Annotated in this window: 54 protein-coding genes and 4 pseudogenes (1 of these 58 running past the window's edge); 32 read left to right on the forward strand and 26 right to left on the reverse strand. The window is 71.7% G+C overall.

What is annotated here, in order from left to right; all coding sequences use genetic code 11:
• Positions 1–467: 467 nt before the first annotated feature.
• Together ACFVQZ_RS27480 and ACFVQZ_RS27485 are read left to right on the forward strand one after the other, a co-directional pair.
• Positions 468–1,379, forward strand: a pseudogene (locus tag ACFVQZ_RS27480) (IS5 family transposase).
• A 261-nt stretch (positions 1,380–1,640) separates the two neighbouring features.
• On the forward strand, positions 1,641–1,952 hold the full coding sequence (locus ACFVQZ_RS27485) for a thermonuclease family protein (protein WP_383626999.1): 312 nt from the start codon (positions 1,641–1,643) through the stop codon (positions 1,950–1,952).
• Between the two features lie 403 nt (positions 1,953–2,355).
• On the opposite strand, the gene ACFVQZ_RS27490 is transcribed toward ACFVQZ_RS27485, so the two are convergent.
• The 6 genes from ACFVQZ_RS27490 to ACFVQZ_RS27515 all read right to left on the reverse strand — a co-directional run bounded on the left by ACFVQZ_RS27490 (position 2,356) and on the right by ACFVQZ_RS27515 (position 9,608).
• Positions 2,356–3,375: a hemolysin family protein gene (locus ACFVQZ_RS27490; protein WP_383627002.1), complete on the reverse strand. Its 1,020-nt coding sequence runs from the start codon at positions 3,373–3,375 to the stop codon at positions 2,356–2,358.
• Complete coding sequence (locus tag ACFVQZ_RS27495) at positions 3,372–4,694, reverse strand: hemolysin family protein (protein WP_383627005.1); 1,323 nt, start codon at positions 4,692–4,694, stop codon at positions 3,372–3,374. Before ACFVQZ_RS27495 ends, ACFVQZ_RS27490 begins: the two co-directional genes overlap by 4 nt.
• Positions 4,695–4,822: 128 nt before the next feature.
• Complete coding sequence (locus tag ACFVQZ_RS27500) at positions 4,823–5,836, reverse strand: hemolysin family protein (RefSeq protein ID WP_383627008.1); 1,014 nt, start codon at positions 5,834–5,836, stop codon at positions 4,823–4,825.
• A complete protein-coding gene (locus ACFVQZ_RS27505; RefSeq protein ID WP_383627011.1) occupies positions 5,833–7,170 on the reverse strand; it encodes a hemolysin family protein in 1,338 nt (445 codons plus the stop codon). Before ACFVQZ_RS27505 ends, ACFVQZ_RS27500 begins: the two co-directional genes overlap by 4 nt.
• Positions 7,171–7,360: 190 nt before the next feature.
• On the reverse strand, positions 7,361–8,659 hold the full coding sequence (locus ACFVQZ_RS27510) for a hemolysin family protein (protein ID WP_383627014.1): 1,299 nt from the start codon (positions 8,657–8,659) through the stop codon (positions 7,361–7,363).
• 58 nt (positions 8,660–8,717) lie between these two features.
• Positions 8,718–9,608: a universal stress protein gene (locus ACFVQZ_RS27515; RefSeq protein ID WP_383627017.1), complete on the reverse strand. Its 891-nt coding sequence runs from the start codon at positions 9,606–9,608 to the stop codon at positions 8,718–8,720.
• A 335-nt stretch (positions 9,609–9,943) separates the two neighbouring features.
• Here ACFVQZ_RS27515 and ACFVQZ_RS27520 point away from each other — a divergent pair, with 335 nt between their 5' ends.
• A complete protein-coding gene (locus ACFVQZ_RS27520) occupies positions 9,944–10,165 on the forward strand; it encodes a hypothetical protein (protein ID WP_318209564.1) in 222 nt (73 codons plus the stop codon).
• Positions 10,166–10,545: 380 nt separating this feature from the next.
• Here the strand turns inward: ACFVQZ_RS27520 and ACFVQZ_RS27525 are convergent, their stop codons facing one another.
• The gene (locus tag ACFVQZ_RS27525) at positions 10,546–10,911 is read right to left on the reverse strand and encodes an ArsR/SmtB family transcription factor (protein WP_383627020.1); all 366 of its coding nucleotides are present in this window, start codon (positions 10,909–10,911) and stop codon (positions 10,546–10,548) included.
• 175 nt (positions 10,912–11,086) lie between these two features.
• On the opposite strand from ACFVQZ_RS27525, the gene ACFVQZ_RS27530 reads away from it, so the two are divergent.
• The 4 genes from ACFVQZ_RS27530 (at position 11,087) to ACFVQZ_RS27545 (ending at position 13,723) form a co-directional block, all read left to right on the forward strand.
• Positions 11,087–12,136, forward strand: a complete 1,050-nt coding sequence (locus ACFVQZ_RS27530; RefSeq protein ID WP_383627023.1) for a sporulation protein — start codon at positions 11,087–11,089, stop codon at positions 12,134–12,136.
• 181 nt (positions 12,137–12,317) lie between these two features.
• On the forward strand, positions 12,318–12,830 hold the full coding sequence (locus ACFVQZ_RS27535) for a redoxin family protein (protein ID WP_383627026.1): 513 nt from the start codon (positions 12,318–12,320) through the stop codon (positions 12,828–12,830).
• 128 nt (positions 12,831–12,958) lie between these two features.
• Positions 12,959–13,414 carry a tellurite resistance TerB family protein gene (locus ACFVQZ_RS27540; protein ID WP_383627029.1) on the forward strand — a complete coding sequence of 152 codons (456 nt, stop codon included), beginning with the start codon at positions 12,959–12,961 and terminating at the stop codon, positions 13,412–13,414.
• A 45-nt stretch (positions 13,415–13,459) separates the two neighbouring features.
• The gene (locus tag ACFVQZ_RS27545; protein ID WP_383627032.1) at positions 13,460–13,723 is read left to right on the forward strand and encodes a GlsB/YeaQ/YmgE family stress response membrane protein; all 264 of its coding nucleotides are present in this window, start codon (positions 13,460–13,462) and stop codon (positions 13,721–13,723) included.
• Positions 13,724–13,794: 71 nt separating this feature from the next.
• On the opposite strand, the gene ACFVQZ_RS27550 is transcribed toward ACFVQZ_RS27545, so the two are convergent.
• From ACFVQZ_RS27550 to ACFVQZ_RS27560, 3 genes are read right to left on the reverse strand one after another with little or no spacing between them, the layout of a single operon-like run.
• Entirely contained in the window at positions 13,795–14,727 is a 933-nt protein-coding gene (locus tag ACFVQZ_RS27550) for a M56 family metallopeptidase (protein ID WP_383627035.1), read from the reverse strand.
• A 4-nt stretch (positions 14,728–14,731) separates the two neighbouring features.
• Positions 14,732–15,130, reverse strand: a complete 399-nt coding sequence (locus ACFVQZ_RS27555; RefSeq protein WP_383627038.1) for a BlaI/MecI/CopY family transcriptional regulator — start codon at positions 15,128–15,130, stop codon at positions 14,732–14,734.
• Complete coding sequence (locus tag ACFVQZ_RS27560) at positions 15,127–15,525, reverse strand: BlaI/MecI/CopY family transcriptional regulator (protein ID WP_383627041.1); 399 nt, start codon at positions 15,523–15,525, stop codon at positions 15,127–15,129. The genes ACFVQZ_RS27555 and ACFVQZ_RS27560 overlap by 4 nt, the downstream gene beginning before the upstream one ends.
• A 328-nt stretch (positions 15,526–15,853) precedes the next feature.
• On the opposite strand from ACFVQZ_RS27560, the gene ACFVQZ_RS27565 reads away from it, so the two are divergent.
• The 7 genes from ACFVQZ_RS27565 (at position 15,854) to ACFVQZ_RS27595 (ending at position 22,359) form a co-directional block, all read left to right on the forward strand.
• Positions 15,854–17,242 (forward strand): LCP family protein, encoded by a 1,389-nt coding sequence (locus tag ACFVQZ_RS27565; RefSeq protein ID WP_383627043.1) that lies wholly within the window; start codon positions 15,854–15,856, stop codon positions 17,240–17,242.
• A gap of 147 nt (positions 17,243–17,389) precedes the next feature.
• Positions 17,390–17,965, forward strand: a complete 576-nt coding sequence (locus tag ACFVQZ_RS27570) for a TerD family protein (RefSeq protein WP_383627046.1) — start codon at positions 17,390–17,392, stop codon at positions 17,963–17,965.
• Between the two features lie 126 nt (positions 17,966–18,091).
• Entirely contained in the window at positions 18,092–18,961 is an 870-nt protein-coding gene (locus ACFVQZ_RS27575) for a hypothetical protein (protein WP_383627049.1), read from the forward strand.
• The gene (locus ACFVQZ_RS27580; RefSeq protein ID WP_383627053.1) at positions 18,946–19,527 is read left to right on the forward strand and encodes a TerD family protein; all 582 of its coding nucleotides are present in this window, start codon (positions 18,946–18,948) and stop codon (positions 19,525–19,527) included. Before ACFVQZ_RS27575 ends, ACFVQZ_RS27580 begins: the two co-directional genes overlap by 16 nt.
• Before the next feature lie 34 nt (positions 19,528–19,561).
• Entirely contained in the window at positions 19,562–19,837 is a 276-nt protein-coding gene (tatA, locus tag ACFVQZ_RS27585; protein ID WP_383627056.1) for a Sec-independent protein translocase subunit TatA, read from the forward strand.
• Between the two features lie 249 nt (positions 19,838–20,086).
• Positions 20,087–20,638 carry a LysM peptidoglycan-binding domain-containing protein gene (locus ACFVQZ_RS27590; protein ID WP_383627059.1) on the forward strand — a complete coding sequence of 184 codons (552 nt, stop codon included), beginning with the start codon at positions 20,087–20,089 and terminating at the stop codon, positions 20,636–20,638.
• Between the two features lie 824 nt (positions 20,639–21,462).
• On the forward strand, positions 21,463–22,359 hold the full coding sequence (locus tag ACFVQZ_RS27595; protein WP_383627062.1) for a DUF5655 domain-containing protein: 897 nt from the start codon (positions 21,463–21,465) through the stop codon (positions 22,357–22,359).
• Between the two features lie 356 nt (positions 22,360–22,715).
• Here the strand turns inward: ACFVQZ_RS27595 and ACFVQZ_RS27600 are convergent, their stop codons facing one another.
• From ACFVQZ_RS27600 to ACFVQZ_RS27610, 3 genes and pseudogenes are all read right to left on the reverse strand, one after another.
• Positions 22,716–23,120 (reverse strand): hypothetical protein, encoded by a 405-nt coding sequence (locus tag ACFVQZ_RS27600; RefSeq protein ID WP_383627269.1) that lies wholly within the window; start codon positions 23,118–23,120, stop codon positions 22,716–22,718.
• Between the two features lie 169 nt (positions 23,121–23,289).
• Positions 23,290–23,421 (reverse strand): annotated as a pseudogene (locus ACFVQZ_RS27605) (ATP-dependent DNA ligase); the annotation flags it as partial.
• 526 nt (positions 23,422–23,947) lie between these two features.
• Complete coding sequence (locus ACFVQZ_RS27610; RefSeq protein ID WP_383627065.1) at positions 23,948–24,562, reverse strand: hypothetical protein; 615 nt, start codon at positions 24,560–24,562, stop codon at positions 23,948–23,950.
• Positions 24,563–24,713: 151 nt separating this feature from the next.
• On the opposite strand from ACFVQZ_RS27610, the gene ACFVQZ_RS27615 reads away from it, so the two are divergent.
• Complete coding sequence (locus tag ACFVQZ_RS27615) at positions 24,714–25,235, forward strand: hypothetical protein (RefSeq protein WP_383627068.1); 522 nt, start codon at positions 24,714–24,716, stop codon at positions 25,233–25,235.
• 40 nt (positions 25,236–25,275) lie between these two features.
• Here ACFVQZ_RS27615 and ACFVQZ_RS27620 read toward each other — a convergent pair whose 3' ends face one another.
• Together ACFVQZ_RS27620 and ACFVQZ_RS27625 are read right to left on the reverse strand one after the other, a co-directional pair.
• Positions 25,276–26,157, reverse strand: coding sequence for an IS5 family transposase (locus ACFVQZ_RS27620; protein ID WP_383627071.1), 882 nt, complete (start codon positions 26,155–26,157; stop codon positions 25,276–25,278).
• Positions 26,158–26,250: 93 nt separating this feature from the next.
• On the reverse strand, positions 26,251–28,851 hold the full coding sequence (locus tag ACFVQZ_RS27625) for a hypothetical protein (RefSeq protein WP_383627074.1): 2,601 nt from the start codon (positions 28,849–28,851) through the stop codon (positions 26,251–26,253).
• Positions 28,852–28,976: 125 nt separating this feature from the next.
• Between ACFVQZ_RS27625 and ACFVQZ_RS27630 the strand changes: the two genes are divergently transcribed.
• Positions 28,977–29,174, forward strand: a complete 198-nt coding sequence (locus ACFVQZ_RS27630) for a hypothetical protein (protein ID WP_351178454.1) — start codon at positions 28,977–28,979, stop codon at positions 29,172–29,174.
• A 69-nt stretch (positions 29,175–29,243) separates the two neighbouring features.
• On the opposite strand, the pseudogene ACFVQZ_RS27635 reads toward ACFVQZ_RS27630, so the two are convergent.
• Positions 29,244–29,423: pseudogene (locus ACFVQZ_RS27635) on the reverse strand (transposase family protein); the annotation flags it as partial.
• 871 nt (positions 29,424–30,294) lie between these two features.
• Here ACFVQZ_RS27635 and ACFVQZ_RS27640 point away from each other — a divergent pair.
• Positions 30,295–31,004: pseudogene (locus tag ACFVQZ_RS27640) on the forward strand (methyltransferase domain-containing protein).
• A 276-nt stretch (positions 31,005–31,280) separates the two neighbouring features.
• Here ACFVQZ_RS27640 and ACFVQZ_RS27645 read toward each other — a convergent pair.
• Positions 31,281–31,532 (reverse strand): helix-turn-helix domain-containing protein, encoded by a 252-nt coding sequence (locus ACFVQZ_RS27645; RefSeq protein WP_383627077.1) that lies wholly within the window; start codon positions 31,530–31,532, stop codon positions 31,281–31,283.
• A gap of 517 nt (positions 31,533–32,049) precedes the next feature.
• Between ACFVQZ_RS27645 and panD the strand changes: the two genes are divergently transcribed.
• The 3 genes from panD (at position 32,050) to ACFVQZ_RS27660 (ending at position 34,771) form a co-directional block, all read left to right on the forward strand.
• On the forward strand, positions 32,050–32,475 hold the full coding sequence (panD, locus tag ACFVQZ_RS27650) for an aspartate 1-decarboxylase (RefSeq protein ID WP_383627080.1): 426 nt from the start codon (positions 32,050–32,052) through the stop codon (positions 32,473–32,475).
• A 17-nt stretch (positions 32,476–32,492) separates the two neighbouring features.
• Complete coding sequence (locus tag ACFVQZ_RS27655; RefSeq protein WP_383627083.1) at positions 32,493–32,852, forward strand: GNAT family N-acetyltransferase; 360 nt, start codon at positions 32,493–32,495, stop codon at positions 32,850–32,852.
• Between the two features lie 464 nt (positions 32,853–33,316).
• Complete coding sequence (locus tag ACFVQZ_RS27660) at positions 33,317–34,771, forward strand: transglycosylase family protein (protein WP_383627086.1); 1,455 nt, start codon at positions 33,317–33,319, stop codon at positions 34,769–34,771.
• Here ACFVQZ_RS27660 and ACFVQZ_RS27665 read toward each other — a convergent pair.
• Positions 34,652–35,620 carry a DMT family transporter gene (locus tag ACFVQZ_RS27665; protein ID WP_383627089.1) on the reverse strand — a complete coding sequence of 323 codons (969 nt, stop codon included), beginning with the start codon at positions 35,618–35,620 and terminating at the stop codon, positions 34,652–34,654. The genes ACFVQZ_RS27660 and ACFVQZ_RS27665 overlap by 120 nt on opposite strands.
• 368 nt (positions 35,621–35,988) lie before the next feature.
• Between ACFVQZ_RS27665 and ACFVQZ_RS27670 the strand changes: the two genes are divergently transcribed.
• The 3 genes from ACFVQZ_RS27670 to ACFVQZ_RS27680 all read left to right on the forward strand — a co-directional run bounded on the left by ACFVQZ_RS27670 (position 35,989) and on the right by ACFVQZ_RS27680 (position 38,711).
• Positions 35,989–36,720: an IucA/IucC family C-terminal-domain containing protein gene (locus ACFVQZ_RS27670; protein ID WP_383627092.1), complete on the forward strand. Its 732-nt coding sequence runs from the start codon at positions 35,989–35,991 to the stop codon at positions 36,718–36,720.
• 63 nt (positions 36,721–36,783) lie between these two features.
• Complete coding sequence (locus tag ACFVQZ_RS27675) at positions 36,784–38,259, forward strand: SDR family NAD(P)-dependent oxidoreductase (protein WP_030497605.1); 1,476 nt, start codon at positions 36,784–36,786, stop codon at positions 38,257–38,259.
• Positions 38,260–38,540: 281 nt separating this feature from the next.
• On the forward strand, positions 38,541–38,711 hold the full coding sequence (locus tag ACFVQZ_RS27680; RefSeq protein ID WP_321193388.1) for a hypothetical protein: 171 nt from the start codon (positions 38,541–38,543) through the stop codon (positions 38,709–38,711).
• Between the two features lie 101 nt (positions 38,712–38,812).
• On the opposite strand, the gene ACFVQZ_RS27685 is transcribed toward ACFVQZ_RS27680, so the two are convergent.
• The 3 genes from ACFVQZ_RS27685 to ACFVQZ_RS27695 are packed head-to-tail and all read right to left on the reverse strand — an operon-like array spanning position 38,813 to position 41,735.
• A complete protein-coding gene (locus ACFVQZ_RS27685) occupies positions 38,813–40,240 on the reverse strand; it encodes a lipase maturation factor family protein (protein ID WP_383627095.1) in 1,428 nt (475 codons plus the stop codon).
• Positions 40,241–40,251: 11 nt separating this feature from the next.
• Positions 40,252–40,794 (reverse strand): DUF1990 domain-containing protein, encoded by a 543-nt coding sequence (locus tag ACFVQZ_RS27690; RefSeq protein ID WP_051788331.1) that lies wholly within the window; start codon positions 40,792–40,794, stop codon positions 40,252–40,254.
• On the reverse strand, positions 40,791–41,735 hold the full coding sequence (locus ACFVQZ_RS27695; protein ID WP_383627263.1) for a YndJ family protein: 945 nt from the start codon (positions 41,733–41,735) through the stop codon (positions 40,791–40,793). The genes ACFVQZ_RS27690 and ACFVQZ_RS27695 overlap by 4 nt, the downstream gene beginning before the upstream one ends.
• Before the next feature lie 194 nt (positions 41,736–41,929).
• Here ACFVQZ_RS27695 and ACFVQZ_RS27700 point away from each other — a divergent pair, with 194 nt between their 5' ends.
• The 7 genes from ACFVQZ_RS27700 (at position 41,930) to ACFVQZ_RS27730 (ending at position 50,541) form a co-directional block, all read left to right on the forward strand.
• Positions 41,930–43,243 carry a DUF6777 domain-containing protein gene (locus tag ACFVQZ_RS27700; protein WP_321193390.1) on the forward strand — a complete coding sequence of 438 codons (1,314 nt, stop codon included), beginning with the start codon at positions 41,930–41,932 and terminating at the stop codon, positions 43,241–43,243.
• 48 nt (positions 43,244–43,291) lie between these two features.
• Positions 43,292–45,385, forward strand: a complete 2,094-nt coding sequence (locus tag ACFVQZ_RS27705; protein ID WP_030497610.1) for a SpoIIE family protein phosphatase — start codon at positions 43,292–43,294, stop codon at positions 45,383–45,385.
• A 64-nt stretch (positions 45,386–45,449) separates the two neighbouring features.
• Positions 45,450–46,322 (forward strand): Fpg/Nei family DNA glycosylase, encoded by an 873-nt coding sequence (locus tag ACFVQZ_RS27710; RefSeq protein ID WP_030497611.1) that lies wholly within the window; start codon positions 45,450–45,452, stop codon positions 46,320–46,322.
• Positions 46,323–46,366: 44 nt separating this feature from the next.
• Entirely contained in the window at positions 46,367–47,122 is a 756-nt protein-coding gene (locus tag ACFVQZ_RS27715; protein ID WP_383627100.1) for a LytR/AlgR family response regulator transcription factor, read from the forward strand.
• A 76-nt stretch (positions 47,123–47,198) separates the two neighbouring features.
• A complete protein-coding gene (locus ACFVQZ_RS27720; RefSeq protein WP_030497613.1) occupies positions 47,199–47,582 on the forward strand; it encodes a membrane protein in 384 nt (127 codons plus the stop codon).
• A gap of 20 nt (positions 47,583–47,602) precedes the next feature.
• Positions 47,603–49,336: a cation acetate symporter gene (locus ACFVQZ_RS27725; RefSeq protein WP_030497614.1), complete on the forward strand. Its 1,734-nt coding sequence runs from the start codon at positions 47,603–47,605 to the stop codon at positions 49,334–49,336.
• Entirely contained in the window at positions 49,333–50,541 is a 1,209-nt protein-coding gene (locus ACFVQZ_RS27730; RefSeq protein ID WP_030497615.1) for a histidine kinase, read from the forward strand. The genes ACFVQZ_RS27725 and ACFVQZ_RS27730 overlap by 4 nt, the downstream gene beginning before the upstream one ends.
• A 4-nt stretch (positions 50,542–50,545) precedes the next feature.
• On the opposite strand, the gene ACFVQZ_RS27735 is transcribed toward ACFVQZ_RS27730, so the two are convergent.
• From ACFVQZ_RS27735 to ACFVQZ_RS27750, 4 genes are all read right to left on the reverse strand, one after another.
• Positions 50,546–51,019 (reverse strand): hypothetical protein, encoded by a 474-nt coding sequence (locus ACFVQZ_RS27735; protein ID WP_030497616.1) that lies wholly within the window; start codon positions 51,017–51,019, stop codon positions 50,546–50,548.
• Between the two features lie 93 nt (positions 51,020–51,112).
• Positions 51,113–51,625, reverse strand: a complete 513-nt coding sequence (locus ACFVQZ_RS27740) for a hypothetical protein (RefSeq protein WP_383627105.1) — start codon at positions 51,623–51,625, stop codon at positions 51,113–51,115.
• A gap of 81 nt (positions 51,626–51,706) precedes the next feature.
• Positions 51,707–52,138: a PaaI family thioesterase gene (locus ACFVQZ_RS27745; RefSeq protein WP_383627108.1), complete on the reverse strand. Its 432-nt coding sequence runs from the start codon at positions 52,136–52,138 to the stop codon at positions 51,707–51,709.
• A gap of 4 nt (positions 52,139–52,142) precedes the next feature.
• A complete protein-coding gene (locus tag ACFVQZ_RS27750) occupies positions 52,143–52,748 on the reverse strand; it encodes a sigma-70 family RNA polymerase sigma factor (RefSeq protein WP_383627111.1) in 606 nt (201 codons plus the stop codon).
• 280 nt (positions 52,749–53,028) lie between these two features.
• On the opposite strand from ACFVQZ_RS27750, the gene ACFVQZ_RS27755 reads away from it, so the two are divergent.
• Positions 53,029–54,252: a CapA family protein gene (locus ACFVQZ_RS27755; RefSeq protein ID WP_030497620.1), complete on the forward strand. Its 1,224-nt coding sequence runs from the start codon at positions 53,029–53,031 to the stop codon at positions 54,250–54,252.
• Between the two features lie 12 nt (positions 54,253–54,264).
• Here ACFVQZ_RS27755 and ACFVQZ_RS27760 read toward each other — a convergent pair whose 3' ends face one another.
• Positions 54,265–54,726 carry a universal stress protein gene (locus tag ACFVQZ_RS27760; RefSeq protein ID WP_383627114.1) on the reverse strand — a complete coding sequence of 154 codons (462 nt, stop codon included), beginning with the start codon at positions 54,724–54,726 and terminating at the stop codon, positions 54,265–54,267.
• A gap of 90 nt (positions 54,727–54,816) precedes the next feature.
• On the opposite strand from ACFVQZ_RS27760, the gene ACFVQZ_RS27765 reads away from it, so the two are divergent.
• Positions 54,817–55,640, forward strand: the 5' portion of a protein-coding gene (locus ACFVQZ_RS27765; RefSeq protein ID WP_030497622.1) for a polysaccharide deacetylase family protein. Its footprint extends 31 nt past the window's final position; the window shows 824 of its 855 coding nt (coding positions 1–824); it begins with the start codon at positions 54,817–54,819; its stop codon lies off the right edge, out of view.

The raw sequence follows: 55,640 nt of genomic DNA on the forward strand, positions 1-55,640 counted from the left end.
CCGCCCTCTGGGCATCAGTGACAGACAACGGCGGAATCTTCGGACCCGGACGACTCATGCCCAACTAACGACGAATCTCCGACTCAGGTCACTAGGGCTTGTCTGACAAATGATCACCGAGCGTGTGTGTGTTCGGTCCAATTGCCTTGCCGTCCTGACGCCGGCCAGTGATTCTGGGCAGGTGCCAGGGCAGGGGAAAAGAAGGCGGCGGCAAGAGGACGCGAGGCAGGGGCTTGCTGCTCGCACTGCGCCGGATGCGGGACAGTGGGAAGTGGTCGTTGAGACTCCGGACCGGGCGAAGATGCGTACGAGGTTGCGCCGTCTTCGGGAGGCCGGAGTCAGCGGGGAGATGATCCGGATCGACACGCTGTGCGGGCGCCTGGGGCTGCCGACCACCTACCGGCTGAGCCGTTTCGTGACGGACCCCGTGCGAGAGCCCGAGCACGAGCACTCTGATCATTGATCTTGTGGCTGGTCGAGGTGAGTTGACGGATGCGGCGTGGGAACGGATGGAACCCCTGCTGCCGCGGGTGGATGGGCGTGGTCGTCCGTGGCGTGATCACCGGCAGGTGGTCAACGGGGTGCTGTGGCGGCTGCGGACCGGGGCTCCGTGGCGCGATCTGCCCGAGCGGTATGGACCCTGGCAGACCGTCTACGAGCGGTTCGCCCGCTGGGAAGCGGATGGGACCTGGGCGAAGCTGCTGGAACATGTCCAGGCTCGCGACGACGCGGTGGGCCGGGTGGAGTGGACCGTCGCCGTCGACTCCACGGTCAACCGTGCCCATCAGCACGCCTCCGGCGCTCGCAAAAAGGGGCCGCAGACGGGGATGAACTGGAAGATCCGGGCCGCTCGCAGACGCGCCAGGCCCTCGGCCGGTCCCGAGGCGGGCTGACCACCAAGGTCCACCTCGCCGTCGACGGCCGTGGCCTGCCCCTGTCCATCGTGCTCACGCCCGGCAACGTCAACGACGCCACCGCCTTCGGTCAGGTCCTCGACGGGATCCGCGTTCCGAGAGTGGGCATCGGCCGCCCGCGCAGAACACCGGCCCGAGTCCTGGGCGACAAGGCCTACTCCAGCCGGGCGATCCGGCGCCTGCTGCGGCGCCGCGGCATCGCCGTCACGATCCCCGAGCGTCGCGATCAAGCGGCCAACCGCCAGCGCCGAGGGCGCCTCGGCGGCCGACCGCCCGCCTTCGACGAGGAGGTCTACCGCGAGCGCAACGTGGTCGAACGATGCTTCGCACGCCTCAAGCAGTTCCGCGCGATCGCGACCAGATTCGACAAGCTCGCCGACCGCTACCGTGCCGGAGTCGTTCTTGCCTCGCTGATCCTCTGGCTCCGCGAAACCAGCTCGTGATCATTTGTCAGACACGGCCTAGGGCTCGGAGCACTTCTTGCGGGGAACGACCGGCTGGCTTCCGAGCCTCCTCCGCCCGCCGTGAGGACGGGGGCAGACCTGGGTGGAATCGAAGCCCTCGGCGTCCGCGCCGGCCGAGGCACCTCCCGCTAAGCCGCCCCCACCGAGTGCACCGCAGACACCACCGCCGGCGAACGGGCTCCCCGCAGCGCCGCCCACGGAGCAGCCGCCCGAACCCGCTCCGTGGCCCGCACCCGGGCCCAGCACCGTAGTGGTCACAGGCGTGATCGACGGTGACACGATCGAGGTACGAGGGGAGGGCGAGATCATCACCGCTGGAGCGACGGCCAAGGTCCGCCTGCTGGAGATCGATGCCCAGGAGAAGGGCACCTGCTTCAGTCGCGAAGCCACCGCGCGAACGCAGGCGCTCCTGCCGCCCGGGAGCACGGTCCGGGTGGAGCGTGGCGACGAGCTCGAGGACCGGTACGGCCGCTATCTGCTCTACGTGTGGAACGAGGACGGAGTCTTCGTCAATGAGGCACTGGTGCGCGGTGATCATGCCAAGAGCGTGCTGTACCAGCCCAACGACAAGTAATGGCCCGGGATCTCCCAGGCCCAGGCGGCGAATGCCCGCAACGCCGACGCGGGCCTGTGGTCAGCATGCGGCTCCACCCCCGCACCATGACGGACATCGGCACCGTACAGCCCGCAGACCGGCCCCCGGGACTCCCGCCCGGCCCCCCGGCAGGCGTCCCCAATGTGGACTGCTCGGACCTTCCCGGCCCGGTCTGGGGCGGCTCCAGTGATCCGCGCCGGCTCGACCGCGACGGCATCGGCTGCGAGGCATCTCCTGACGCCTGGGACGAACCAGTGCCCGAGTGGGCCGCTCTTCCTTCGTCGTGCACGTGAGGACGGTCCCGAGCGAACACGTCGGTTCTCCGGCCGGTGCGCGTGGGCGTACCGTCGCTGGCCGGTCGGTGACGGCACGCCTGGATGCGTTATGCGGTCTGCGGTCCCATGATCCGTACGAGGAGGTCGTCGAGGCTGACCAGGCCGGTGAGCGTCCCTTCCTCGTCGCGTACGAGGGCGAGGGAAGCGCGGCGCCGGCGTAGTTGTTCGACGGCTTCGGACACCGTGGTGGTGGCGGCCAGTTCGGGCACCGGGCGGGCGAGGGCCCGGGCCGTGACGCTTCGACCCCTGGCCGCGGCGACGAGGGCGTCGCGGATGTGGACGGAGCCGATGATCCGGTCCCCGTCGCGGACGAGGAGACGGGTGAGGTCCGCGTCCGCGGCGCGGTCCAGGACGGTCTCCAGGTCGGCGCCCGCGGGAACGGCGACGATGTCGGCAGCCTGGGTTTGGAGTGCGGCGACCGGGGTCTGGGGCTCGGTGAGGGAGCGGGTGATCAGCTGCGAGTCGGTCTTGTTGATGAGGCCGAGGCGTTCGGACTCCTCCACCAGGTGGGTGAGCTGTTCGCGGTTGTGGACGGCGGTCAGTTCGTCGCGGGGCTGTACGCGGCACATCCGTACGAGCGCGTTGCTGACCTTGTTGAGGAGCCAGAGCAGCGGGCGTACGGCCTTGACCAGGGCCCGGAAGGCCGGGGTGAGAAGCATGGCGGAGCGTTCGGGGTGGGCGATGGCCCAGGACTTGGGCGCCATCTCGCCGACGACCATGTGAAGAAACACCACGATCACCATTGCGACGGCGAACGCGATTCCGTAGCTGAGTGCTTCCGGCAGCCCGAGCTTGACGAGCAGTGGGTCGAGCTCGTGGGAGATGGCGGGCTTGGAGATGGCGCCGAGGCCCAGGGTGCACAGGGTGATGCCGAGCTGGGCGCCGGCGAGCATCAGCGACAGCTCACGCATACCGGCGAGCGCCGCCTTGGCGCCGCGCTGCCCGTCGGCGACGGCCTTCTCGATGCGGTGGCGCTTGGCGGCGACGAGCGCGAACTCGGCGGCGACGAAGAAGCCGCTGCCGATGAGCAGCAGGACGGTGACGAAGAGGGCCATGGGGAAGCTCATGCCTGCGCCTCCTCGGCGGTTTCGGCGGCTGCGACGCGTTCGAGGCGGACGCGTTCGGGAACGTGGCGGTCGAGTGTCAGCACGTCGATCCGGACGTCGTCGACGGTGAGGTGGTCGCCGATGGTGGGGAAGCGGCCGAGGCGGTCGATGATGAGGCCGGCCACGGTGTCGTAGTCGTCGTCCTCCGGCAGGCTGATGCCGGTGGCGTCCTCGATCTCGTCGAGGCGGCGGCCGGCGTCGATCCGCCAGCCCGCGCCGTCCGGGACGGCGGTGGCGACGACCTTGTCGGTCTCGTCGGCGATGTCGCCGACCAGCTCTTCCGCGATGTCCTCGTAGGTGACGATGCCGGCGACGCCGCCGTGCTCGTCCAGAACGACGGCGAACTCGTCGTCGTGCTCCCGCATCTGGGCGACGGCCTGCGGCAGCGGCAGCGTGTCCGGCAGTAGCAGCGGGTGCCGGGCGGACTCCCCCGCCGTCAGGTCTGGGAATTGGTCGGAGGGCAGCCGGACGAGGTCCCGCACGCCCAGGACTCCGGCGACGTCGTCGGGGTGGTCACCGAGCACGGGATAGTTGGAATGGCCGTGCTTCGCGATGAGCTCGACGGCCTCGGTGAGGGTGGCGTCCTTGCGGACGAAGACGGCGTCGGCGCGCGGCACCATGACCTCGTCGAGGGTGCGCTCGGAGAACTCCAGGGCGTGGTCAAGAAGCTCGGCGGTGTCGGCGGGGAGCTGGCCTTGCTCATGGGACTCGCCGATGAGGTGGCTGAGCTCTTCCAGCGTGGCGCCGTGGTGCAGTTCCTCGACCGGCTCGATGCCGACCTTCCGCAGCAGCTTGTTGGCGGCGCCGTCGAAGACGTGCACGACCGGGCCGACGACCTTGAGGTAGACGAGCGTGGAGGAGGCCAGAGACTTGGCGAGCCGCTCGGGCACGGCCAGGGCCAGATTCTTGGGCGCCAGTTCGCCGAGGACCATCTGGAGCACGGTCGCCAGGACGAAGGCGAGGACGATGGAGATCGTCGAGACGGCACCGTCGGACAGACCGGTTCCCTCCAGTGCGGGCTTGAGGAGGGCGGAGACGGACGGCTCGGCTAGGAAGCCGACGACGAGGCCGGTGACGGTGATGCCGAGCTGGGCGCCAGAGAGCATGAAGGAGAGGCGTTCGAGGACCTTCAGTGCGCGGGCGGCCCGTTTGTCGCCCGCCGCGGCCTCACCGGCGAGTGCGATGCGGTCGGCGGCGACGTAGGCGAACTCCTGGGCGACGAAGTAGCCGGTGCCGGCGGTCAGGACGAGGACGGCCAGCAGGCCGAGTACGGCGTTCATCGGCTACCGCACCCCTTCGGGCTGTCGGGGTGCGTCGGTCTGGCGGACAAGCGGGTGCTCCTTGTGGTGCGGTGATCAAAGGTGATCGGGATGGGCATCGGCGGGCTGACGGGCGCGCTTGGGCAAGATCACACGGCGGGGCCGACCAGCTCTCCGAGGACGTCCTCCATGGTCACGTAGCCGAGGACGGTGCCGGCCTCGCCGATGACGGCGGCCAGATGGCTGCTGTCGGCGCGCAGGGCGGTGAGGGTGTCGTCAAGCGGGGTGTCGATGCGTACCCGGGTGACGGGGTGGAACGCGCTCCTCGGGAAGGGCTTGTCGCGGTCGGCGACGCCGAGGGTGTCCTTGATGTGGAGGTAGCCGAGGACGGCGCCGGCGGGGCCGGCGACCGGGAAGCGGGAGTAGCCGGCGCGGGCCGCGGCGCGCTCCAGCTCGGCGGGGGTGATCCGGTGGTTGACGGTGACCATGCGTGCTGCCGGTACGAGGATCTCGCCGACCGGCCGAGTGCCCAGTTCCAGGGCGTCACGCAGCCGTTCGCCGTCGTCGGGCGAGAGCAGGCCGGCTGCGCTGGTGTCCTGGACCATGCGGGCGAGCTGGTCATCCGTGTAGACGGCGGCGACCTCGTCCTTCGGCTCGACCCGCAGCAGCCGCAGCAGGGCGTTGGCGAAGGCGTTGATGCCGAAGACAACCGGCTTGAGCGCGCGGGTGAGGGTGACCAGCGGCGGGCCGAGGAGCAGCGCGGTCCTGGCCGGGGCGGCCAGCGCGATGTTCTTCGGCACCATCTCGCCGATGAGCATGTGCGCGTACGTGGCCAGGGTGAGGGCGATGACGAACGCGATCGGGTGCACCAGGGCAGCCGGTACGTGGGTGGCCTCGAAGGCCGGCTCCAGCAGGTGCGCGATGGCGGGCTCGGCGACCGCGCCCAGAACGAGTGAGGAAGCGGTGATCCCGAGCTGGGCCGTGGCCATCAGCTGCGAGATGTGCTCCAGTCCCCACAGCACCGTGCGGGCCCGCCGATCGCCCTCGCGGGCGGACGGCTCGATCTGGCTGCGTCGGACGGAGATCAGGGCGAACTCGGCGCCGACGAAGAACGCGTTCGTCAGGAGCGTGAGGAAACCGATGGTCAGCTGCACGGCGGTCATCGGACCACCCCGGCGTGCTCATGCTCGGCGAGGCGGGCGGGCTCAGTCAGGTGGACCCGGTCGGCCCGGTGGTGCTCGACGTCGAGGACGTCGAGCCGCCAGCCGTCGAGCAGGACGGCGTCGCCCTGGGCGGGGATGCGGCCGAGGCGGGTGGCGATGAGGCCGGCGACCGTCTCGTAGGGCCCGTCCGGGGCGCGCAGCCCTATGCGGGCCAGCTCGTCGATCCGTACGCTGCCGTCGGCCTCCCAGGTGGCCCGGCCGTCCTCGGTGGGCGGGGCGGACAGCAGGTCGGGGACCTCGACGGGGTCGTGCTCGTCGCGGACCTCGCCGACGACCTCCTCCACGATGTCCTCGACGGTCGCGACGCCGGCCATGCCGCCGTACTCGTCGATGACGACGGCCATGGTGCGACCGGCCCGCATCCGCTCCAGCAGACGGTCCGCGGGCAGCGTCTCGGGCACCAGGAGCGGCTCGGTGACCAGCTCGGTGACCGGGGTGGACGTGCGGGCGGCCGGTTCGAGGGCGAGGACGTCACGGATGTGGACCGTGCCGATCACGTTGTCCAGGACGTCCTGGTAGACCGGGAAGCGAGAAAGGCCGGTGGCATACGTGAGGTTGGCGGCGTCGGCGGCGGTGGCCTGGGCCTCCAGTGCGCGGACGTCGACGCGCGGCGTCATGACGTTCTCCGCCGTGAGCTCGCCGAGGTGGAGGGTACGGACGAACAGCTCGGCCGAGTCGGCTTCGATGACGCCCTCCGCTGCCGAGTGCCGCGCGAGGGAGGCCAGCTCGTCGGGGGTGCGGACCGCGGTCAGCTCCTCGGCCGGCTCCAGACCGAAGCGGCGCACGAACCGGTTCGCGGTGTTGTTCAGATGCCGGATGAACGGGCCGAAGGCCGCCGTGAAACCCCGCTGGGGGCCGGCCACGACCTTGGCGACGGCCAGAGGACGGGAGATCGCCCAGTTCTTCGGGACCAGCTCGCCGACCACCATCAGGACCACGGTCGAGATCGCCACGCCGAGGACGGTAGCGACGGAGGACGCGGCACCTCCCAGGCCGATGGCCTCCAGGGGGCCGCGCAGCAGCGCCGCTAGGGAGGGCTCGGCGAGCATTCCGATCACCAGCGAGGTGACAGTGATGCCGAGCTGGGCGCCGGACAGCTGCACGGTCAGGCGGCGGACGGCACGCAGCGCGCCTTCGGCGCCGCGCTCCTTCGCCTCGACGGCACGTTCCAGCTCGCCGCGCTCGACGGTCGTCAGGGAGAACTCGGCCGCCACGAACACCGCGCAGGCCAGCGTGAGGGCCAGGGCCAGAAGCAGCAGAAGCACTTCGGTCACCGTGCCACCCCCGCTCCCCGAATCGATACGCCGACTGGGCAGGTGGTGGCACGGCTCGTACTGGGAGGCTCACCCATTGCGGGTCGCTCACTCCTTCTCGTTCTCGACGGAATCCGTGGTCAGAGGGACCACGCAGGCTTCTACACCACTGTAAAGGAAAGGCAAACCGGCATCGAGAGCCGAGGGTGGATCAACCGTCGGGTCGGGCGCCGTGCCGGGCGGGCCTCAGACGCACCTCGGCGACGGCGTTGCGGTCGATCACGGTGACCTCGATGACCCACCCGTCCGCCAGGATCCTGGTTCCAGGACTGCTGGGGATCCGTCCGAGCTTGTGCAGGATGAGGCCGGCCACGGTGGCGTAATGGTCGTCGTCGGCGAGAGGGCCGAGTTCGACACCGATGTCGGGGAGGTCGTGGACGGGGAACGAGCCGGGGACGAGGATCGAGCCGTCCGCCTGCGGGACCGCGGTCGCGATGTCGTGGTCGGTCTCGTCGTAGATCTCGCCGACGATCTCCTCCAGGAGGTCCTCGATGGTGACGATGCCCTCGGTGGAGCCGTGCTCGTCGATGACGAGGGCGAACTGCTCCTTGTTGGCGCGGAACTCCCGCAGCGCCTCCGAGATCTTCATGGAGTCGGGGAAGACGGTGGCGGGCCGGGCCAGCTCGGCCACCGGGGTGTCGTCCGTGCTGGTGGTCGCGTCGCGCAGATTGACCACGCCGACGACGTCCTCGAAGCGGCCGGCGGCCAGGACAGGAGCCCGGGAGTGCCCTGAGTCCGCCAGTTCGGTACGGGCCTGGGCGGCCGGCATGGACGCGGACAGGGTGAAGACCTGACGGCGGGGGACGAGGGCGGCCCGCAGGGTGCGCTCGTGGATCTCCAGGGCGCTGGAGATGATCGTGCGCTGCTGGGGCGTCAGCCCGCGGTGACTGACGACCATGTCGCGGAGCTCTTCCGGGGTCGGCGGCTGCTTCGCGGCGCGGGGGTCGCCGCCCAGGAGGCGGACAATCAGGTTCGTGGTGTGACTCAGGGCCCACACGGCGGGGCGGGATGCAGTGGCGAGAACGTCCAGGGGAGTGGCGCCGAGCAGGGACCAACGCTGGGCGTACTGCATCGCCAGACGCTTGGGCGCAAGTTCCCCAGCCACCAGGGTCACGAAGGTGAGCAGCAGCGTCACCAGGGCGATGGCAACCGGTTCGGCGGCGCGGCCGGCGAAGGAGAGCAGGGGCACCAGCGGTTCGGCCAGAGAGACGGCCGCGGTGGCCGAGGCGAGGAAGCCCGCGAGCGTGATGCCGATCTGGATGGTCGCCAGATACCGGTTGGGGTCCGAGATCAACCGCGCGAGGCGGGCGGCCCCGGTACCGCCTCTACGCCGCAGCCGGCGCAGCTGGCTCTCACGCAGCGAGACCAGGGCGATCTCCGTGCCCGCGAAGAGGGCATTGAGCACGATCAGCCCGGCGATGAGCACGAGATCCCAGACGTAGCCGTTCACGGCCCCAGCCTCCACTCCGTGGCTGCGCATTTCGTCCGCCAGTCGGGCGGGACGGTCGTCACAGACCGGCGCGCACCACGGCCACCGGGCAGTGGGCGTGATGCAGGACAGCCTGGCTGACCGAGCCCAGCAGCAGGCCGGCGAAGCCTCCGCGCCCACGCGCGCCCACCACGATCAGCTGAGCGCTCCGGCTGGCCTCGATCAGCGTCGGCCGCGTACGGCCCCGGACCACCCGCATACGCACGGTCACCTCCGGGTGCCGAACCCGGTGCCCGGAGACCGCCTCGGCCAGGAGCTGCTCCTCCTCCGCTCGCATCCGTTCCACGTCGCCGATCAAGTCGACCAGTTCCACCGGATGGTCCGGGCCGGCGCTCTCGCCGTGATCGCTCCAGGTGCTCCAGGTGTGCAGGGCCACCAGTTCGCTACCGCGCAGCTGTGCCTCCACGAATGCGAACGCGATTGCTCCCTGGCCTGCGGGGGAGCCGTCCACCGCCACCACCACCGGACCTCCGGGCTCGCCGGCGTCCCGTACGACTATCACCGGGCAATGGCTGTGAGCGGCGAGCTGCACGGCTGTCGAACCAACGAGGTGTCCTCGCAGGCCACCCGAGCCGCGGTGGCCCAGTACGAGGAGCTGTGCAGAGCGGGACTCCGCTTCGAGGGCCGTCGCAGGCTCACCGGGCATCACGGCGCTGGTGGCTCGCACACCCGGGGCTGCGGCCTGGGCCCGCTCGACGGCCTCGGCGAGAAGGTGCTCGACGGCCTCCCGCACGCCCCCGGCGGGCGGGCCGAGCGGCGAGGCGCCGGCCGGGACGTGCATGGCCGGCCAGGTGAAGGCATGCACGACATGCAGCTCCGCGTTCCGGAGGAGTGCCTCTCGCCCTGCGGCCTCCGACGCGGCCAGGGCGGAGGGTGAACCGTCCACCCCAACCACGACCGGACCCGACATGGCCTCGTCACTCCTCACCCGCGATCCCCGCGGGGGTGGGCGCGCTCCTTGTGTCCCACCTTCTCCTGCGAGCCGCACCCGCGCCACACGACAGCGGTGCCCTCGGCGCGCTCGCGCGGAACTCGCAGGAGGGTCTTCTGGTCGGGTGTCCACTCGGAGAAGCGTGTGCTGGCCCCACCGATCCCTCCGGAGCCGCCCAAGGGCGAGGGGCGATCGGTTTCGGACTTTGTTGGCGGAGTCTCGACTGCGCCGCCCGAGGTGGCTCCCGGCCTCATATCCTCTACACGCTTGTAGAGGTGCGATGGTCGCGCCTGATGAGATTCCTGGAGGGTGTCGTGGCTTCGATCGACCTGGACAAGGTGCTGGACAAGGCGTGGGCGGACAAGAGCCTGCCGGAGATTCTGGCCGCGCCCGTGGCCGCACTCAAGGGCGTGTCCGATCGCGACGGTGAACTCCTGCAGGAGGCGTTCGGCGTCAAGACGGTCGCCGACCTGGCGGAGCTGAAGTACGTGCGCTGGGCCCAGGCGCTCGCCGCGCTGGACGCCGCGGCCAAGTAACACCCTCGCTTGGCGGGGACGTAGCCGATACGGGGCGCCGGCGGTCCAAGCCAACGCACATCTATGAGGTGGACTTCCTTCCGCGTGCCCCCTGTGACTCTGGAGGTTGGTCTCCTGTGCCGGGTGACGGGACGGGGTGGGAGCGGGCGGTGCTCGCGGGTGGGCCCGGCGACGGGATGCGCATCCGGGTGAGCGGGCGGCCTGACGTGATCCAGGTGACGTACCCGTGCGAGGTGGAAGCGTCGCACGGCGTCGTTGGCGCGGCGGCCCTCTACGTTTACCGGCGAGACCGCCGGGCCGCCGGGCCGCTGTGCTACGTCCACGACCCGGCGAGCCCGTGACGCGGGCATGAGTCCCCTCGTGGAGGCAGCCTGCTGCGGTCAGGGGCTGTTGCGGCGTGGTCCGGGAGGGAGCGCGTGCTTGGCTCCGGCCTGTGCGGCGAGTTGTCGCACCACGACTTGCACCACGGCGATGACGTCGGGGTCTGTGGCGAAGTACACCTGCCGCCGTCCCTCCCTCCGTGCCCCTACGAGACCGGACAGCTTGAGGGAGGACAGGTGCTGGCTGATCGTGGACAGCGCCCCGCCCGCCTGTTCTGCGATCACGGCCACGCTGCTCTCGCCCCGGGACAGGATCTGGAGGACACGCAGACGCACCGGGGAGGCCAGTAGGCCGAACAGTGCGGCCGCCTCCTCCAGAATCTCGTTGGATGCCTCACCGAGATCGTCTGTGCCGGCCGCCGTCACGTGCTCGCGCTCCCTGTCGAATGTGTACCGCTGTCCGGATGCGGGCGTCCGCCCCTTTCGGCTGATGCCGAGACGCTGGCCCCGCCTCTATGCTTCTACACGCATGTAGACGGCCAGAAGGTATTCGGGCCCGAAGTGCTGAACCACACACGCGATAAGAAGGAGTGAACGCCTCATGGTGTTCAAGCGTCTGCTCGGCTCGCTCGGCGTAGGGGGCCCCTCGGTGGACACCGTGCTCGATCCCGGTGCGGTGACGCCCGGCGGCGTCCTTGCCGGGCAGGTTCATCTCCAGGGCGGGAACGCCGACTTCGCCATCGAGCACATCTCCCTGGAGCTCGTCGCCCGCGTCGAGGCCGAACACCACGAGGGCGAGTCCGAGGGTGTCGTCGTCTTCCATCGCCACGTCGTCGGAGGGAACTTCCGCCTCGGGGAGGGCGAGCGCCGCAGCGTGCCGTTCTCCTTCCCGCTGCCGTGGGAGACTCCGATCACCGAACTGTACGGCCAGGGCCTGGGTATCGCGCTCGGCGTGCGTACCGAGCTCGGTGTCGCCGGCGCGAAGGACAAGGGCGACCTCGATCCGCTCGCGGTCCGTCCCCTGCCCGTGCAGGAAGCGATCCTGGAGGCCCTGGGGCAGCTCGGGTTCGGCTTCAAGTCGGCCGACCTGGAACTCGGCCACATCGGCGGGACGGGCCAGCAGCTGCCGTTCTATCAGGAGATCGAGCTCGCACCGTCCCCGCAGTACGCGCACCAGATCAGCGAGATCGAGGTGACCTTCCTGGCCGGACCGGCCGGCATGGAGGTCATCCTGGAGGCCGACAAGCGTGGCGGCTTCTTCTCCGAGGGCCACGACGCCCTCACCCGCTTCACCGTGAACCACCACGGCATCGAGCACATCAACTGGAACGCGGAGGTCGACGGCTGGATCCGCCAGCTCGTCGACCGCCACGCCCCGCACGGCTCCCACGGGCACGGCGGCGCGCTCTTCGCCCAGGGTGCCCACGGAGCCCACGGCGGCCACGCACACAAGGACGAGTACGGCCACGGCGATCACCACCACGGCGGCCACCACGGCGACGGGCACCGTTCCGGCCCGGGCATGGGCACGGCGATCGCTGCCGGCGCGGCAGGTCTGGCCGTCGGCGTGGTCGGCGGCATGGTGGCCGCCGAGGTCGTCGACGAGGTGGGCGACTTCTTCGAAGGCGACGACGAGGGCGACGAGGGCTAAGCGGCGCGTGGGGGGCCTCGGCCGGAACACCGGCCGGCCGCGGGTCCCCACGGGTTCGTGAAGGCGTGCGCCACACGGGTCAAACTGGTGCGACGCCGCCCAGGGGGCACTGGCCATTCTTCTACGCGCATGTAGTTTTTGCCCGGGGAGGGACTGCTCACCTCACCCCCTGGAGCCCTGCATGCGCCACCGACGCCCCCTTCTCGCTGCCCTGGCCATCGTGTTCGCCCTCGCCGGCGCTGCCTGCGGCACCGGCAACCCGCCAGGTGTCCACGCAGCGAAAGGTGCCCCCTCCGAAGGGCTTAAGTTCACCGCATCGACGCTGGACTCCCAGCCGTTCGACGGCACCACGCTCGCGGGGAAGCCGACCGTGCTGTGGTTCTGGGAACCATCCTGCTCCGCGTGTCGCGCCCAGGCGCCCGAGGTCACCTTGACGGCCGATCTCCACGACGGATCCGCCAGCGTCGTCGGAGTCGCCGGGGCCGGAGGCAGCGCCTTCCTCAAGGAGTTCGCCACCTCGACTGGCACCCACTACCTGCGGCACCTCGCCGACCCCGACAAGAAAGTGTGGAGCCGGTTCGCCGTCACCAAGCCGGGCACGTACGTCCTCCTGGACGCGTCCGGCAAAGTCGTCATGCGAGGTGCTGATCTGGACGGACGGCTCGCCAAGGAGGTCTCCCGGCTCGTCGGCTGAGCCCCCCCTTATTCCGTCTCCCGCATCGGACCGACCTGGTAGCTTCTACAGTAATGTAGAAGCTAGGGGTCGTCCGGGCTTCACCCCACCCAGCCCGGACGGCCTCTCCTATCAGCCGGGAGTTCTCGATGGCCCTGTGGGACCGACTCAAAGAGTCCGCGTCGACGATGCAGACGCAGCTCATGGCGAAGAAGAACGACCTCAAGTCCGGTGCCTTCCGCGACGCATCCATGGCCATGTGCGCGCTCGTGGCCGCCGCCGACGGCACCATCGACCCCGCCGAACGGCAGCGGGTCGCTCAGCTCATCGCCACCAATGAGGTGCTGCAGAACTTCGACGCGGCCGATCTGCAGCGCCGCTTCGACGACAACCTGAACAAGCTCATGGCCGACTTCGACTTCGGCAAGGTCAGCGTGCTCCAGGAGATCGCCAAGGCGAAGAAGAAGCCCGCCGAGGCGCGCGCCGTGATCCAGATCGGCATCGTCATCGGCGGCGCCGACGGCGACTTCGACAAGACCGAGCAGGCCGTCGTGCGCGAGGCGTGCTTCACGCTCGACCTGGCGCCGCACGAGTTCGACCTGTAGCCGGCACCGAAGTTACCGCCGCGGTAAGCGGGGAAGGGGACAGGCATGGAGATCTCGGGCATCATCAGCGCGATCATCATCGGCGTGGTCATCGGCACCCTGGGCCGGCTCGCCCTGCCCGGCAGGCAGCGGATCGGCGTCCTGTGGACGATCGCCGTCGGCATCGTCGCCGCTCTCGTCGGCACCGCCCTCGCGGCAGGGCTGGGGGTAGCGGACACCAAGGGCATCGACTGGATCGAGTGGCTCATCCAGATCGGCCTCGCGGCAGCGGGCGTGGCCGCGCTGGAGAGGTTCAAGGCGCGCGGCTGACCCGCGCCCGGAGCACGCGATGAGGGGCCTCCGCCGGACGGCGGAGGCCCCTCATCGCGTGTAGCGGCCGGCTACATCGGGGTGGCGGCGTGCAGGATCAGGAAGAGGGTGACGGCCGCGTTTGCCGAAGACAGCGCCGAGACGGTGGTACCCGCGGTCGCACCCCATACGGCCAAGCCCACCGCGGTGAACGCCGGCGGCCAGATCCGTGTGGACGGCGCCGGGCCCAGCAGGGCGGCGACCCGGCGCGGCACCGGCCCGGCGGGGGCGGCGAAGTGGGCGAGCGTGGGGACCGGTGAGCCTTGCGAGATGAGCGCGGACTTCCCGACTGCCACCGCCACGGTCCGGCGGCTACCCACTGCCTGAGCGGCCTCTTCGTCAGCCCAGCGCTCGGTGGAGTACACGACGGCCGTGCGCAGGGGGCGCAGGAAGGGGTTCGCGCGGGCGGCGAGCTGCACGGCGAGCAGGAAACGATGGTGACGGCCGGCCAGGTGCGACCGTTCATGGGCGAACAGTGCCCGCCGCTCACCCGGGTTCAGGCTGGCCAGCATGCCGGTGGTGACGACGATCCGGTCGCGTCTGCCGGGCAGCGCGTAGGCGTACGGCGACGTGTCGGGCAGTACGGCCACGGACCTGACGGGCAGACCGGCCAAGGCGCGGTCGGCGCGGCGGTGCACCTGGCGGTGACGCCAGGCAGCCGCTGCGCACGAGGCCAGCACGGCGAGCAGCGCGGGGATCGCGACCCTGCCTGCGACTTCGTCGTATGGCACGGCCTCACGGACCTCCGGGTCCGACCACCCGTCGGGCAGGGGGTTTCCGGGCAGCTGGGCAGTGCCGACCACCATCAGCAGGGCCAGGCACAGGGTGCTGCACACCGCGAGCACGGCGGCGACGGCGCTCAGCAGCCACGTCGCCGCCCGCGGATGCAGATGATGCTCGGCCAGGCGCGCAACAGGCCACGCCGTCAAGGGAAGTACCAGCGGAAGGAAGACGAAGACCCCCATGGCGCTAGTCTTCCTCCTCCCGCGGCGTGGGGGCCAGAAGCGCACGCAGCAGCCGCTCGTCGCCAGGGGAGAGCGCGGTCACGAAGCTCGCCAGCACAGCCTCACGGTCGGCCTCGGAGTCCAGGACCCTTCTCATCCGCAGCGCGGCGAGTCCGGCCTCGTCGGCGACCGCCGTCCACGCGAACGAACGCCCCGCCCGCTCCCGGGTCACCGCGCCCTTGGCGTGCAGCCGGGTCAGGATGGTCATCACCGTGGTGTAGGCGAGATCGCCACCGAGACGTTCCTGGACCCATGCCGCCGCGACGGGACCGGGCGCCTCGCGCAGAGCCGCCAGAACCTGGATCTCAAGCTCGCCCTGGCCCCGCCGACGCGGCGCGTTCCCGGCAGCGCTGTGGTTCGTCATGCCCTTGGCCTCCCGCCTGTCTGCCCCGCCTTCCGCCGAGGGGGCGGTTCATCGTACTGGCCCGCCACCGACCCATCACCTTCCGTTTCCCCGCCGTCCACGTCGGCTGTCGGATTGGCCTCCCGCCGCACGACGCTGTCCAGCAGATGCTGGAGGGCTCGTCCCTCGTCAGAGGAGAGACCCGCTACGAACTCGCTGAGCACCGCCTGTCGATCCAATCCACCATCGAGGACCCGGTGCATGCGCCACGCCGCGAGCCCGGCAGGGTCAAGCACCGCACTCCACACGTAACAGCGGCCGTCATGGCGCCGGACCACGGCCCGCTTGACCCGCAGTCTGGCCAGCGCGGTCATCACGGTGGTGCTCGCGAGGCCGGGATCGACCTGCTCACGCACCTAGCTAGCCGCCACCGGCCCCGGGGCCGAGCCCAGCGCCGCCAGGACACCTGCCTCAAGCTCCCCCGGCCCGCGGCGGGAGCGGCCGTCCGCAGCCGACCCGCTCTGTCTGCTGACCATTTCCCGCTCCCCACGCATCGTCGTGGCCGGAAACGCGACCGAGCGCGCCGTCCGCGTGCGTACTTCGGGCGCCCTCCACTCCACCATAGTTCTACGGCGTTGTAGATTCTTGGTTCTGCCCATAAGGAATCGCGTCCTCAGAGGCGCAACGCGCCCATGCGGTCAGAGGTCCGTGGGGACCGGGCGGACGGGCGACGGAGGAGAAGATGTGGACAAGCACGCCGGTAGTGCGGCGGCCCGGCCGCGAGGGCACCGGCGCACCCGGAGACGCCTGACCCGGCGCGGCAGGATCCTGGCCTGGAGCGGCGGCGTACTCGCCCTGCTGCTCGTCGCGGCGGGCTGCACAGCGGTCTGGCTCTACCAGAGCCTGGACGGCAACATCCACTCCGCCGCCGTCGACGACAAGATCGGTGGCGACCGCCCGGAGAATCTCAGCCCCGGCGCCAAGAACATCCTGGTCGTCGGTTCGGACAGCCGCGCGGGCGGCAATGCCAAGTACGGCAAGAGCCTGACCACCATGCAGTCCGACACCCTGATGGTGCTGCACATCGCCGCGAACCGTGAATGGGCGGCCATCGTCTCCCTGCCCCGCGACTCCTGGGTGGAGATACCCTCCTGCGACAAGGGCGACGGCACCCGCTCCGAACCGCACCACTTCAAGATCAACGCTGCGTTCGCCGCCGGCGGCACCACCGGCGACATAGGCTCGGCCGCCGCCTGCACCATCAAGACCATCGAGCACAACACCGGCCTGCGCATCGACGACTTCCTCTCGCTCGACTTCCAGGGCTTCAAAGGCATGGTCAACGCCCTGGACGGCATCGAGATCTGCCCCGAACAGGCCATCCGCGACAAGAAAGCCCACCTTGACCTGGAAGCCGGCTGCCAGACGATCAAGGACGAACAGGCCCTCGGCTACGTACGCACCCGCTACAGCATCGGCGACGGATCCGACATCGGACGCATCGGACGCCAGCAGGAGTTCATGCAGGCCCTGGCTGCCAAAGCCCAGCAGAAACTCTCTAGCCCCGCCGACCTCTACGCCTTCCTGGACGCGGCGACCGGATCGCTGACCACCAGCGAGAACCTGGCCGGCATCAAGCCGCTGTCCGCCCTCGCCTCCAGCCTCAAGGACATACCCGAGGACCGCATGGCGTTTCTCACGGTCCCGAACTACCCCCGGGAACTCGACGTCCCCACCGACAAGGCCAACATCTCCTGGCGATACCCCCAAGCCCAGACGTTGTTCACAGCCCTGGCTCACGACCAGGAGATCGGCAAGGAACAGCTCACCGCAGGCGATCCCCTCCCCGCCCGCGGGATCACGGTACGAGTCCTCAACGGCACCGGTACGCCCGGCCAGGCCGCCCAGGTCGCCGCCCAGCTCCGCACGGCCGGCTACACCGTCTCCGCAACTGCCAACGCATCCGAACCCGCGCGTAAGACGACCGTCATCCATCTACCCGGCCTCGAAGGCCAGGCCGAAGCCCTAGCCTCCCGCCTCAGGAACCCGGCCGTCGCCCAGGCCGATCCCTCGGCCGCACCCGGCGCGGTGACTCTCACCCTGGGCCCGGACTACGCAGGGCTCCGCGGCTGAGTGGCACGCACCCCCCTCCGGGACCCAAGGCGTGCCTTCGCGCGGCGAGGAGCACCCCAGAAACTTCTACAGTGCTGTAGTTTTGATGCCCTGTCATGAATGCGGCTGGGCCAGCGGCCCGGCCTTCGCCACGTGAAGGGATACGACATGGGTGTGAGCCTCTCCAAGGGCGGCAACGTCTCGCTCAGCAAGGAGGCCCCGGGACTGACCGCCGTCGTGGTCGGCCTGGGCTGGGACGTACGCACGACCACCGGAACCGACTACGACCTCGACGCCAGCGCTCTGCTGGTGAACGAGTCCGGCAAGGTCGCCTCCGACCGGCACTTCATCTTCTACAACAACCTCACCAGCCCGGACGGCTCCGTCGAGCACACCGGCGACAACCTCACCGGCCAGGGCGAGGGTGACGACGAGGCCATCAAGGTCAACCTCGCCACTGTCCCCGCCGATGTCCAGAAGATCGTCTTCCCGGTCTCCATCCACGACGCCGAGAGCCGCGGCCACAGCTTCGGCCAGGTCCGTAACGCCTTCATCCGCGTCGTCAACCAGGCCGACAACGCCGAACTCGCCCGCTACGACCTCTCCGAAGACGCCGCCACCGAGACCGCGATGGTCTTCGGCGAGCTCTACCGCAACGGCGCCGAATGGAAGTTCCGTGCCGTCGGACAGGGCTACGCCAGCGGCCTGGCCGGTATCGCCGCCGACTTCGGCGTCGGCGTCTGACCCGCCCCACCGCCGCGGGCGAACCGGAGAACACCTCTATCCCGCCCGCGGCCCCAACCGTCCGCCTCGCTCCCTGCGCCGTCCTGACAGCGCGACCGAGCATGCCGCTGACAGCAGGGGATCTTTATGGCCACCGAGCCGGTCCACCTCGACGTCGCAGGCAGGGCCGCCTTCGAGGGCGTAATGCGTGAGGCCCTCGCCGTACCCGACATCCGTCAGGCGCTCGCTCGGCTGAGCGCCCCCGTCACTGCTGATCAAATACGCAATCTTGCACTCGCTGCGACCGACGCCATTGCCGCCGTGGCCTCCACCGAGTACGCCACGCTGCGACGGCTGCGAGCCGCAGACGCGAGGGCATCGGCAATGCCGGGAGGGAACCCGCCCCATCCGGTGACAGCCGGGCGCGGGCTGCTGACAGCGTTGGCGGTCATCACCCCCGTCCTGTCCGCGGCGGCGGCAATCATCTTTCTCATCCTCGGGTATCTCCTCCAGTTGGTCGAAGTCCAACGAACCCTCGTGGCCTCGCTCATCCAGACCGGCTGGGCGGCACTCGTCCCGGCGGCGTTTGTGGCGGGGGCCGTCGCCGCCGGGCTTGTGGTGAGTGCCGTCCGGCGTCGTGCCGCCTGCGGCGAGGTTGATGGGCTCACGTCCGCTCAGGCCCATGCGGCGTGGCGCAACGCCCTCCTGGAGCGCGGACTGCTGCCGTTCCTGCGCCGACAGCTTCAGCCGCAGAACCCGTCGCCCTCGACTCGACGCACGGGCCGCGGTGGGGGCCGGCCGGACTTCACCGCGGCCGCCGACCCGTCCAAGGGCTGGCCCGTCGGCCGGAAGTGGCCTGCGTCCGCGAGGATCCGGTCAAGTGGCATGCCACAGAAGCCGAATGCCTACCTGCGCCAGCTTCTACAGTGCTGTAGATTCGTGTGGGTTGCCACCGACCGCCATTGGCCGGGGCGCCCCGACCCGTGCAGTAGGAGGAACCGGTGGGAATCACGCTGACCAAGGGCCAGCAGATCAGCCTGGAGAAGAGCGACGGCGGGAAGCTGAGCGTCGTACGCATGGGGCTGGGCTGGCAGGCCACGCCCCGCAAGGGATTCCTCGCCCGGCTCACGGCCAAGGAGATCGACCTCGATGCCTCCGCGGTCCTCTGCGCTGGCACCGAACCGGTCGATGTCGTCTTCTTCCAGCACCTGGTCAGTGACGACGGATCCGTCCGCCATACCGGCGACAACCGCGTTGGCGGCGCCGGTCAAGGCGGTGACGACGAGTCGATCCTCGTGGACCTGCTCCGCCTGCCCGCTCACGTCGACCAGATCGTTTTCACCGTCAACTCCTTCACCGGTCAGACCTTCACCGAGGTGGACAACGCCTTCTGTCGCCTCGTCGATGAGAACACCGGCCAGGAACTCGCCCGCTACACCCTCTCCGGCGGCGGGTCGTACACCGCCCAGATCATGGCCAAGGTCCACCGTGCGGGCACCGGATGGAGCATGTCCGCCATTGGCGAGCCGGCCAACGGGCGAACCTTCCAGGACCTGATGCCAGCCATCTCCAGCCACCTCTGACCACCACCTGCCGCAGAGAGGGAGACGGACACCCATGTTCGGCATCAGCGAACTCGCCATCCTGCTCATCGTCGTCATACTGATCTTCGGCGCCAAGAAGCTGCCCGAACTCGCCCGTTCCATGGGTAAATCCGCCCGTATCCTCAAGAGCGAGGCCCAGGCGATGAAGTCCGACCCGGACCCCGCGCCACCCACCGCAGCCGATACGCCGCCCACCGAGCCCGTGGTCCCGCGTGTCATCAAGGCCGCCCCCGGCGACATCACCAGCCGACCCGTCCCCCAAGCCGACCACGACACTCCACGGTCCTGAGCAGAGGCCGAGGGGGACAAGCGAGACCCTCACCCTTCACTGCGTGACTATCGAGGCAAGTCTCCCTCCGTAGGCCCTGCAAGCCGCATCGTCCTGCGCCGATTTCGTTGTAGAGGCCGCAGGTCTCCACCTGCCACGAGGCAACTCGGACGGTGGCCGTCTTTGAAGAGGGCGGGCGGCTGTGCTCCAGCAGCAGCTTCTCCCATCGATATCGCGCGACGAACGCTTCGCCGCCTGAAAGGTAGATCCATGAGCGACACCCTGTACCCGGGGGATGAACTCGGACTCGGCCAGTCCCTTGAGACGGGCGCCTACATCCTGACTCTGCAGAGCGACGGCAACCTGGTGCTGTCAGAGCCGACCGGCAGCGTCTGGGCGACTGACACTCACGACCAGGGAGTCCAGCGGGCCGTCCTCCAGCACGACGGCAACTTCGTCCTCTACACCGATGACGGCCCCGTGTGGGCCACCGGCACCGACGGAGAGGACATCGACCGACTGGTCATCCAGGCGGACCGCAACGTGGTGCTCTACGCCGTGGACGGCCGGGCGCTGTGGGCATCGGACTCGCACACCGACGCCCCGATCATCGTCGAGGAACCGTCTGGAGAACTGGTTGCTGAAGAGGCGGCCGTGTACATCCCCGAGCCGCGCACCTACACCGTCGAGCCCGGCGACACCCTTTGGGACATCGCCGAACGCTTCTATGGCGACGGCAACCGCTACCACGACATTGCCGCCGCCAGCGGCATCGAGAACCCGGACCAGGTGGACGTCGGCCAGGTGCTGACGATCCCGTGACACCGGCCATACGGCGGAAAGAGTACGGGGTGGTGAAGTGCCCTCGGCGAGGCGCTTGACGTGCGTCCGCTCTTCCGGGCTCGTCCCTTCGCGGACGCCAGGCTGGAGAGGTCCCGGCGTCGTCGTGAGCCGCGGACGTCGGCCTACAGCTGGAGTCGGATAGGTGGGCTGGCGAGGGAAGCAAGGCCAGTTCGCCGCGGATGAATGAACGTGTCATGCGGGCCGGGGCGTGCGGCCGAGATCGGCCGGCGGACGCAGAGCAGCTTGTTCGCTTAGGTGGTCTTCGCATGAATGCGGCCCCGTGTCGATCCTCGGCCGCTCCACCAGAGCCCTGACGGCTCCGAGGGGCGCAACTCTGCGTAGACGTCTGTCATATCCGACTGTGCACTGCGAAGGCTTTCGTGCGGGCAAGTTGCGGGACTCGAGTGGAAGGCGAGAGGTGCGCCAGCCAAGGTGAGAACCTGGTGGAGTTCCGCTTCAACGTGTAGTGCGTCACATAGCACCACGTTGATGATCTGGCAAACATGCAGGTCAGATGGGGTCCGACTCTTCGGGGTCGGGCCCCTTCGTTTCTACCGTGCTGGATAGGTGCTGGATTTTCTGACCTCTCGTCACCTGTCATCACCCCTCATACTCCGTACCGTGCTGGATTCGTGCTGGATGCCGACGGGCCGCGCGAGCATGTAGGGGTGCGGGCATGAGTCGGCGGTTGCTGATCCCGGCTCGGGAGGCTCTTCCGCACACGTTCTTCACAGGGTTAACGGCCGTTGCGGAAACAAATCTCCGCCCGCCCGACGTTGTTGATCTCCCACGCGATATGGGGGGTGGTTGGCTTGAAGCTGTTCCGTACGGACGCAACGAAAAGCGGCGTGACTGAGGTCACGCCGCGTCTTGCCGAGGTCGAGGCTGATGTACAGGGTCTCGTCGAGAAGAACATGGAGACGCTGTTGGGCGTCCGATTCTTGGCGAGCGAGTACGGCACGGGACCCGTCCACGGCGGCCGGATCGACTCGCTTGGGCTGGACGAGAACGGATCGCCGGTCATCGTCGAGTACAAGCGAGGGGTCGACGCCGGCGTCATCAACCAGGGCCTGTTCTATCTCAGCTGGCTGGTGGACCACCGAGCCGAGTTCGAGCACCTGGTCCGCGACCGGCTCGGGGCGACGGCCGCGTCCCAGGTGCTGTGGAGCGGTCCGCGCTTGATCTGCATCGCCGGCGACTTCACCCGCTACGACGTGCACGCCGTGCGCGAGCACCGGCGCGCGATCGACCTGGTCCGCTACCGACTCTTCGGTGGCGATCTGCTCGGGCTTGAGACCGTGGCGTCCGGCAGCAGCGGTACGCGGGTGGCCCGCCAGACTCGCCGGCAGGCGGTTGCTCGGGCGGCAGCCGACGTCCAGGGCGCGTCGATGTCGGAGTTGGCGAGCGCGGTCGACGAGGCGCTGCTCGGTCTCGGTGACGGCGTGAACCGCGTCGAGCGCAAGATGTACCGGGCGTACCAGCGGCTGCGGAACTTCGCCTGCGTGTGTCCGCCGCAGCGGAGCAAGCTCCTGGTCTATCTGAAGGTCGACCCGAAAGATGTCGATCTTGTTCCGGGCTTCACCCGGGACGTGTCCGGTCTCGGGCACCACGGGACGGGTGATCTGGAGGTGCAGCTCCGTACGCCGAGGGACGTGGAACGGGCACACGAACTCTTCCGGGCGAGCTACGCGGCGGCGTGATCGTCTGCCGCCTTGTCGGCAGTGCGCGCTTCGTGGGTGGTCTGTGGTCGTCGTCTGTTCCCTTCGACGGACGGGCAGGGCGTGGCGGTGGACCATCAATACTCCGTGGTATCGCCGGTTTGGCCAACCGGCGATACCGAGCTATGTTCCACGGCCATGTTCTGCTCGTGACCCGGCCGGGTCCGGGGCAGGTCAAGGCCGGCCGACGGGCCACTGGAGCGACGCCTGATGAGAATCACGAGTCACGAGCCCTTACGCGGGAGCGGCGCCAGCCAGCCCCGCCTCTCCTCGCGGCCCTGAACTGACGGCGCCCTCCGATCACGGCGAGGTGCGGTTCGGGTCCGGAGCGCCTGGCGTCATCCGGCGACGGTTCCTTCGCCGAAGCGGGGCACGTCATCGACGGCAACGTCCAGCCGCGGGCGGACGAACCTCCCGCGATCGATGGCGGTGTCGGCATCCACCTCCGCGACCAGATCGGGCGCGACGAGGACCACCTCCAGGGGTCGGCGGGAGCCCCAGGACGAGGAGAACCGCACTCCCGCCCACAGATGGCCGGACGGGGCCGGGCGAAGGTGGCCGGCGACCTGGCGGGCGGCATCCGGTGAGAGCGGTACGGTCCGGCCGATGGGGCGCAGGGCACCGTGGTCGTCGTACTGGCCCAGGACGAGGATCTGCGGTCTGGCTTCGGTGGTGTGCCGCCGGCGGACCTTGAACCACCCCCGCGCGCCGGGCAGGTACAGCTGTCCCTGTCCCTTGATCACGATGCCCTCGACACCAGGGACGTCCGTCCACGCGGTCAGCCACTCCTGCGCGACGGCGGGATCGGTCGTTCGGGCACAACGTCCACGGCGCCACCAGCCCGCAGTCGGCGAAGAGCGCCTCCAGAGTGGCGCGTCGGCGCTCGTACGGCTGGGCCAGCAGCTCTTCCCCGTCGGCCTGGAGCACGTCGAAGGCCACGAAATGGGCGGGGAACTCGGCTGCCAGCATCTCGGTGGTGCGCCGGCCGGCTGCCGCGCGCCGCTGGAGGGCCTCGAAGCTCAGCCTCGCTTCGTGCCACACCACGAGCTCGCCGGTCGAGAACGAGGCCGGCGGGCAGCTGCACGGCGGCGCGTACGAGATCAGGGAAGCGCTCCTGGAACAGGCTGCCCCGCCGGGACTGCAGGAGCACCGGACCGCCCGGCTCGGCGGGGGTGAACAGGAGACACCGGTACCCGTCGAACTCCGCCTCGAAGGCGAGCCTCGACCCCAGGGCGCCAGGGTCGGGCACGGTCTCCCTGGCCCGCGCGAGCATCGGCTCCACGGGTGGCTTCAGCACACCTCGTCCTCGTGCCCAGCCGACGGCGGGAGCCGTGCCGCTCGGGGATGGCACGGCTCCCGACCAGGGCGCAGCCTGTCCGCTCCTACCGTCAGGGCTGCACTTCCTGTCTACGTCTCAGACGCGGTTGCCGCGAGCGGTGCGTGGCGAGTGGCCCTGGCCGGGCCGTCACCGTATAGCCCCGATGGTGCCGAAATCGGCCGACGGGGCCAGCTTGTGAGCGAGCACCGGGCCCCTCGTAATCGGTGGGCGAGGGGCCCAGGACACTCGCAGTCACCGATACCCGGCCAAGTTGTCCGCCGTCGCGTTGATCATGTCGCGAACAAGCAGCAGTGCCCGATCGCACATGTCCCGCACGTCCCGCTGGGCCCGAGTACTCCTTCTCACGGGCACCCTGCTCCGGGCGGTGGTATCGACCATGTCGAGCCGATGCGCAACGTCGTTCCTGGCCGTGAAGAAGGTGTTCAGTGCCTTGAACCGCCTGCTGGGGATCTGTCCATTGGCAATGCCGAGGGCGGCCCCTGCCCGGTCCTTCAGGTCACTGCTGCCCTGGAAGCTCGCCTTGGTTTTGCTGTCGATGTAGAGCGCGCGCAATTCATCGGCGGGGTTCTGTGCCGTGAGCGCTTGTATGAATTCCTTTTCCACCTCCGGTGCTCTCGCCTGCTCAGAGACGAAGGTCTCGTACTTGAGCCTCGGTGTGCCGGGCCCGGTAATGAGCGTAGGAACGGCCTCGCGGATCAGGGCTTGGACCGAAGCATCCAGACCGGCGGAGGTGAAGACGATGGCGGCACGCAGGATGTCGTGGGCGTCGTTGTGTAGCCGCCCGCGAGTCGACCTGGAGTTCTCATCTGCACGTGCCCGGCGGATCAGCAGGAGGGTGTCGAACAAGCCGGTAACGCTTTCGTGGGTACGGAGCAGCCTCCACCATGCGGGCATGACCTCAGGGACCCGTATTGGACGAGCACCGAGCGGCGTGAGCTCTAGGGCCTGTCCGATGGGTCCGTAGAGTGACGTTGCTCGACTTCTAAGCTGTGGCGCTATGGATAACCCGCTCACCCATGAGGCCAGTGCCTTCATCAATTTCCGGAACTACGAGTTCCGAGACCCGAGGTCACACGGTTACAGGTGGGTCGACATCAAGCATCTGCGGTTCCCGGCTGAGTCCGACGAAGCTCAGGAACTGCTCTCGGCACTCATCGGGCATGAACAGTTCCGGGACGACTACGCGGGCGGCGGAGTCCTGCCGGAGGGATCCAGGCACGGCCCGTATTGGCTGAGGCTGGTCGCCCCCGACGTCTACGAAGCCGTCGGCCGGGAGAGGAGCGCGGACATCCTGTGGGGGTGGGTGAACCAGTTCGGGGAGGTGCCCGCCGATCTGGAGGCGGATCTGCAGCAGGAGGCTTTCGACCGCCTGGCGGTGGCCGACCACATCTACTACCTGAGTGGGCTGGGGGATGAGTCCATCCACGACTGGGGGCGTGTGCACGAGCACTTCCACGAGTTCGTGCTCATCGACCGCTCAGCTGGACGGATCACTCTCCTCGTCGCGGCCGACGACTGAGTTGATCGGCATGGCTACTGCGGGAAAGGCATTTGAGAGGTCAGGGGCGGAGCCACAGGCGAAGCGCGGCCAGAGTCACCGTGCCGTGGAATACGTAGGCTCTTTTGTCGTACCGAGTCGCCACGGCCCTGGATCCTTTGAGCGCGTTGATGCACCGTTCGACCTCGTTTCTGCGGGCATACCGGGCCCGGTCGAAAGCAGTGGGACGACCTCCTCGGCTCCCGCGTCGCCGGCGGTTGGCTCGTTGGTCTCGACGCTCGGGGATCGTGTGCTGGATCTGCCGTCGTCGCAGGTACCGACGATTTCGACGCGAGCTGTATGCCTTGTCCCCGCACACGTGGTCCGGTCTCGTCCGTGGACGGCCACCGGCTGGACGCGGAACGCGGATGCGGTCCAAGACCGTGATCAACTGTGGAGCGTCACCCCACTGTCCTGGGGTTATCAGAACTGACAGTGGACGTCGGCTCCCGTCACTGGCCAAGTGAATCTTCGTCGTCAAGCCACCCCGCGAGCGGCCGACCGCCTCGTCGGACCGATGCTCTGCGGGGCAGCGGCGTCGCCCCGGCACGCGGGCCGGCCGGCGACGAGCCCCGGCAGCATGCTGATGAGCCCGGCACACCGTGGAATCCACGCTCACCACACTCCAGTCAATCCGGCCCACGGCGTCAGCAGCGGCGAGGACAGCGCGCCAGATCCTCTCCCACGTGCCATCGGCTGACCACCTGCGATGCCGGTCATAGACCGTCTGCCACTTCCCGAAGTGAGGTGGCAGGTCCCGCCACGGCAGGCCGGTCCGCAGCCGGAAGAGAATTCCATTGATCACGCGCCGGTGGCAGTGCCAGCGCCCACCTCGTCCGACGTTCGTCGGCAGGTGCGGTTCCAGCTGAGCCCACTCGGCATCGGAGAGATCACCACGCCCCACACCAAGCGGAACGATTCACCCCTCGGCGAGTCACTCGACCCGTCGGACACGGCCTAGACCAGTCTGAGCGCTCGGGCGCAAGCTAGGGCATTCCTACGAGTTGGGCGGCGGTACGCCTCGATGCCGAGCGGGCACCGAGAGTTGCCAAGGAGGTGTTGGCATACCGTCTGCGTTCAAACCGTATGGCCACAGCTTGCTGAGTGTTTCCGATAAGTAAGGCAGACGAACAGGCTCGGCGGTGGTGTCGCCTTGGTTGGCGGCTTGCAGGAGAAGGCTCTCCTGCCCTTCCCGATCCCCGTCCTTCTCCCGCATCTCGGCCAGGTGAGCGAGAGCGTAGACGTCACCTCGGTCGGCGGCTTGCAGCAGAAGCCTCTCAGCGCCTTCCCGATCCCCAACTCTCTCCCGCATCTCGACCAAGCGATATCGGGCGTGGGGATCACCGCCGTCGGCGGCTTGTAACAGAAGGTTCTCGGCGGCTTCCCGGTCCCCGGCCTCCTCCCGCTTCACGGCCAGGCGGCACAAGGCAAGAATGTGGCCGCAGTCGGCTGCTTGCTGGGCCAGGTTCTCGGCAGCCTCCCGATCACCGGCTTCCTCTTGCTTCATGGCCAGGTCGTACAAGGCGAACGGGTCACCGCCATCGGCGGCCTGTAGGAGAAGGTCCTCCGCGGCTGCCCAATTGCCGGCCCTTTCCCGGATCTCAGCCAGGCGGACCAATGCATGGGTGCTGCCGTGGTCGGCGGCGAATCCAAGAAGGTTTTCGGCAGCGTCCAGATTCCCGGTCTCCTCCCGCATCCCCGCCAGGCGGGTCAGACCATAGACGTCGCCTTGGGCAGCGGCCTGCCGAGCCAGGCTCTCGGCGGCTTCCCAGTTCCAGGCCCGCCCCCGTATCGTGGCCAGATGAGAAAGGGCGAAGGTGTCGCCGCGGTGGGCGGCCTGCCGGGCTAGCGCCTCGGCTTCTTCTCTGTCCCCTGCCTCCTCCCGCCTTGCAGCCAGATGAGCCAGGGCGCTGATGCTGCCGTACTTGATGGCCTGTCGGAGAAGGTTCTCGGCAGCTTCGTAGTCCCCAGCTTCCTCCCGCATCCACGACAGGCGGGTCAGACCATAGGTGGAGCCTCTGGCGGCGGCCCGCCGGCCAAGGCTCTCGGCGGCTTCCCGATCTCCGGCCTCCTCCTTCCTCTCAGCCAGATAGGTCAAAGCGTTGCTATTGCCGTGGTCGGCGGCGCGGTGGCGGAGGTGGTGAGCCCACTGAAGGCGGTGCCGGGACTCAGCGGCTTGAGTGAGGCTGCCCAGGTCGTCGGGGTGAGTGAGGTGGGTGTGAGCAGCGTGCCAGAAGGAGTCAGGAGGGCAAAGGTGGCGGCGGGTGGTGCGACCGTGCTGTTCGAGGTAGTCGGCGAGCCGGAATGCCGGTCCCAGAGGGGGCGCACTGGGCTCACCGTCGTTGGGAGGGATGGGTGGGCGCCGTGGAGGTCGGGGTGCGGTGCGGCGCAGGGGGGCTTGTTTGCCGTGGACCGGTGCCGCGAGTTGTGCGTAGGCGCGTTCGGCCCAGTCGTCGGTGAGCTGGTCGTAGTCGTTCTGGTCGAGATAGTCGGGGGCGGCGTCGGTCAGGAAGGCATGGGGAAGCTGGAGTCCCACACCGAGGCGGCGAGCGTCCATCGCCGCCTCCAGCAGAGCTCGCGCGGCAGGGGTGGCTTGCTCATAGCGGCGCAGGAGTTCGGGGGCGCCAGACAGATCCTGGGCGACCCGTCCGCCGTCCCGGGCGCGAGTGAGGGCGTCGGCTAGGAGCCGATCACCCTGCTCGGCCAGCACGGCGGCCGTGGCCAATGCGGTGCTGTCGAAGGCATCCGGAACCGTGAAGGTACGGCCGGCCAGCAGCTCCCGTACCCGGCTGTGCGGATCCTTCCTTCCAGGTGTGGGCAGGGAGGTGTATTCGGCGGCGTACTCGGGCCACAGGGTGCCCAGCACCAGGACGGGCCCACGCTGTTCGTCGATCAGTAACTGGTGCACGGCTGCCGCGATCCGTTCGCCAACCGTCCGATCGCCGAGGTAATGCTGGGCCTCGTTCAGCCACACCACCGTGCGCGGCCCGACCCTGCACAAGTCCGCCAGTGCAGCCTCCGCGCGAGTCGGGTCGAAGGGGTGCCACAGCCGCCAGCCTTTCTCCGCAAGCGGCTGCACAGCCTCCCAACACGCGCGCGTTTTCCCTGTCGACGAGGTTCCCACCAGCACCACCATCCGGCTGTGGCCCCCCATGGCATCGTGCACCGCTTCATCCAGCACCCGGTCATGCTCGCGGCGCACATAGCCGGGCAGCACTCGAGCTGCAGGCGCATTCGGGCTCGAGGAGGACTCACGGAAACCGGCGGGGTGGACTTCCAATTCATGTGGATCCCACCGACCGATCGGGCGGCCCAGCCCCACCTCGTCGCCCACGGTCATGCTCGATGTGTCTTCTGCCGTACGCCGCAACTCCAAGAGTTCGTTTACCGGAAGCCTCAACACACGGGCCATCTCCTGCACCGTCCGGGGGGACGGTGCAGGCTTGGCCGGGGAAAGTGCCTCCGACACGGTGGTGCGCCCTAGACCCGCCAGGCTGGCGACCTCCGTCTGATTCAGCCGAGCCTTGAGCATCCCCTCGTTCAGTCGCCTGCGCAGTTGTGCAAGTGCCTGACTCTGGCCGCTTTGTTCGTCGTGCACGTGCTTTCCCCCCCGAGCTAGTGGTGTGTTCGTCGGTGTACATCTTCGGTCCGGCGAACCACGGCGCACACCTTCTCCGCGACCTTCGATCACGTCAGTACCTGACCGTCTAGAAGGAGCTTGTCGTGACCGTCGCCGTTGTCCTACTCGCCATCGCACTCGTCCTCGTCGTCGCACTGCTCGCCGCCACTGCCGCAGGCAAACTCGCCCGCATGGACGGCGCTACCTACCCCACAGCCCTCACCCGAGCCGCCACCGCCTTCGTCGCCGTCATCACCCTCGCCACCGGCGTAACCGCTGCCATCGCCACCCTCCTGGCCTGACGAAGGGATCTCGAAGGTGCTGAGAGCACTCCGGGGACTGATGTTCGGGCTACTGAGCTTTTTCCAGCCTCAGTTTGAGCTGGTCAGATGAATGGCGAGGACGGCTTGGACGAGGCGGGTGATGCGCGTGGCCGAGCAGCGGAGCTTGCGGAGGAGTCTCCAGGACTTGAGGGCGGTGACGGCGGGTTCGACCAGGGCCCGGATCTTCGCGTGCGACCGGTTCGCAGCCTTCTGGCCTGCCGAGGGGCGGGCTGCTGGAGCTGCGCGGGTGGGCGCTGGCCGAGCACTGGTTCGGTTGCGGCGTGACGGCCACCGCCGATGGCCCGCGCCGCATCGTGATCCTCGCCCGGCGCGCGTTCACCCGTCCGCCCGGGGTCGGGTGGGTGGCGTTGCTGCGGGAGACCACCGGGTGGACGGAGCCCGATCGGTGTGCCGTCGACTGGGCCGCGACGGAGGCCGCGCTGGGCACCGCGCTGCCCGGTGACTACAAGGACATCGTCGACGCCTTCGGCCGGGGCAGCTTCGATGAGTACCTGGACCTGCTGGTGCCGGGTGCGCTGGGCACGGATCTGGTCTCCTGGGGCCAGAACATGGCGCGGTACCCCGACCTGTACCGGCCGTACCCGGTCCACCCCGCGCCCGGCGGCGTGCTCACATGGGGGATCTCCGAGCAGGAGCTGACCTTCCACTGGCTGACCGGACCGGCCGATCCCGACGACTGGCCGGTTCTCGTGCAGTACGTGGGCGGTGAGTGGCAGCGCTTCGACTGCGGCACCGGTGAGTTCGTGCTGCGCCTGCTCACCGACCGCACCCGCCGTTCGGCTTCCCGCCCTCCGCCGGACCGTTCCCCCACTGGTTTGCTTCATGGGAGCTGCCGGAACGCTGAGCCCTTTCTCACCCGGCTCTCAGCGCCGCTGGCCATGCTCGGCGAAGTGTCTGGGCCTCGAGGACCGCCTGCGGATCTGCTCGTCATGGCCTCGCTACAGATCGGTGCGTTCAGTTGTCAGCAGGCCGATGAGCAGCACAGGTATGAGGTTGGAAAAGGCTCACTGGGTGGTTCTGCCGGTGGGAAGTCGCCGACGAGTTGTGGGCGGTGCACGCTGTGCCGCAGGGAACGTAAGTGTGTCGACAGCGCCTCTCGGCGTGCGGCACAGTGGCTGCCGTTCTCGGACCGACCCTCGCCTTCCTCGCCGAGCTCGCCAGTGAGGGCCGAGCGCTGGAGTTCGCCATCGGAACCGGACCGGACGGGTGGGCGTCCCGCTCCGGGAACGCGGCGTGCCGGTGGTGGGCATCGAACTGTCCGAGCACATGGCAGCGGTGCTGCGGCGCAAGGTCGACGAGGACATGCTCCCGGTGGTCATCGGGGACATGGCCACCACCGTCGTCCCCAGTGCGTTCTCCCTGTTCTATCTCGTCTACAACACCATCACGAACCTGCTCAGGCAGGACGAGCAGGTCGAGTGCTTCCGCAACGCCGCACGGCGTCTGGAGCCCGGTGGCCGGTTCGTCGTCGAGCTGGGTGTGCCGCTGCTGCGGCTGCTGTCGCCCGGCCAGGTCGCGGTGCCGTTCGACGAATCCCAGCGGCACCTGAGCTTCGACACCTTCGACCTGGTCGAGCAGGTGCTCGTCTCGCACCACTTCACTCGGGACGGCGACGATGGCCGCTACCGCCGCGACGCCTCCCGGCACCGTTACGCCTGGCCGGCGGAGCTGGACCTGATGGCGCGGAGCGCCGGGCTCGAGCTGGAACGTCGCGTCGCGGACTGGGACGGGTCTGCGTTCACCCAGGATTCCGCGAAGCACATCTCCGTGTGGTGCAAACCGGCCTGAGGCTGGCCACCGGGCTGTCCTTAAGGCGGCCGTGCCTCTCTTGGCTCTTGTCGGGAGTTCGGGCGCCGGCAGATCAGTGCGCGTCCCAGGGCGCGGAAGGCTTCGTGGATGTCGTCGCATACCTCCCAGGGGAACCAGCGCAGACGGGTGAATGCTCGCCCTACGCCTCAGCGTCCTGCTCCTCGCCTTGAGGTGGACAGGAGCGAGGCGTCCTCGTCTTGGACGTTCGGCACCTCGTGAAGTGCTGGCAGCTGGGAACCTCGCGAGGAAAATTCACTAATGGATCTTCTGCTGCTCTAGCCACTTGAAGATCTCGGACCTCTTGTACAGGACCTTCGCGTTCCTGCCTCGTCCGAGTTTGTAGCCCTTCAAGCCCAGCTTCGATGCCTCCCTGTAAACCCAGCTCGTGGACATGTTGAGCATCGCAGCGACCTCAGCAGTGTCCATAAGGACGGGCTCTACGCTACGGCGCCTGCCCAACGAGTTCACATCGGTGCGAGTCTCGTCGAAGTGCGGCTGCGGTTCCACGGGCAAGATGGCTCCCTGAGGCTGGCCTGAGACTGATCGCGGCATTGGCTCGCTCCCTGCTCTGGCCGAATTCCAAACATCCTTGACACCCGCCCTGTGCCACCGCCAAGAGTCACCGGACGAGCTGTAGCCATGGTCATGAGAATCGCCGGTTTGGCTAACCGGCGATTCGCGGCTATGTTGCCGCGCCGCTTCTATCCCTCGGATGCCTGTGTGCAGCCGGATCCCTGGCGACCGCCCTCGCCGCTTGCCTCCCAGGCCGCCAGAGTGACGGTGATCACGGACACCCTTCGGAGGGTGCTGCGTAGGCTTGTGCAGTCGTCGCGGTGGGGTCCAGGAGGGCGGGCGAAGCCCCCTGCAGTCACCTGACGGTGCGTCAGGAAAGTCAGCAAGTGGTCAGCATGAGTCCTGAAAAACCTGGGGAATGCTGCCCGAACATGCGACTCGTTGTAGGGTAGGAAAACCGCCCTTGACCTGCAAAAACGCAGGCAGGGAGCCTATGTCCAGGAGTACCTCGATGATGCGTACAATGTTCAAGTCCAAGATCCACCGGGCCACCGTCACCCAGGCCGACCTGCACTACGTCGGTTCCGTGACCGTCGACGCCGATCTGCTGGACGCCGCCGATCTGCTGCCCGGCGAGCTCGTGCACATCGTCGACATCACCAACGGGGCTCGGCTGGAGACCTACGTCATCGAGGGTGAGCGGGGGTCCGGGGTCGTCGGGATCAACGGGGCCGCCGCCCATCTGGTGCACCCCGGCGACCTGGTGATCCTCATCAGCTACGCGCAGATGGAGGACGCGGAGGCGCGGGCGTACGTGCCGCGCGTCGTGCACGTCGACGCCGCGAACCGCATCGTGGAACTGGGCGCCGACGCCTCGGCGCCCGTGCCCGGCAGCGGCACCGTGCGTCCGCCGCACGCGGTGCCGGCACAGGTCTGAGCCAGGGAGCGGTCCGCATGGCAGAGCAGCGGGCGGTCGAGCCGGTCATCCGTGACGTGCGGGAGAGGGGGCGGCTGGAGGCGTACGTCGGCGAGGACTTCGCCGGCGTGATTGTCTCCTTCGCCCTCGACGAGGAGCCGCACGCCCTCGTCATCGTGCACACGGTCGTCGAGCCCGGCCACGAGGGCAAGGGGATCGCGGGCGCGCTCGTGCGCGAGTGCTACGCGATCGCCGCCCGCGAGGGCGTCCCCGTCGTGCCGCTCTGCCCGTACGCCGCCCGGTGGGCCGAGCGGCACCCCGACGAGGCCCCGCCGGCCCCGGCCGGGCTGGTCCGCGCGGCGGAGCGGCAGCTCGCGGCCACCCCCGGCCTGTGGTGACGGCGGTCGCCCGCACCGCCGGGTGACCCGTACGGAGGCGCGCGGCGGGCCGGGGCGGACTCGGCGGTGCCACCCTGGAAATCGGGGGTAGAAGGCCCGCCGGGGGGAGACCGTCGACCGGGAGGTCCGTCATGACCCATCCGTACCCCGACCCGCTGCCGCCCTCGCCGATCCCGCCGCCGGAGCCGTCGCCCCCGCCGGTTCCGCCGCCGAACCCGGTGCCCGCCCCGCCCGACCCGGTGCCGCCCGCGCCGCCGCAGCCCGGCGGGCCCGTACCGCCGCCGGAACCGCAGCCGCAGCCCGGGCCCGCCGGGCGCGCCCGGACGGGTGTGGCCCCGGGCAGAGCGGCAACACCCCGCTGACGTACGCGACTCCGGCGCGGTGGCGGACTTCGGCGACCCGCTTGTCACACAGCGTGCGACCCCCGTAACTTGGATCGCCGTCGCTGTGTTCAAGGGGGGCCCATGGCCGTACGCGGACGTCACCGCCGCCACCAGCCGAGCCGCATCAACCGCGCCTCGCTGACCGCCACCGTCGGAGGCGCCGGCATCGCCCTGCCGCTCATCGGCGCCGGCGCCGCCGAGGCCGCCTCGCTGGACGTCTGGGAGAAGGTCGCGTCCTGCGAGTCCTCCTCCAACTGGCGCATCAACACCGGGAACGGCTACTTCGGCGGCCTCCAGTTCAGCCAGTCCACCTGGGAGGCGTACGGCGGACGCGAGTTCGCGCCGCGCGCCGACCTGGCCTCCAAGGACCAGCAGATCGCCGTCGCCGAGCGGGTCCTCAAGGGCCAGGGCCCCGGCGCCTGGCCCTCCTGCGGCAGCCGCGCCGGCCTCGCCCGCGGCGGACCCGCGCCGGACACCACCGGCGGCAAGGGCCGCGGGAACGACGTGCGGACCGCCTCGCTGCCCGCGCAGCGCGCCTTACCGCAGGCCGCGCCCGAGAAGCCCGGTCCGACGACCGTCCCCGCCGTCCGCGAGATGTACACCGTCACCCCCGGCGACTCCCTCTCCGGGATCGCCCGCGACGAACGGGTCCGCGGCGGCTGGCAGCGCCTGTACGAGATCAACCGCAAGGTCGTCGGGGACGACCCCGACCTCATCCACCCCGGCCAGCGCCTCACCCTCCGGATCTCCGCCCCGCCGCGCCCGCCGGCCGAGCCGGAGGCCCGCCCCAAGGCCCCCCGGCTCCCTCCCGCCAAGCCGCTCGCGCCCCGGAAGCCGCCGTCCGCCGCCGCGCCCACGACGCCGAAGCCGCCCGCCGCGTCCGCGCCCGCCACCAAGCCCCCGGCGGTCAAGCCCGCCGCCGCACCGCAGGCCAAGCCGCCCGCCAAGGCGGCCCAGGCCCCCGCCACCAAGCCCGCCCAGAAGCCGCAGGCCAAGCCCCGGCCCCAGCCGGAGACCAAGCCGAAGCCGAGAGCGGAGAGCAAGCCGAAGCCGAAGCCGGAGAGCAGGCCGAAGCCCAAGGCCGAGAGCAAGCCGAAGCCGAAGCCCAAGCCGCAGAGCGCGTCCCGCGAGGACCGCTACTCCGCCCCCGTCTCCGGCGACGTCGGCACCCGCTACGGCAAGCCCGGCTCGTCCTGGTCCAGCGGCTACCACACCGGCGTCGACTTCCCCGTGCCCACCGGCACCACCGTCATGGCCGTCTCCGACGGCCGGATCGTCTCCGCCGGCTGGGGCGGCGCGTACGGCTACCAGATCGTCGTCCGCCACGACGACGGCCGCTACAGCCAGTACGCCCACCTCTCCGCCCTCTCCGTCCGCGAGGGGCAGCGGGTCACTGGTGGTCAGCGCATCGGGCGCTCAGGCTCGACCGGCAACAGCACGGGGCCGCATCTCCACTTCGAGGTGCGGACCGGTCCCGGGTACGGCTCCGACATCGACCCCCTCGCCTATCTCCGGGCCCGCGGGGTCTCCATCTGACGCGGACGGCCCGTCCCCGCCGGGGCGGGCCAGCCGGTCGAGGGTCAGCTCGACCAGACCGCCGGCCGCGACCGCGCCGCAGACCAGCGCCGCCACCGTGCCCGCCGGCCCGTACCGGAAGCCCTCGCCGAAGAGCGTGAGCCCGACGGTGGCCGCCACCACCGGGTTCACCACGGTCACCGTGGCGAGCGGGGCGGCGAGCCCCGCGCCCCGGTACGACGCCTGGGACAGCAGCAGGCCCGTGACGGCCAGCGCCGACAGGACCAGCGCGGAACCCCACTCGGCCAGCGGGGCGTCCGCCGACCACTCCTCGGCGACCGCCTTCGTGAACACCGACGCCACACCGAAGGCCACCCCCGCGGCCGCCGCCAGCGCCACCCCGCGCAGCGCCACGCGGCCCGCGAGCCGCGCCAGCACGAACAGCGCCGCCACCACGGCGAAGGTGGCCCCGGCCAGCAGCCACCGCTCCCCGCCGCCGGGCGTCCGCCCCTCGCCGCCTTCGGTCACGCTCAGCAGACCCGCCAGCCCCGCCGTCGCCATCAGCGCCCCGTGCCAGGCCCGGCGCCCCGCCCGCCGACGGACGAACAGGGCGGCCATCGGCAGCGCGAACACGATGGTGAGCGCGCCCAGCGGCTGCACCACGCTCAGCGGACCGTACGCCAGGGCCGCGACGTGCAGGGCCGCGCCCAGTCCGTTCAGCAGCACGGCGCCCCACCAGACCGGGTTGCGCAGCGGCGCGTACGTCAGGCCGGCGGCGGTCGCGGCGACCCGTTCCTGCACGATCGCCGCGCCCGCGTACGCGACGGCGGAGACGAGCGACAGGACGACGGACAGCAGGAGCGGACTCATACCCTCCACGATCGCGCGCCGGGACGTTCCCGTCGTCAGACCAGGGAACGCCTTCACCGGTACCGCCGACGCAGTACGCGGCGGACCCGTACACCCCGGGGCGTACGTCATCGCAGGTGAAAGCGGGAGGAACCGGCCGCTTTCCCTCCCGGGAGGCGGTACCGGTCGCACGCGGCCCCCGCACGCCCGCGACTCATCCCGAGCCAGTACCTCCGTCTCCCGGTCCACTTTGGACCGCACGCGAACCGGTGCCGGACGGGAACCGCGATACCGTCGCCCGGACGCGACCGACCCGACCGGTTGCGGCCGACCCGACCGGTCGCGACCGACCTGGCCGGACCCGACCAGACCAAGACCCAGGGGGAGCAGTGACCGACGGCGACAGTCCGCCCGACCTCGGCGGCTTCTTCGTCCTGCGTACCGCCCCGCCGCCCGCCGGCGGCGACCACCGCCCGCTCGCCCGGCTCTACGCCGGCGACCGCGACCCCGCCGGCGACGCGCCCCTCCACGCGCGCGTGGACCGGGTCACCGCCGCGCTCGGCGCGGCCGAGCGGCGCGTCGGCGCGTCCGTCGCCCACCTCGGGCTCGCCGCCCGCCTCTGGTCCACGGCCCTCGGTCCGGCCGCCCTGCACGGGCGCTTCCCCGCCCTCGACCCCGCCGCGCTGCACTGGGACCCGGCCGCCTCCGCCCCGGACGACCTCTGGTGGTCCGGGAGCGACACCCGGCCCGGTACCGTCGCCGCGCTCCGCGAGGCCGTCCACGAGGCCCACCTCGTCCCGCTGCACGCGGCCTTCGCCCGCGACACGCGGATCTCGCCCCGGCTGCTCTGGGGCAACGCCGGGTCGGCGCTCGCCGGCGCGCTGCGCGAACTCGTCCGCTGGTCCCGCCGCCACGGCCGGCCCGCGACCGCCGACCGGGCCGCCGCCCTCGTCCAGGGCCTCCTCGACCATCCGGACCTCGCCCGGACCCTCGACGGGCCCGCCCTGCGCCGCACCACCTGCTGCCTCTACTACCGCTCCGCCTCCGGCGGCCTCTGCGGCGACTGTGTGTTCGACCACGCCCCCGGTACGGGTTTGGAGCGGCGGCCCCCCGCTCCGTAAAGTTGACGTTTCAAGACCCCCGGCGGCAGCCCGCCCGCGAGCGATCGAGGAACGACCACGGCCATGACGGTGACCGAAGAGAACCAGGACCACGGCCCGGGCATCGACCCCGAGCGCCTGGCCGTCTGCCTGAGCGTCCTCGACGAGCTGGAGAAGATCGAGGTCGACCACCCGGACGCGATCGCCGTCCGCCGCGCCACCGCCGGCATCTACCGCACGGTCAAGCAGCGCCGCCGCCAGGAGCGCCGCGCCGCCAAGACCGCGCACGACCGCGCCGTCACCGAGGCCACCGCCACCGGCTCCGCGCAGCGCATCGACGACGAGACCGAGGGCCTGCTGCCCACCTCCGTCACCGAGGCCGGCCGGATCGCGGGCATACTCCAGCGCCCCCGGTCCTGCTACACCTGCAAGACCCGGTACGTCGAGGTCGACTACTTCTACCACCAGCTCTGCCAGGACTGCGCCGCCCTCAACCGCGCCAAGCGGGAGGCCCGCGCCGACCTCACCGGCAAGCGCGCCCTGCTCACCGGCGGCCGGGCCAAGATCGGCATGTACATCGCGCTGCGGCTGCTCCGCGACGGCGCGCACACCACGATCACCACCCGCTTCCCCAAGGACGCCATCCGCCGTTTCAAGGCGATGGAGGACTCCGCGGAGTGGCTGCACCGCCTGGAGGTCGTCGGCATCGACCTGCGCGACCCGGCGCAGGCCGTGGCCCTCGCCGAGCAGGTCGCCGCCGCGGGCCCGCTCGACATCCTGATCAACAACGCCACGCAGACCGTGCGCCGGCTGCCGTCCGCGTACGCCGCCCTGGTCGACGGCGAGTCCGCGCCGCTCCCGGCCGGCGAGCTGCCCGCCCACCATGTCATCGGCGCCTTCAACTCCGGCGCGGTCGACGGCCTCGCCGCGCTGCCCGCCGGCACCAGCGGCCTCGACGCCCAGAAGGTCGCCGACCTCGCCCTCGTCGCGGGCAACGCGAGCCTGGAGCAGTACCAGGCGGGCACCGCGATCGACGCCGGCGGTCTGCTGCCGGACGTCGTGGACACCAACACCTGGGTGCAGACCATCGACCAGATCTCCCCGGTGGAGCTCCTGGAGACCCAGCTCTGCAACTACACCTCGCCGTTCATCCTGATCAGCGCCCTGCGCCCGGCGATGGCGAAGGCGGCGGCGCAGGCCGCGAGCGGCCGGGCGTACGTCGTGAACGTCTCCGCGATGGAGGGCGTCTTCAACCGCGGCTACAAGGGCGCCGGACACCCGAACACCAACGCGGCCAAGGCGGCCATGAACATGGTGACGCGGACCAGCGCCCAGGAGATGTTCGAGACCGACAAGATCCTCATGACCTCGGTCGACACCGGCTGGATCACCGACGAGCGCCCGCACTTCGACAAGCTGCGGCTCGCCGAGGAGGGCTTCCACGCCCCGCTGGACCTGGTCGACGGCGCCGCCCGCGTCTACGACCCGGTCGTGCGCGGCGAGGCGGGCGAGGACCTGTACGGCGTCTTCATGAAGGACTACTTCCCCGGCAAGTGGTAGACGGCCGCCCGGCCGTCCCGCGAGCAAGAGCGCCCTTTCCGCCGGAAAGGGTGCTTTTTCGGTCTCCGTCACCCGAACGCGTCACACTTTGGAGCCCGGTAGAGCGCAACCGCGCTCATCTGGTTAGGCTGGGGCCCACGGCCGGCCACCGGAGCGACACCCGCTCCACAGCCGGCCAGGGGACAGGCCGCCCACCCCGGCCGCGGTCCCGCCCGATGACCGGCGCCACCGCGACCGAACGGCTCTACGTTCCCCTCTGACGCGACACAAAGGAGTGCGCGGTGACACCCGAACTGACGAAGCAGGAAACCCGGCCGGCGGAACCCTTCGAACGGCAGCGGCGCACCGGCGAGCTGGGCAGCCTCGAAGTGTGGGCGCGCTCGGCCCCTATCCGCCTGGCGGGTTACGAGGACGACCTGGCCGAGCCCCACATCCTGCCGGGCATCGACTGATCGTCGCCTGATAGCTGATAGCTGATCGCTGATAGCTGATCGCCTGTACGGCCCTGGTGCCCCCGGTCCCGCGCGGACCGGGGGCACCGGCGCGTCCGGGCTCAGCCGCGGAGCCGGGTCGGCGGCAGGTACTCGCGCAGCAGCCGCCGCTGCCACCAGGCGCCGGTGGCGCGCAGCTCGCGCCAGGTGGAGAAGCGGTAGCGGTAGAGCCGGGCGCGGATCCGGACCGGCGGGGCGTCCGGGAACGGATTGCGGGCGAGGAGCTTCAGGGTGTCCCGGTCCCCGGCGAGCAGCCGCTCCACGAACGGTCCGAACCACGCGCGCGCGTAGCCGGGCGAGAGCGCCGCGAACCACATCAGCCAGTCGAGCCGCAGGTGGTAGGGGGCGAACTGGCGGGGGAGCCGGCGGGGGTCGCCGGGCTTGCCCTTGAAGCCGTACTCGCGCCACTCCGTGTCCGGGCCGACCTCGGGGTCGCTGGTCCCCTCGATGACGATCTCGTCGCGGACCCGGCCCACCGTGCCGAAGGCCCCGTAGGTGTTGACCAGGTGGAACGGGTCGTAGGAGCGGTTCATCGCCTGGTGGCGGGAGAGCAGGTTGCGCACCGGGCGGTAGCTGCGGACGAGGACCAGGGCGGTGACGGCGAGGACCAGGGCGGCGTACCAGACCGGGGGGTCGGTGTGCGCGTGGCCGCCGGTGCCGCCGGTGTCTCCGGTGAGCGAGGAGAGGTCGAGGGCGGCGGTCGCGAGGACGATCGTCAGCCAGTTGAGCCAGGCGAAGTTGCCGGAGAGCACCAGCCACAGCTGGGTGACGATCATCAGGCCGGCCGCGACCGTGGCCACCGGCTGCGGGGCGAAGAGGAGGAACGGCACGCCCAGCTGCACGACGTGGTTGGCCGCCGCCTCGACGCGGTGCAGCGGGCGCGGGAGGCGGTGGAAGAACCAGCTCAGCGGCCCGGGCATCGGCTGGGTCTCGTGGTGGTGGCAGAGGCAGGTGAGGTTCCGCCAGCAGGCGTCGCCGCGGATCTTGATGAGTCCGGCGCCGAACTCGACCCGGAAGAGCAGCCAGCGCAGCAGCAGGAGGACCAGGAGCGGCGGGGCGACGTCGTCGTTGCCGAGGAAGACCGCGAGGAAGCCGGTCTCCAGCAGCAGCGACTCCCAGCCGAAGGCGTACCAGGTCTGGCCCACGTTCACGATCGACAGGTAGAGGACCCACAGCAGCAGCCACAGCAGCATGGCGACGGGGAGCGGCACCGCGTCGCCGGCCCCGGCGGCCAGCGCCGCGGCCCCCGCGAAGCCGGTCCAGGCGACGGCCGCGAAGAGCCGGTCCGAGTAGCGCCAGTGGAAGAGCGACGGCGAGCGCAGCGGGGTGGTCCGGCGCAGGAACTCCGGTACGGGGAGCATGCCGCGCTCGCCGATGAGGGCGCGGAACTGGAGGGCGGCCGACAGGAAGGCCACGCAGTACAGCACGGCCAGGCCGCGCTGGAAGACGGCCCGGCCCAGCCACAGCTCGGGCGCGGTGAACCACTCCATCGCCTCCAGTATCAGCCCGCGGCGACCAGCCGGGCGAGGGTGCGGCCGAGCCGGCGGGCGTAGGCGAGCTGGAGGTGCGGGACGACGGGGCCGGCCAGCCGGGTGTACCAGGCGGCAGGGCGGCTGAAGGCGGTGACGGTGAAGCGGACCGTGCCGTCGGGCTCCAGCTCCACCAGGAAGGACTCCTCGCCGCTCTCCGGATGGCCGGAGAGCGTCCCGTACGCGAAGCCGCCCCGGTGCTCCTCCTCGGGGAGCCAGATCACCTGGCACGGGACGCCGAGGGCGAGCGGGCCGACGCCGAGCGCGACCTCCAGGGTGACGCCGGGGGCGGCGCGCTCGGCGGTGGTGCGGACGCGGGCGCCGGTAGCGCGGTGCATGCGCCAGGTGGTGACGGCGTCGGCGGCGGCCCGGAAGGCGGCGGGGCCGTGGCCGACGGGGGTGCTGTGGCGCAGGTGGTGGTAGCCGGCGGGGAGGGAAGCGGGGGAGCGGGTGGCGCCGACCTCGCGGTAGGTGAGGGTGCGGCGCGGGGACAGGTCGCCGAGGACACGGGTCATGCGGGGAGCTCCGTTCGTGAGGCAGCGGCAGCGGCAGGGGTAGGGGCAGCGGCAGGGGGAACGGGGGCGGTGGTCGCGGCGGGGAGGCCGGTCCGGCGGAGGCGGCGGTGGGCGAGCAGGGCGCAGACGGCGAAGCCGAGCGCGTTGCCGAGGCCGTGGGTGGCGGCCATCCAGGTCAGGGTGGGGTGCGGCAGCCCGGTCGCCTCGCCGAGCGCCCACCAGAGCGCGAGCGCCATGGTGGCGGCCAGGACCAGGGCGGAGACGCCGAGCAGGGCCCGGGTGGCGGCGTCGGCGGCGAGGCCGCGCCGCTCGCGCAGGGTGAGGACGGCGACCGCGGCCATGCCCGCGGTGAGGACGACGGCTCCGGCGAGCTCGGTCCAGTCATTCACGAAGTAGCCGGCGAGGACGAGCAGGGTGCCGGCGGGCACGCTGAGCGCGGCGGCCCGGGCCAGGGCGCTCCCGGCGGAGGTGCGGCAGAGCAGGCCGGCGACCAGGGCGGCGGCGAAGCCCGCGAAGTGGAAGTGCGGCACGGTCAGCGCCAGCAGGTCCCGTTCGAAGCCGAAGAGGGGGTACGCGGCCCGCTCGGCGACGAGCGCCGCTCCGGCGACGGCCGGCGAGACGAGGGCCGTGAGGACGGCGACCTCGCCCGCGCCCGGCACGGGGCGGGGCCCTCCGTCCGGCGGGCGGCGGAGCGTCAGGGCCAGCCGGGCCGGGGCCTGGAGCGCGAGCGCCAGGGTGGCGAGCGCGTAGCAGGCGGCCAGCGCCGTGGCGGTGCCCGAGCGGGGGAGCCACAGGGAGACGGCGCCGGGCAGGGCGAGCAGCGGCCAGGCGCGGCGGAGCAGGTCCCAGCCGGGCGGCCGGGGCCCGTCGACGAGGGCGAGGCCGGTCGGCACCACCCAGAGCATCCCGAGCGTCACGACCGGGACCACGAAGGCCGACAGCGCCGTCACGGCACACCACCCCCACCGACTTGAACGTGTTCAATCCTGCTGCGGTCGAGCGTAGAGCTTCTGTTGAACGCGTTCAAGTCACGAGGAGGGGTCTTCCGCCGCCCGGTCGGACGCCCTCCGCTTGCACCCCGTCACCGTGTGCGACAGAACGGGAGGAACCCACCCGTGCCGACCGGGAGAAGACCGTGCGCCTCACGCAGCGCCGGACGCGGAGCAAGCCCGCCGCCGTCCGCCCCGCCCCCGGAGCCGCCCGCCACCAGGGCCGCACCGCCCTCGCCGCCACGCTCGGCGCCGCCCTGCTCGCCGCCGGCTGCTCCTCCGCCGACTCCGGCGGCGCCGCCGGACGCGCCGCCCTCGGAGCCGCGCACGAGGTGCACCTCCAGCCGCTCGCCGCCCCGGGCCCCGACCCGTTCACCGCCTCCACGGCCCGCGGCGCCGGCCTGCGCGCCCTCCGCGAGGCGGACCCCGCCGCCGCCCAGCCCGTCAGCGCCCCCGGCGTCCGCGAGGTCACCGGCTCCACCCCCGGCCTCTACGGCGGCACCCGCGCCGAGGCCAGCTGCGACGTCGAGCAGCAGGTCGCCCACCTCACCGCCGACCCCGCCAAGCTGGCCGCCTTCGCCGAGGCCGCCGGCATCCCCGAGGGCGGCGTCGCCGACTGGCTGCGCGACCTCACCCCCGTCGTGCTGCGCGCCGACACCCGCGTCACCAACCACGGCTTCCGGGACGGCCGGGCCTCCGCCTTCCAGTCCGTCCTCCAGGCCGGCACCGCCGTCCTCGTCGACCCCTACGGGGCGCCTCGCGTCCGCTGCGCCTGCGGCAACCCTCTCCGCACGCCCGTCAGCGTCTCCGGGGCCGTCCACCAGGGCGACCCGTGGGCCGGCTTCGACCCCGACCGCGTGATCATCGTCAAGCCCACCACCACCGTCGTCTCCAGCCTGGTCATCGTGAACGTCGCCGACGACAGCTGGATCGAGCGGAAGTCCGGCAGCGACGGCGACGAGGACCGCAAGCCGGAGACCGCCCCCGACTGCGACCCCGACACCTGCGCCCTCAGCGACCCCGTCACCCCGGACCCCGACGCGTCCCCGAGCACCGCACCCGAGACCCCGGCGGAGCGCACCGCCGAGCCCGCCGCCCCGACGACCCCCGAGACCCCCGCCGCACCGGCCACGCCCGACGCCCCCACCGGCCCGAGCACCCCGGACGCCCCCGCCGTCCCCGACACCCCGGCCGTGCCCGAGCAGCCCTCGGAGCCGTACCCCGAACCGGACGCGCCCGCCGACCCGTACACGGAGCCCGGCCCCGACCCGTACGGCGACCCCTACGACCCGTACCAGCAGCCCTATGAAGACCCGTACACGCAGCCCTACGAGGACCCGTACACCGAGCCCGGCGAAGACCCCTCCGCCGACCCGTACCCGCGGCCCGAGGGCGAGGAGCCGGACCTCCCGTTCCCCGTCGAGCCCGAGTCCGCCGAGCCCGACACCTTCGCCGGCTGAAAGATCTTCGTGGTGCGCGAGGAACCCGCCGGCCCTAGCGTGGCCCCCATGAGCGCGGGCAGCGGGGGAACGGACACGGCGGGGCGGCCGGGCGCGGCGGCGGACGGCGCGGCGGCGCCGATCCTCAGCGCGTTCGGGGCCGCCTTCCGGATGGGCGGGTTCGACTGGGACCTCGTCGCCGGCACCATGCAGATGGACGACGCCGCGCTCGACGTCTTCGACTTCGACCCCGGCGAGTACGACGGGCGGCCCGAGACGCTGGGCAGCCGCGTCCTGCCCGACGAGGGCCGGCAGCTCGACACCCTGGTCGCCCAGGCCCTCAAGGACGGCAGCGACCAGTACGGCGCCTACTTCCGCATCCGCCGCCGCGACGGCTCCCACCAGTGGACCCACACCCAGGGCATCGTCCACCGCGACCCCTCCGGCCGCCCCGTGCGGATCATCGGCGTGCTGCGCGACGCCACCCACGAACTCACCGAGTCCGCCGCCCGCCTCGGCCTCGACGAAGGCCGCCGGCAGCGCGCCGGGGTCGTCGAGGGCACCACCGCCGCCCTCGCCTACGCCCGCACCGTCCAGGACGTCATCGACCTCCTCAACGACTCGCACGCCCTGGAGCACTTCGGCGCCGCCAGCCTCGTCATGGGCCTCCTGGAGGCCGGCCGCATCCACCTCGTCGCCGAGGGACCCGAGGGCGCCTTCGTCCCCGGCACCCGGTTCACCCGGGTGGACGAGCCGTACCCGATGAGCGAGGTCATCCGCACCCTGCGGCCCCGCTTCATCGACACCGCCGAGGACTTCGCCGCCTCCTTCCCCGTCCTCTGGCCGCACATCAGCGGCCTCGGGATCACCGCCGCCGCCTACCTCCCGCTCATCGCCCAGGCCCGCCCCATCGGCGCCCTCGGCCTGCTCTACAGCGACAAGCGCGGCTTCAGCGAGGACGAGCGCACCCTGCTCGTCGCCCTCGGCAGCAGCATCGCCCAGAGCCTCCAGCGCGCCATGCTGTACGAGCAGGAGCACGACCTCGCCGAAGGACTCCAGCAGGCGATGCTGCCCCGCCGGATCACCGAGGTCCCCGGCGCCCGGATAGCCGTCCGCTACCGCTCCGCCCGGCTCGGCCGGGACGTCGGCGGCGACTGGTACGACGTCATCCCGCTGCCCGGCGGCCGGGTCGGCGCCGTCATCGGCGACGTCCAGGGCCACGACACCCACGCCGCCGCCGTCATGGGCCAGTTGCGGATCGTGCTGCGCGCCTACGCCGCCGAGGGCCACCCCCCGGCCACCGTCATGGCCCGCGCCTCCGTCTTCCTCCACGAACTCGACACCGACCGCTTCGCCACCTGCACCTACGCCGAGACCGACCCCGGCACCGGCGTCGTCCAGGTGGTCCGCGCCGGCCACGTCGACCCGCTGGTCCGCGAGGCCGACGGCACCTGCCGCCGGATCTCCGTCGAGGGCGGGCTGCCGCTCGGCCTCTCCGCCGAGTTCGGCCGGCTCGACTACCCCGTCACCACCCTGGAACTCGACGCCGGCCAGACCCTGCTGCTGTACACCGACGGCCTCGTCGAGAAACCCGGAGCCGACCTCGACGAAGGCCTCGAATGGCTGTCCTCCCTCGTCCGGCACGGCCCCTCCGACCTCCAGGAGCTCGCCGACCACCTCTGTGACGTCGTCGCCGAGCGCGGCGGCGAGGACGACGTCGCCCTCCTGCTGCTGCGCCGCCTCGGCGCCTACGCCCCGGGCGGCGGGCGCTTCCGGCAGCACGTCGCCCAGAGCGACCCCGAGGCGCTGAGCGCCGCCCGGCACATGATCCGGGCCGCCGTCCGCGCCTGGGGCGCCGGGTCCCGCGCCGACGAGATCGAGCTCGTCGCCGACGAACTCGTGACCAACGCGCTGATGCACACCGACGGCGGCGCCATCGTGACCCTGCGGGTCCGGCCCGGCACCCCGCGGCGGCTCCGCGTCGAGGTCGAGGACCGCTCCAGCGCGCTGCCCCGCCGCCGCGAGGCCGGCGAGGCGGGCGTCTCGGGCCGCGGCCTGCTCCTCGTCGACCAGCTCTCCGACGCCTGGGGCGTCGAGTCCCGGGGCGGCGGCAAATGCGTCTGGTGCGACTTCACCCTCCCGGACCCGCCCCCCGGCACCTGACCGGCCCGCGACCCGCGGGCGCGATCGGCGCGCGTCCCGCGGCGTCCTGCGGCAGGGTGGGGACATGCCCGAACTGCCCGAGGTCGAAGCCCTTCGCGCGTTCCTCGGCGAGCACCTGGTCGGCAAGGAGTTCGCCCGCGTGCTGCCCGTCGCGATCAGCGTCCTCAAGACGTACGACCCGCCCCTCGGCGTCCTCGACGGCGCCCGCGTCACCGGCGTCGCCCGGCACGGCAAGTGGCTCGACATCACCGCCGCCACGTCCGGCGGCCCCCTGCACCTCGTCGTCCACCTCGCCCGGGCCGGCTGGCTCCGCTGGCAGGACCCGCTGCCCTCCGGACCTCCCCGCCCCGGCAAGGGCCCCCTCGCCCTGCGCGCCGCCCTCACCGGCGGCGACGGCTTCGACCTCACCGAGGCCGGCACCACCAAGCGGCTCGCCGTCCACCTCGTCCACGACCCGGACGAGGTCCCCGGCATCGCCCGGCTCGGCCCCGACCCGCTCGCCGACGACTTCGGCCCCGGCGACCTCGCCGCCCTCCTCGCCGGCGAACGCCGCCAGATCAAGGGCGCCCTGCGCGACCAGAGCCTCCTCGCCGGCATCGGCAACGCCTACAGCGACGAGATCCTGCACGCCGCGAAGATGTCCCCCTTCAAACCCACCGCCACCCTCACCCCCGACGAGACCACCGCCCTCTACGAGGCCCTGCGCACCACCCTCCAGGACGCCGTCGCCCGCTCCCGCGGCCTCGCCGCCGGCAAGCTCAAGGCCGAGAAGAAGACCGGCCTGCGCGTCCACGGCCGCACCGGCGAACCCTGCCCCGTCTGCGGCGACACCGTCCGCGAGGTCAGCTTCGCCGACTCCTCCCTCCAGTACTGCCCCACCTGCCAGACCGGCGGCAAGGTCCTCGCCGACCGCCGCATGTCCCGGCTGCTCAAATAGGCACGCCGGGACCGGCCGCCGCGCCCTGAAGTAGGCTCCCGCGCATGCTGCGCGTACTGGCCGTCGACGACGAGGAACCCGCCCTCGGGGAACTGCTCTACCTGCTGCGCGCCGACCCCCGGGTCCGCACCGCCGAGGGCGCCGGCGACGCGACCGCCGCGCTGCGCCGGATCGGCCGCGCGCTCGACTCCGGGCCGGACGGCGAGGACGCCGTCGACGTCGTCTTCCTCGACATCCACATGCCCGAGCTCACCGGCCTCGACGTCGCCCGGCTCCTCGCCGGCTTCGCCCGCCCGCCGCTCGTCGTCTTCGTCACCGCCCACGAGGGCTTCGCGCTCACCGCCTTCGACCTCAAGGCCGTCGACTACGTCCTCAAGCCGGTCCGCCGCGAACGTCTCGCCGAGGCCGTCCGCCGCGTCCACGAACTCGTCCACGCCACCGCCGCGCCCCCGGCCGCCGCGCCCGCCCCCGAGCAGATCCCCGTCGAGCTCGGCGGCGTCACCCGCTTCGTCCCCGTCGACGACATCGCCTACGTCGAGGCCCACGGCGACTACGCCCGCCTCCACACCGACCACGGCAGCCACCTCGTCCGCATCCCGCTCTCCACCCTGGAGGAGCGCTGGGCCGACCGCGGCTTCGTCCGCATCCACCGCAGCCACCTCGTCGCCCTCGACCGCGTCGAGGAGCTGCGGCTCGACGGCGGCGCCACCTCCGTCCGGGTCGGCGCCACCGACCTCGCCGTCAGCCGCCGGCACGCCCGCCACCTCCGTGACCTGCTCATGCGTCGCGCCGGCGGCTGACCGGCACCCCCTTCCGGCGTACGCCCCCTTCTGCCTACACTCCACGGGCCCACCCGCCCGTCAGAGAGCGACGCCGATGCCGGAGCACCCCGAGCCGCGCCGGCCCCGGCGCGAGACCGTCACCCACGCGAGCGCCCTCGGCGACCGGCCCGGCCGCGCGCCGCGCCCCCGCCCGCTGCACCCGCCGGCCCGCTCCGAGATCGACGAGCAGACCACCCTCGGCCACACCTACGTCCGCTCCCTGATGCGCAGCCAGCTCCGCGCCGCCCTCACCGCGCTCGGCGCCCTCGCCCTGCTCGTCGGCACCCTGCCGCTGCTGCTGGCCCTGCCGGCCCCCGAGGCGCTGGTGTGGGCGGTGCTCGGCGCCGGCGTGTACCCCGTCGTCTGGGCCGTCGCCCACTGGTACGTCCGCCGGGCCGAGCGCAACGAGCGCGACTTCACCGGCCTCGTCGAGCGCTGAGGACCGGTGGACCGCCCCGCATGAACCAGACCCACGCGGTCGCCGCCGTCACCGCCGTCGTCCTCGCCACCCTGCTCATCGGCGCCCTCGGCCTGCGCGTCTCCCGCACCACCTCCGACTTCTACGTCGCCTCCCGGACCGCCGGGCCCCGGCTCAACGCCGCCGCCATCAGCGGCGAGTACCTGTCCGCCGCGTCGTTCCTCGGCATCGCCGGACTCGTCCTCGTCCAGGGCCCCGCGATGCTCTGGTACCCGGTCGGGTACACCGCCGGCTACCTGGTGCTGCTGGTCCTCGTCGCCGCCCCGCTGCGCCGCTCCGGCGCGTACACCCTCTCCGACTTCGCCGAGGCCCGCCTGGAGTCCCGGCGGGTCCGCCGGCTCGCCAGCCTCCTCGTCGTCGGCATCGGCTGGCTCTACCTGCTGCCGCAGCTCCAGGGCGCCGGCCTGACCCTGGAGATCCTGACCGGCGCCCCCGACTGGGTCGGCGGCCTGCTCGTCGCCGTCGTCGTCACCGGCGCGGTCGCCGCGGGCGGGATGCGCAGCATCACCTTCGTCCAGGCGTTCCAGTACTGGCTGAAGCTCACCGCGCTGCTGGTGCCGGCCTTCTTCCTGGTGGCCGCCTGGTACGGGGACGGAGCGCCCCGCGCCCGCTTCGACGCGCCCGCCGTGCTCCGCGAGCACACCGTCGTCCGGATCGCCGACACCGTACGCGTCGGGCTCGACGCCCCGCTGACCGTCACCGTCACCGGCACCGTCGACGCCGTCCGGTACGAGAACCGGCCGGTCACCCTCGCGCCCGGCACCCACCGGGTGGACGGCGGCACCGTCCTCGCCCTCCCGCCCGGCACCCCCGTCCCCGAGCGCCGCGCCGACGGCGCCGACCCCCTCGGCTGGTCCCAGCCGCTGGCCGGCGGCCGGGACGGGCACCAGCTGTACGCCACGTACGGGCTGATCCTCGCCACCTTCCTCGGCACCATGGGCCTCCCGCACGTCGCCGTCCGCTTCTACACCAGCCCGCACGGCCGGGCCGCCCGCCGCACCACCCTCGTCGTCCTCGGCCTCGTCGGCGCCTTCTACCTGCTGCCCGGGGTGTACGGGGCGCTGGGCCGCGTCTACGCCCCCGAGCTCGCCCTCACCGGCTCCGCCGACGCCGCCGTCCTCGTGCTGCCCGACCGGATGGTCGGCGGCGCGCTCGGCGACCTCCTCGGCGCGTTCCTCGCCGGGGGCGCCTTCGCCGCGTTCCTCTCCACGGCCTCCGGGCTCACCATGTCCGTCGCCGGCGTGCTCGCGCAGGACGTGCTGCCGTCCCGGGCGGTCCGGCACTTCCGGCTCGCGACGCCGCTCGCCACCGCCGTGCCGCTCGCCGTCGGCGTCGCCGCCTCCAAGGTGCCGGTCGCCGACGCCGTCGGCCTCGCCTTCGCCGTGTCCGCCTCGTCCTTCTGCCCGCTGCTCGTCCTCGGCATCTGGTGGCGCCGGCTCACCCCGCCCGGCGCCGCCGCCGGACTCGTCCTCGGCGGCGGGTCCGCGCTCGCCGCCGTGATGGCCACCCGGGCCGGCCTCGCGCCCGGCGGCTGGCCGCACACCCTGATGGCGTGGCCCGCCGTCTGGTCCGTCCCCCTCGGGTTCCTCACCATGGTCCTGGTCTCGCTCGCCACCCCGCGCCGCGTCCCGCCCGGCACCGCGGCCACCCTCGCCCGGCTCCACCTGCCCGAGGAGTTCACCGCCCCCGTCCCCGCCCAGGAGGCCCGCCGGTGAGCGGCATCGCCCTGGCCGCCGCGAGCGCCGCCGGCGCCGTCCTGCTCGCCGCCGGCGTGGTCCTCGGCCGGCTCACGGCACGCCGGGGCGCCCGTGCCGACCTCGACCTCGGCACCCCCGTCGAGCGCGCCACCTTCCACACCCTGCACACCGCCTCGCTCGCCGCGCCGCCGCTGCGCGCCGGGCTGACCGAGGAGACCGCGGGCAAGGCGGCCCGTCCGCTGCGCTCGCTGCTCGGCACCGAGGCCCTGTGCCTCACCGACGGCTCGGCCGTCCTCGCCTGGGACGGGCCCGGCGGTGCCCACCACCACGCGGGCGTCCCGGAGTTGGCGGCGGCGACCCTGGAGACCGGGCGCAGCCGCTCGGCGCCGACCGGCTGCGCCGACCCGGGCTGCGCGCTGCGGTGGGCGGTGACCGCGCCGCTGACCGGCGAGGAGGGGGTGCTCGGCGCGCTGGTCGCGTACGGGCCCCGGGAGTCGGCGGTGCTGGTGCGGGCCGCCACCGAGGTGGCCCGCTGGGTCTCGGTGCAGCTGGAGCTGGCCGAGCTGGACCGCTCCCGGACCCGGATGGTGGAGGCGGAGATCCGCGCGCTGCGCGCCCAGATCTCCCCGCACTTCATCTTCAACTCCCTCGCGGCGATCGCCTCGTTCGTCCGCACGGACCCGGAGCGGGCGCGCGACCTGCTCCTGGAGTTCGCCGACTTCACCCGCTACTCGTTCCGCAGGCACGGCGACTTCGCCACGCTCGCCGACGAACTGCGCGCGATCGAGCAGTACTTGGCGCTGGCCGGGGCCCGCTTCGGCGACCGGCTGAAGGTGACGCTGCAGATCGCGCCGGAGGTGCTGCCGGTCGCCCTGCCGTTCCTGTGCCTCCAGCCGCTGGTGGAGAACGCCGTCAAGCACGGGCTCCAGGACCGGGAGCGCGGCTGCCGGGTCACCATCGCCGCGCGGGACGCCGGGGCGGAGGCGGTGGTGACGGTGGAGGACGACGGCGTCGGGATGGACCCGGAGCGGCTGCGGGCGGTGCTGCGCGGCGAGCACCCGGGCGGCTCCGGCATCGGCCTGTCCAACGTGGACGAGCGGCTGCGCCAGGTGTACGGGGCGGAGTACGGCCTGGTCATCGAGACCGGTGTCGGCGCGGGCATGAAGGTGACCGCGCGCTTCCCCAAGTACCGCCCGGGGGTGCATCCTTCGCCGGCGCGCTGACCGGTCAGGCGAGCCAGACGGCGAGGTGGGCGAGCGGCAGGCCCAGCCGCCAGGCGGGCAGCCAGGCGCGGGCCGTCTCGTCGACGAGCAGCCCCGGCCCGGCGCCCGGCAGGCCGTCCAGGTCGGCGGCGTGCAGCCAGGTCTCGCGCAGCGCCCGCCAGGTGTCCCGGGCGAGGGCCAGGTCGGCCCCGTCGGGGTCCTCGGCCCCGGCGGCGGCGAGCCGTTCCTCCACCCAGTCCGGCCAGCCCGCCTCGTGCGCGGTGCGGCGCAGCCACTCGCCGGCCGCGGGACTGCCGGAGAGGTGCACGGTGAGGGCCAGGACCCGCACGGAGGCGCGGTGCTCCAGCGAACCCGGGTCGGTGAGGCCGGCGTCGGTCAGACACCGGTCGGCCTGGTACTCGGCGCACAGCCAGGCCATCGGGACGGCCAGGCCCCCGCCGCTCCTGCGGCCGGCGCCGTTCGTGCTCTCGGGCGGCAACGCTCCCACCTTCTCCCGGACGTCGGGACCCGCGGTTCTCGGGACCCCGAGCAGAGCCTCCTCCGCTCGGGGCGTCCGCGTGGACCGCTTTGCTCAACTCGCCGGTGTGGTTTCGGATACGTTCCCCGGCCGGATCGGTGCCGACGGGTCTGACGGGACGGGGGGTGCGGAGGGGACGGGACGGGCCTGGGAAGGCCGCCGCCGGACGAGCGAGGCGAGCGCGGTGACGCCGACGACGAGCGCGAGCGACCGTACGGGCAGGATCGCGCCGAAGGAGTCGTCCAGGCCGTCGATCCCGCTCCGTACGGCGACGAGCCACGCCACGGTCCCCACGAGCACCATCGCCCCCGTCCGCCGCTCCCCGCCCAGCCGCATGCCGGCCCACAGCACGAGCGGCATCACCAGCGCGGTGTTGAGCAGCGCGGTCGTGAAGACCTGCGCCGTCCCGTACCCGGTCGGCGCGCCCAGGGCGGCCGACGCCTGCCCGACGAGCGCGAACCGCAGCGTGTCGGAGAGCACGACGTGCGCGGCGCAGACGGCGATGCCGCTGACGACGGTGGCCTTGAACAGGCGGGGGAGCGGTGGCGTGGGAGGTCGTGAAGCCATGGACGCGACTATACGCAGTGCGTATACATGCAGTGCATAGACCCCCGTCCTCGTGCGCGGCCCGGTCGGCCCCGGACCGGCCTAGCCCAGCAGGGCGTAGACGGCGGTGGCGTGGGCGGCGGGGTCGGTGGTGCCGTCGGCGGTCATGGTGATGTCGGCGAAGGCCATCCGCTTGCCGAGCTTGGTGAGGCGGGCGCGGATCAGGACGTCGGTGCCGACGACCGCCCGCTGGAAGCTGGTGGACTGCTGGACGGTGGTCATCGGGACGAAGCCGCCGCGGGCCGCCGAGACGGCGATGACGGTGGCCGTGTCGGCCGCGGCCATGAGGGCCTGGCCGGAGATCCCGCCGCCCTCGCGCGCCAGCCGGCCGGACCAGGGGAGGCGGAGGACGGCCTCGTGCCCGTCGACGGAGTCGACGGTGAGCCCCAGGTCCAGGACCCAGGGGGCGAAGTTGTCGGCGAGGATCTTCTCGGCGGCGGCGGGCGTCAGCGCCGCGGTGTCGGGGAGCGTCACGGCGTCATTGTGCTGCGGCGGTCCGCCGGCGGGCAATGACGCCGTGACGCGGCCGGTAGCCGGGCAGTGAGCGGCCGAGCTGCCGGAGGGCGTAGTGGGAACGGGACTTGACCGTGCCGGCCGGGATGCCGAGGTCGACGGCGGCCTCGTTGACGGTGAGCCCGTGGAAGTAGAGCCGGACCAGCACGGCCCGGTGTTCCGGGCTCAACTCCCGTACCGCCGCCCGGACGTCGAGGGCGGCCTCGGCGGTCTCGGTGGCGTCGGAGGGGTCGGGGGTGACCGCGAGGACGCCGTCGCCGATCTCGGCCGGCCGGGCCAGCCGGGAGCGGCGGGCGTCGATGGCGAGCCGGCGGGCGACGGTGAAGAGCCAGGGCCGCATCGAGGCGTACGCGCCGCTGAACGCCTCGGGGTGGAGCCAGGCCCGGACCAGGGTCTCCTGCGCCAGGTCCTCGGCGCGCTGGCGGTCGCCGTAGGTGAGGCCGAGGAGGAACGAGAGCAGGGCGGGGCCGTGCTCGCGCTGGAGTTCCTGGAGCGTCCGCTCGTCGGTCGTCGCGTTCGCCGCCGCCGCCGTCGCCGCCGCGGTCGTCGTCATCGTCGCCGTCGTCGTCATGAGTGCCCACCCTTCGCCGCCCGCTCGGCGGTTCGTCGTCCGCGCCGTATACGAACGCATCCGGGCGGACGGGGACAGGGAACGGACAGCGGTCTGCGACGAACGGTCGGAACGAGCGGCGAATGGCACGGTGAGCGGTCGGCAGGCGATCACGCGCGCGTCGTACGTCCGATTCGGTGGGGTTTGTTCTCCGGTTCGGCCCGGTCCCTTGACCGGCGGCCCGCCGGAAGGTGAATTCGGCAGAACACATGTTCTTCCGATGATCGGGGTGGCAGTCGTCATGACCGCAGGCACCAGACCGGTACGCGCCAGACTCGCCCGTGCCGGCTCCACCGTCCTCGCCGGCTCCCTGCTCGCCGTCGTCGCCGCCTGCAGCCAGGGCGGCCTCGGCGGCGGCGCCCCCTCACCCGGCAGCCCGCCCGGCGGCTCGCCCGCCGGCTCGGCCGCGCCGCGCCCCGCGCCGGCGCCGAAGCCGGCCGGCTTCACCCTCGTGGCCTCCGGCGACATCCTCCCGCACGACTCCATCATCCGGCGCGCCGCCGCCGACGCCGCCGACGGCGGCTACGACTTCCGGCCCATGCTCGCCGGCGCCGCACCCGTCGTGTCCCGCGCCGACCTGGCCATCTGCCACATGGAGACCGTGTACGGGAAGAAGGGCGGCCCCTACACCGGCTACCCCGCCTTCAAGTCCCCGCCCGAGGTCGCCACCGCACTCAAGGCCACCGGCTACGACTCCTGCTCCACCGCCTCCAACCACACCCTCGACGACGGCGCGGCCGGACTCGGCCGCACCCTCGACGCCCTCGACGCGGCGGGCGTGAAGCACGCCGGGTCCGCCCGCACCGCCGCCGAGGCCGCCCGCCCCACCCTCCTCAAGGCCGGCGGCGCCACCGTCGCCCAGCTCGCCTACACCTACGACACCAACGGCTACCCGCTCCCCGCCGGACAGCCCTGGGCCGTCAACCTGCTCGACGAGGCCAAGGTGATCGCCGACGCCCGGGCCGCCCGCGCCGCCGGCGCCGACGTGGTCGTCGTCAGCGTCCACTGGGGCACCGAATGGCAGACCGCACCCGACCAGCGGCAGCTCTCGCTCGCCCGCTCGCTCACCGCCTCCCGCACCGGCGGGCGCCCCGACATCGACCTCATCATCGGCACCCACGCCCACGTCCCCCAGGCGTACGAGAAGGTCAACGGAACCTGGGTGATCTACGGCATGGGCGACCAGATCGCCGGCGACATGATCAACCACGAGGGCGTCTTCGACCCGCGCGGCAACCAGAGCAGCATCGGCCGCTTCACCTTCGCCCCGCCGAAGAAGCCCGGCGCCCGCTGGGAGGTCACCAAGGCCGAGTTCGTGCCCCAGTGGTTCGACACCGGCCGCGGGCGCGTGGTCAACCTCGCCGCCGGCACCTCGGACCCCCGTCACCCCGGCATCCGCGAGACCATCCGCCAGGTCGTCCTCAGCCGCGGCGCCGACAAGGACGGCCTCACCCTCGGCAAGTGAGCCCGCGGCCGGTCAGGGGACGACCGTGACCGGCCAGCGGCCCGCCTTCACCAGCCGCACGGCCACCGAGCCGACGAAGCGGTGCCCCGCCGACTCCGAGGCGCCCACCACCACGGCGTCCGCCCGCAGCTCGTCCGCCGCCCGCACCAGACCCGCGTACGCGTCCCCCCGGAAGGTGCGGAACTCCCAGCGCACCTGCCACAGGTCCTTCACGCGCTCGGCCGACGCCCGGATCTCCGCCGCCAGCTCCTCCGCGATCTCCTCGGTGGTCCCGGTCACCGGCGCGCCCAGTGAGGCGCCCGCCGCGATCAGCGGCTGGACGTAGACCAGCGCGAGCAGCGCGTTCTGCCGGCGGGCGAGCCCGGCCGCGTACGACGCCGCCCGCAGCGACGAGGCCGAGCCGTCGACCCCGGCCATGATCACCTTGGGGCCGTCGGTGCCGCGCTCGAACCGGTGGGGCTGGACTTCGCTCACCCTTCGAGGGTATCGGCCGGGCGGGTGCAATCGGACGGCGGCCCGGTGTCGGTGAGGGGCCCGCGCCCCACCCCGTACGAACCATTGGTCATGAAAAACGATCAGCTGCCCACCGGGCGGAGGTCGGTGCTGCGCCTGGCCGCCGGCCTCGGCGTCACCGTCGCGGCCGGTGCGTTCGCCCTCGACCGGTTCGGCCCCGGCGGCACCGCCACGGACGCCGCCGCACCCCAGGGCCCGCCCGCCGCCGCCGGGCCGCCCGCCGCCCCGCCCCGGCTGCGCCCCTCCGCGTACCGGCTCCAGCCGATGACCGCGTACGCCCCCGCCGGCCGGACCCGGGCCCTGCCGCCGGTCCGGCGCCGCCCCTTCCTCTCGCTCGCCGGCGTCGGCCGCTCCATGGTGCTCACCTTCGACGACGGCCCCGACCCCCGCTACACGCCCGGCATCCTGGCAACCCTGCGGCGGTACGACTGCCGGGCCATGTTCTTCGTCTGCGGTGAGATGGCGGCGGCCCACCCGGACCTGCTGCGGGAGATGGCCGACGACGGGCACGTGGTCGGCAACCACTCCTGGTCCCACCCGCTGGTGCCGAAGCTGCGGCCCTCCCGCATCCGGGCCGAACTCGGCTCCACCAGCGAGACGGTGGAGCGCACGCTGGGCGCCGCGCCGCTCTGGTACCGGGCCCCGTACGGCGCCTGGAACCGGCACTCGTTCGAGATCGGCGCCGAGCTCGGCATGGAACCGCTCGCCTGGACCGTGGACACCCTCGACTGGAAGGAACCCGGCACCGGCACCATCGTCCGCCGGGTCCTCGACGGCGCGGGCCCCGGCGTGATCGTCCTCTCGCACGACGCCGGCGGGGACCGCTCCCAGAGCGTCGCCGCCCTCCGCCGCTATCTGCCCGTGCTCCTCGACGA

The sequence above is a fragment of the Streptomyces sp. NPDC057854 genome, assembly GCF_042797055.1.
Classification (GTDB): domain Bacteria; phylum Actinomycetota; class Actinomycetes; order Streptomycetales; family Streptomycetaceae; genus Streptomyces.

What these genes read in the sequence shown, in the direction of transcription:
- ACFVQZ_RS27515 (WP_383627017.1), bottom strand. Translation starts at nt 9,608, where the DNA reads ATGTCGGGTCCGGTCGTGGTTGGGGTGGACGGTTCACCCTCCGCCCTG.
- ACFVQZ_RS27530 (WP_383627023.1), top strand. Translation starts at nt 11,087, where the DNA reads ATGGTGTTCAAGCGTCTGCTCGGCTCGCTCGGCGTAGGGGGCCCCTCG.
- ACFVQZ_RS27710 (WP_030497611.1), top strand. Translation starts at nt 45,450, where the DNA reads ATGCCCGAACTGCCCGAGGTCGAAGCCCTTCGCGCGTTCCTCGGCGAG.
- ACFVQZ_RS27570 (WP_383627046.1), top strand. Translation starts at nt 17,390, where the DNA reads ATGGGTGTGAGCCTCTCCAAGGGCGGCAACGTCTCGCTCAGCAAGGAG.
- ACFVQZ_RS27665 (WP_383627089.1), bottom strand. Translation starts at nt 35,620, where the DNA reads ATGAGTCCGCTCCTGCTGTCCGTCGTCCTGTCGCTCGTCTCCGCCGTC.
- ACFVQZ_RS27490 (WP_383627002.1), bottom strand. Translation starts at nt 3,375, where the DNA reads ATGAGCTTCCCCATGGCCCTCTTCGTCACCGTCCTGCTGCTCATCGGC.
- ACFVQZ_RS27675 (WP_030497605.1), top strand. Translation starts at nt 36,784, where the DNA reads ATGACGGTGACCGAAGAGAACCAGGACCACGGCCCGGGCATCGACCCC.
- ACFVQZ_RS27685 (WP_383627095.1), bottom strand. Translation starts at nt 40,240, where the DNA reads ATGGAGTGGTTCACCGCGCCCGAGCTGTGGCTGGGCCGGGCCGTCTTC.
- ACFVQZ_RS27750 (WP_383627111.1), bottom strand. Translation starts at nt 52,748, where the DNA reads ATGACGACGACGGCGACGATGACGACGACCGCGGCGGCGACGGCGGCG.
- tatA (WP_383627056.1), top strand. Translation starts at nt 19,562, where the DNA reads ATGTTCGGCATCAGCGAACTCGCCATCCTGCTCATCGTCGTCATACTG.
- ACFVQZ_RS27575 (WP_383627049.1), top strand. Translation starts at nt 18,092, where the DNA reads ATGGCCACCGAGCCGGTCCACCTCGACGTCGCAGGCAGGGCCGCCTTC.
- ACFVQZ_RS27545 (WP_383627032.1), top strand. Translation starts at nt 13,460, where the DNA reads ATGGAGATCTCGGGCATCATCAGCGCGATCATCATCGGCGTGGTCATC.
- ACFVQZ_RS27535 (WP_383627026.1), top strand. Translation starts at nt 12,318, where the DNA reads ATGCGCCACCGACGCCCCCTTCTCGCTGCCCTGGCCATCGTGTTCGCC.
- ACFVQZ_RS27590 (WP_383627059.1), top strand. Translation starts at nt 20,087, where the DNA reads ATGAGCGACACCCTGTACCCGGGGGATGAACTCGGACTCGGCCAGTCC.
- ACFVQZ_RS27615 (WP_383627068.1), top strand. Translation starts at nt 24,714, where the DNA reads ATGGATAACCCGCTCACCCATGAGGCCAGTGCCTTCATCAATTTCCGG.
- ACFVQZ_RS27705 (WP_030497610.1), top strand. Translation starts at nt 43,292, where the DNA reads ATGAGCGCGGGCAGCGGGGGAACGGACACGGCGGGGCGGCCGGGCGCG.
- panD (WP_383627080.1), top strand. Translation starts at nt 32,050, where the DNA reads ATGATGCGTACAATGTTCAAGTCCAAGATCCACCGGGCCACCGTCACC.
- ACFVQZ_RS27755 (WP_030497620.1), top strand. Translation starts at nt 53,029, where the DNA reads ATGACCGCAGGCACCAGACCGGTACGCGCCAGACTCGCCCGTGCCGGC.
- ACFVQZ_RS27720 (WP_030497613.1), top strand. Translation starts at nt 47,199, where the DNA reads ATGCCGGAGCACCCCGAGCCGCGCCGGCCCCGGCGCGAGACCGTCACC.
- ACFVQZ_RS27690 (WP_051788331.1), bottom strand. Translation starts at nt 40,794, where the DNA reads ATGACCCGTGTCCTCGGCGACCTGTCCCCGCGCCGCACCCTCACCTAC.
- ACFVQZ_RS27555 (WP_383627038.1), bottom strand. Translation starts at nt 15,130, where the DNA reads ATGACGAACCACAGCGCTGCCGGGAACGCGCCGCGTCGGCGGGGCCAG.
- ACFVQZ_RS27740 (WP_383627105.1), bottom strand. Translation starts at nt 51,625, where the DNA reads ATGGCTTCACGACCTCCCACGCCACCGCTCCCCCGCCTGTTCAAGGCC.
- ACFVQZ_RS27500 (WP_383627008.1), bottom strand. Translation starts at nt 5,836, where the DNA reads ATGACCGCCGTGCAGCTGACCATCGGTTTCCTCACGCTCCTGACGAAC.
- ACFVQZ_RS27725 (WP_030497614.1), top strand. Translation starts at nt 47,603, where the DNA reads ATGAACCAGACCCACGCGGTCGCCGCCGTCACCGCCGTCGTCCTCGCC.
- ACFVQZ_RS27715 (WP_383627100.1), top strand. Translation starts at nt 46,367, where the DNA reads ATGCTGCGCGTACTGGCCGTCGACGACGAGGAACCCGCCCTCGGGGAA.
- ACFVQZ_RS27660 (WP_383627086.1), top strand. Translation starts at nt 33,317, where the DNA reads ATGGCCGTACGCGGACGTCACCGCCGCCACCAGCCGAGCCGCATCAAC.
- ACFVQZ_RS27655 (WP_383627083.1), top strand. Translation starts at nt 32,493, where the DNA reads ATGGCAGAGCAGCGGGCGGTCGAGCCGGTCATCCGTGACGTGCGGGAG.
- ACFVQZ_RS27540 (WP_383627029.1), top strand. Translation starts at nt 12,959, where the DNA reads ATGGCCCTGTGGGACCGACTCAAAGAGTCCGCGTCGACGATGCAGACG.
- ACFVQZ_RS27550 (WP_383627035.1), bottom strand. Translation starts at nt 14,727, where the DNA reads ATGGGGGTCTTCGTCTTCCTTCCGCTGGTACTTCCCTTGACGGCGTGG.
- ACFVQZ_RS27495 (WP_383627005.1), bottom strand. Translation starts at nt 4,694, where the DNA reads ATGAACGCCGTACTCGGCCTGCTGGCCGTCCTCGTCCTGACCGCCGGC.